Source organism: Streptococcus infantis, assembly GCF_047465035.1.
Classification (GTDB): Bacteria; Bacillota; Bacilli; order Lactobacillales; family Streptococcaceae; genus Streptococcus; species Streptococcus infantis_T.
In genome coordinates, this window is sequence record NZ_JASHAQ010000005.1 from 57,672 (window position 1) to 115,342 (window position 57,671).

At 38.2% G+C, this 57,671-nt stretch carries 58 protein-coding genes and 1 other annotated feature (2 of these 59 cut by a window edge); of the genes, 12 read left to right on the top strand and 46 right to left on the bottom strand.

All coding sequences use genetic code 11. The features are described from left to right. The 3 genes in view from QM406_RS03400 to QM406_RS03410 are tightly spaced (at most 11 nt apart) and all read left to right on the top strand, a layout consistent with a single transcriptional unit that may run on beyond the window. Positions 1 to 681 carry the 3' portion of a phosphopantothenate--cysteine ligase gene (locus QM406_RS03400; protein ID WP_075231313.1) on the top strand. 9 nt of this gene lie to the left of the window's left edge, so 681 of the gene's 690 nt are visible here — the last part of the coding sequence; its start codon lies beyond the left edge, outside the window; its stop codon occupies positions 679 to 681. A gap of 11 nt (positions 682 to 692) precedes the next feature. Continuing rightward, complete coding sequence (coaC, locus tag QM406_RS03405) at positions 693 to 1,244, top strand: phosphopantothenoylcysteine decarboxylase (RefSeq protein ID WP_311522323.1); 552 nt, start codon at positions 693 to 695, stop codon at positions 1,242 to 1,244. Next, positions 1,228 to 1,791, top strand: coding sequence for an ECF transporter S component (locus tag QM406_RS03410; protein WP_001042711.1), 564 nt, complete (start codon positions 1,228 to 1,230; stop codon positions 1,789 to 1,791). The genes coaC and QM406_RS03410 overlap by 17 nt, the downstream gene beginning before the upstream one ends. A 192-nt stretch (positions 1,792 to 1,983) precedes the next feature. Here the strand turns inward: QM406_RS03410 and udk are convergent, their stop codons facing one another. The 3 genes from udk to QM406_RS03425 form a co-directional block, all read right to left on the bottom strand. Next, on the bottom strand, positions 1,984 to 2,622 hold the full coding sequence (gene udk, locus QM406_RS03415; protein ID WP_007555045.1) for a uridine kinase: 639 nt from the start codon (positions 2,620 to 2,622) through the stop codon (positions 1,984 to 1,986). 124 nt (positions 2,623 to 2,746) lie between these two features. Further along, a complete protein-coding gene (ptsP, locus tag QM406_RS03420) occupies positions 2,747 to 4,480 on the bottom strand; it encodes a phosphoenolpyruvate--protein phosphotransferase (protein ID WP_025171271.1) in 1,734 nt (577 codons plus the stop codon). 4 nt (positions 4,481 to 4,484) lie between these two features. Continuing rightward, positions 4,485 to 4,748 carry a phosphocarrier protein HPr gene (locus QM406_RS03425; RefSeq protein WP_000146952.1) on the bottom strand — a complete coding sequence of 88 codons (264 nt, stop codon included), beginning with the start codon at positions 4,746 to 4,748 and terminating at the stop codon, positions 4,485 to 4,487. Between the two features lie 363 nt (positions 4,749 to 5,111). Between QM406_RS03425 and nrdH the strand changes: the two genes are divergently transcribed. From nrdH to QM406_RS03455, 6 genes are all read left to right on the top strand, one after another. Then, the gene (gene nrdH / locus QM406_RS03430) at positions 5,112 to 5,330 is read left to right on the top strand and encodes a glutaredoxin-like protein NrdH (protein ID WP_000259242.1); all 219 of its coding nucleotides are present in this window, start codon (positions 5,112 to 5,114) and stop codon (positions 5,328 to 5,330) included. A 68-nt stretch (positions 5,331 to 5,398) separates the two neighbouring features. Further along, positions 5,399 to 7,558 (top strand): class 1b ribonucleoside-diphosphate reductase subunit alpha, encoded by a 2,160-nt coding sequence (gene nrdE / locus QM406_RS03435; protein WP_414273418.1) that lies wholly within the window; start codon positions 5,399 to 5,401, stop codon positions 7,556 to 7,558. A 173-nt stretch (positions 7,559 to 7,731) separates the two neighbouring features. Beyond that, positions 7,732 to 8,694, top strand: a complete 963-nt coding sequence (gene nrdF / locus QM406_RS03440) for a class 1b ribonucleoside-diphosphate reductase subunit beta (RefSeq protein ID WP_049526102.1) — start codon at positions 7,732 to 7,734, stop codon at positions 8,692 to 8,694. A gap of 127 nt (positions 8,695 to 8,821) precedes the next feature. Then, on the top strand, positions 8,822 to 9,589 hold the full coding sequence (locus tag QM406_RS03445) for a DeoR/GlpR family DNA-binding transcription regulator (RefSeq protein ID WP_049526101.1): 768 nt from the start codon (positions 8,822 to 8,824) through the stop codon (positions 9,587 to 9,589). Between the two features lie 272 nt (positions 9,590 to 9,861). Further along, a complete protein-coding gene (locus QM406_RS03450) occupies positions 9,862 to 12,201 on the top strand; it encodes a Xaa-Pro dipeptidyl-peptidase (protein ID WP_414273419.1) in 2,340 nt (779 codons plus the stop codon). After that, positions 12,152 to 12,622 (top strand): arginine repressor, encoded by a 471-nt coding sequence (locus tag QM406_RS03455; protein ID WP_075231622.1) that lies wholly within the window; start codon positions 12,152 to 12,154, stop codon positions 12,620 to 12,622. The genes QM406_RS03450 and QM406_RS03455 overlap by 50 nt, the downstream gene beginning before the upstream one ends. Before the next feature lie 35 nt (positions 12,623 to 12,657). Here QM406_RS03455 and QM406_RS03460 read toward each other — a convergent pair whose 3' ends face one another. The 25 genes from QM406_RS03460 to QM406_RS03580 all read right to left on the bottom strand — a co-directional run bounded on the left by QM406_RS03460 (position 12,658) and on the right by QM406_RS03580 (position 37,806). Continuing rightward, positions 12,658 to 12,822 (bottom strand): hypothetical protein, encoded by a 165-nt coding sequence (locus QM406_RS03460; protein ID WP_371559167.1) that lies wholly within the window; start codon positions 12,820 to 12,822, stop codon positions 12,658 to 12,660. A gap of 9 nt (positions 12,823 to 12,831) precedes the next feature. After that, on the bottom strand, positions 12,832 to 14,142 hold the full coding sequence (gene obgE / locus QM406_RS03465) for a GTPase ObgE (protein WP_045763293.1): 1,311 nt from the start codon (positions 14,140 to 14,142) through the stop codon (positions 12,832 to 12,834). 75 nt (positions 14,143 to 14,217) lie between these two features. Further along, positions 14,218 to 14,352, bottom strand: coding sequence for a DUF4044 domain-containing protein (locus QM406_RS03470; RefSeq protein ID WP_000863850.1), 135 nt, complete (start codon positions 14,350 to 14,352; stop codon positions 14,218 to 14,220). Positions 14,353 to 14,381: 29 nt separating this feature from the next. Beyond that, on the bottom strand, positions 14,382 to 14,573 hold the full coding sequence (locus QM406_RS03475; RefSeq protein WP_414273420.1) for a PspC domain-containing protein: 192 nt from the start codon (positions 14,571 to 14,573) through the stop codon (positions 14,382 to 14,384). A 26-nt stretch (positions 14,574 to 14,599) separates the two neighbouring features. Then, entirely contained in the window at positions 14,600 to 15,916 is a 1,317-nt protein-coding gene (locus tag QM406_RS03480; protein WP_414273421.1) for a glycosyltransferase family 4 protein, read from the bottom strand. A gap of 8 nt (positions 15,917 to 15,924) precedes the next feature. Next, complete coding sequence (locus QM406_RS03485; RefSeq protein WP_414273422.1) at positions 15,925 to 16,977, bottom strand: glycosyltransferase family 4 protein; 1,053 nt, start codon at positions 16,975 to 16,977, stop codon at positions 15,925 to 15,927. Between the two features lie 99 nt (positions 16,978 to 17,076). Beyond that, positions 17,077 to 17,406: a metal-sulfur cluster assembly factor gene (locus QM406_RS03490; protein ID WP_000331926.1), complete on the bottom strand. Its 330-nt coding sequence runs from the start codon at positions 17,404 to 17,406 to the stop codon at positions 17,077 to 17,079. A 17-nt stretch (positions 17,407 to 17,423) separates the two neighbouring features. Next, the gene (gene rpoD, locus QM406_RS03495; RefSeq protein WP_000201894.1) at positions 17,424 to 18,533 is read right to left on the bottom strand and encodes an RNA polymerase sigma factor RpoD; all 1,110 of its coding nucleotides are present in this window, start codon (positions 18,531 to 18,533) and stop codon (positions 17,424 to 17,426) included. A gap of 2 nt (positions 18,534 to 18,535) precedes the next feature. Then, complete coding sequence (gene dnaG / locus QM406_RS03500; RefSeq protein ID WP_414273423.1) at positions 18,536 to 20,296, bottom strand: DNA primase; 1,761 nt, start codon at positions 20,294 to 20,296, stop codon at positions 18,536 to 18,538. Between the two features lie 103 nt (positions 20,297 to 20,399). Then, positions 20,400 to 20,783, bottom strand: a complete 384-nt coding sequence (locus QM406_RS03505; RefSeq protein WP_414273424.1) for a hypothetical protein — start codon at positions 20,781 to 20,783, stop codon at positions 20,400 to 20,402. 69 nt (positions 20,784 to 20,852) lie between these two features. After that, the gene (locus tag QM406_RS03510) at positions 20,853 to 21,278 is read right to left on the bottom strand and encodes a hypothetical protein (protein WP_414273425.1); all 426 of its coding nucleotides are present in this window, start codon (positions 21,276 to 21,278) and stop codon (positions 20,853 to 20,855) included. Positions 21,279 to 21,314: 36 nt separating this feature from the next. Further along, positions 21,315 to 21,623 carry a hypothetical protein gene (locus QM406_RS03515; RefSeq protein WP_414273426.1) on the bottom strand — a complete coding sequence of 103 codons (309 nt, stop codon included), beginning with the start codon at positions 21,621 to 21,623 and terminating at the stop codon, positions 21,315 to 21,317. A 299-nt stretch (positions 21,624 to 21,922) separates the two neighbouring features. Next, positions 21,923 to 22,255 carry a DUF2185 domain-containing protein gene (locus QM406_RS03520; RefSeq protein WP_414273427.1) on the bottom strand — a complete coding sequence of 111 codons (333 nt, stop codon included), beginning with the start codon at positions 22,253 to 22,255 and terminating at the stop codon, positions 21,923 to 21,925. After that, positions 22,248 to 22,787, bottom strand: coding sequence for an ankyrin repeat domain-containing protein (locus tag QM406_RS03525; protein WP_414273428.1), 540 nt, complete (start codon positions 22,785 to 22,787; stop codon positions 22,248 to 22,250). Before QM406_RS03525 ends, QM406_RS03520 begins: the two co-directional genes overlap by 8 nt. Before the next feature lie 138 nt (positions 22,788 to 22,925). Beyond that, a complete protein-coding gene (locus QM406_RS03530; RefSeq protein WP_414273429.1) occupies positions 22,926 to 23,423 on the bottom strand; it encodes a hypothetical protein in 498 nt (165 codons plus the stop codon). A 289-nt stretch (positions 23,424 to 23,712) separates the two neighbouring features. Next, complete coding sequence (locus QM406_RS03535; RefSeq protein WP_153224716.1) at positions 23,713 to 25,248, bottom strand: hypothetical protein; 1,536 nt, start codon at positions 25,246 to 25,248, stop codon at positions 23,713 to 23,715. A gap of 78 nt (positions 25,249 to 25,326) precedes the next feature. Beyond that, on the bottom strand, positions 25,327 to 26,052 hold the full coding sequence (locus QM406_RS03540) for a TipC family immunity protein (protein ID WP_414273430.1): 726 nt from the start codon (positions 26,050 to 26,052) through the stop codon (positions 25,327 to 25,329). Between the two features lie 86 nt (positions 26,053 to 26,138). Beyond that, positions 26,139 to 26,861, bottom strand: coding sequence for a TipC family immunity protein (locus tag QM406_RS03545; RefSeq protein WP_414273431.1), 723 nt, complete (start codon positions 26,859 to 26,861; stop codon positions 26,139 to 26,141). A gap of 86 nt (positions 26,862 to 26,947) precedes the next feature. Beyond that, positions 26,948 to 27,670 carry a TipC family immunity protein gene (locus QM406_RS03550; RefSeq protein WP_414273433.1) on the bottom strand — a complete coding sequence of 241 codons (723 nt, stop codon included), beginning with the start codon at positions 27,668 to 27,670 and terminating at the stop codon, positions 26,948 to 26,950. Between the two features lie 264 nt (positions 27,671 to 27,934). Then, the gene (locus QM406_RS03555) at positions 27,935 to 28,693 is read right to left on the bottom strand and encodes an ABC transporter ATP-binding protein (RefSeq protein WP_414273434.1); all 759 of its coding nucleotides are present in this window, start codon (positions 28,691 to 28,693) and stop codon (positions 27,935 to 27,937) included. Then, complete coding sequence (locus tag QM406_RS03560; RefSeq protein WP_414273435.1) at positions 28,690 to 29,556, bottom strand: ABC transporter permease; 867 nt, start codon at positions 29,554 to 29,556, stop codon at positions 28,690 to 28,692. Before QM406_RS03560 ends, QM406_RS03555 begins: the two co-directional genes overlap by 4 nt. Before the next feature lie 60 nt (positions 29,557 to 29,616). Continuing rightward, complete coding sequence (gene trpX / locus QM406_RS03565) at positions 29,617 to 30,615, bottom strand: tryptophan ABC transporter substrate-binding protein (RefSeq protein WP_414273436.1); 999 nt, start codon at positions 30,613 to 30,615, stop codon at positions 29,617 to 29,619. A gap of 128 nt (positions 30,616 to 30,743) precedes the next feature. Continuing rightward, positions 30,744 to 30,959, bottom strand: a binding site (T-box leader). Between the two features lie 96 nt (positions 30,960 to 31,055). After that, entirely contained in the window at positions 31,056 to 33,881 is a 2,826-nt protein-coding gene (gene ppc / locus QM406_RS03570) for a phosphoenolpyruvate carboxylase (RefSeq protein WP_414273437.1), read from the bottom strand. A gap of 25 nt (positions 33,882 to 33,906) precedes the next feature. After that, a complete protein-coding gene (ftsW, locus tag QM406_RS03575) occupies positions 33,907 to 35,118 on the bottom strand; it encodes a cell division peptidoglycan polymerase FtsW (protein ID WP_414273438.1) in 1,212 nt (403 codons plus the stop codon). A gap of 159 nt (positions 35,119 to 35,277) precedes the next feature. Next, the gene (locus QM406_RS03580) at positions 35,278 to 37,806 is read right to left on the bottom strand and encodes an SEC10/PgrA surface exclusion domain-containing protein (RefSeq protein ID WP_414273439.1); all 2,529 of its coding nucleotides are present in this window, start codon (positions 37,804 to 37,806) and stop codon (positions 35,278 to 35,280) included. A gap of 139 nt (positions 37,807 to 37,945) precedes the next feature. Here QM406_RS03580 and QM406_RS03585 point away from each other — a divergent pair, with 139 nt between their 5' ends. Then, complete coding sequence (locus tag QM406_RS03585; RefSeq protein ID WP_414273440.1) at positions 37,946 to 38,284, top strand: helix-turn-helix domain-containing protein; 339 nt, start codon at positions 37,946 to 37,948, stop codon at positions 38,282 to 38,284. Between the two features lie 49 nt (positions 38,285 to 38,333). Here the strand turns inward: QM406_RS03585 and prsA are convergent, their stop codons facing one another. The 18 genes from prsA to ybeY all read right to left on the bottom strand — a co-directional run bounded on the left by prsA (position 38,334) and on the right by ybeY (position 55,720). After that, positions 38,334 to 39,275: a peptidylprolyl isomerase PrsA gene (prsA, locus tag QM406_RS03590; protein WP_414273441.1), complete on the bottom strand. Its 942-nt coding sequence runs from the start codon at positions 39,273 to 39,275 to the stop codon at positions 38,334 to 38,336. Between the two features lie 190 nt (positions 39,276 to 39,465). After that, positions 39,466 to 41,076 carry an LPXTG cell wall anchor domain-containing protein gene (locus QM406_RS03595; RefSeq protein WP_414273442.1) on the bottom strand — a complete coding sequence of 537 codons (1,611 nt, stop codon included), beginning with the start codon at positions 41,074 to 41,076 and terminating at the stop codon, positions 39,466 to 39,468. Between the two features lie 301 nt (positions 41,077 to 41,377). Beyond that, positions 41,378 to 42,001 (bottom strand): recombinase family protein, encoded by a 624-nt coding sequence (locus QM406_RS03600; protein ID WP_414273443.1) that lies wholly within the window; start codon positions 41,999 to 42,001, stop codon positions 41,378 to 41,380. 48 nt (positions 42,002 to 42,049) lie between these two features. Beyond that, the gene (locus tag QM406_RS03605; protein ID WP_414273444.1) at positions 42,050 to 42,763 is read right to left on the bottom strand and encodes an O-methyltransferase; all 714 of its coding nucleotides are present in this window, start codon (positions 42,761 to 42,763) and stop codon (positions 42,050 to 42,052) included. A gap of 5 nt (positions 42,764 to 42,768) precedes the next feature. Further along, entirely contained in the window at positions 42,769 to 44,571 is a 1,803-nt protein-coding gene (gene pepF / locus QM406_RS03610) for an oligoendopeptidase F (protein WP_414273445.1), read from the bottom strand. Positions 44,572 to 44,589: 18 nt separating this feature from the next. Next, positions 44,590 to 45,546, bottom strand: a complete 957-nt coding sequence (locus QM406_RS03615; protein ID WP_414273446.1) for a competence protein CoiA — start codon at positions 45,544 to 45,546, stop codon at positions 44,590 to 44,592. Between the two features lie 94 nt (positions 45,547 to 45,640). Further along, a complete protein-coding gene (locus tag QM406_RS03620; RefSeq protein WP_153224726.1) occupies positions 45,641 to 46,789 on the bottom strand; it encodes a DUF1887 family protein in 1,149 nt (382 codons plus the stop codon). A gap of 198 nt (positions 46,790 to 46,987) precedes the next feature. Next, positions 46,988 to 47,848 carry an SAM-dependent methyltransferase TehB gene (gene tehB / locus QM406_RS03625; protein ID WP_414273447.1) on the bottom strand — a complete coding sequence of 287 codons (861 nt, stop codon included), beginning with the start codon at positions 47,846 to 47,848 and terminating at the stop codon, positions 46,988 to 46,990. A gap of 14 nt (positions 47,849 to 47,862) precedes the next feature. Continuing rightward, positions 47,863 to 48,330: an SsrA-binding protein SmpB gene (gene smpB / locus QM406_RS03630; protein ID WP_414273448.1), complete on the bottom strand. Its 468-nt coding sequence runs from the start codon at positions 48,328 to 48,330 to the stop codon at positions 47,863 to 47,865. Further along, positions 48,293 to 50,635 (bottom strand): ribonuclease R, encoded by a 2,343-nt coding sequence (gene rnr / locus QM406_RS03635; protein WP_414273449.1) that lies wholly within the window; start codon positions 50,633 to 50,635, stop codon positions 48,293 to 48,295. Before rnr ends, smpB begins: the two co-directional genes overlap by 38 nt. Positions 50,636 to 50,844: 209 nt before the next feature. Then, positions 50,845 to 51,078: a preprotein translocase subunit SecG gene (gene secG, locus QM406_RS03640; protein ID WP_000282514.1), complete on the bottom strand. Its 234-nt coding sequence runs from the start codon at positions 51,076 to 51,078 to the stop codon at positions 50,845 to 50,847. A 39-nt stretch (positions 51,079 to 51,117) separates the two neighbouring features. Next, complete coding sequence (gene rpmG, locus QM406_RS03645; protein WP_001809104.1) at positions 51,118 to 51,267, bottom strand: 50S ribosomal protein L33; 150 nt, start codon at positions 51,265 to 51,267, stop codon at positions 51,118 to 51,120. Next, a complete protein-coding gene (locus tag QM406_RS03650; RefSeq protein ID WP_075231649.1) occupies positions 51,267 to 52,466 on the bottom strand; it encodes a multidrug efflux MFS transporter in 1,200 nt (399 codons plus the stop codon). Before QM406_RS03650 ends, rpmG begins: the two co-directional genes overlap by 1 nt. After that, positions 52,453 to 53,058 carry a dephospho-CoA kinase gene (gene coaE / locus QM406_RS03655; protein ID WP_414273450.1) on the bottom strand — a complete coding sequence of 202 codons (606 nt, stop codon included), beginning with the start codon at positions 53,056 to 53,058 and terminating at the stop codon, positions 52,453 to 52,455. The genes QM406_RS03650 and coaE overlap by 14 nt, the downstream gene beginning before the upstream one ends. Next, the gene (mutM, locus tag QM406_RS03660) at positions 53,058 to 53,882 is read right to left on the bottom strand and encodes a DNA-formamidopyrimidine glycosylase (RefSeq protein WP_414273451.1); all 825 of its coding nucleotides are present in this window, start codon (positions 53,880 to 53,882) and stop codon (positions 53,058 to 53,060) included. The genes coaE and mutM overlap by 1 nt, the downstream gene beginning before the upstream one ends. Positions 53,883 to 53,930: 48 nt before the next feature. Continuing rightward, positions 53,931 to 54,830: a GTPase Era gene (gene era, locus QM406_RS03665; protein ID WP_000143255.1), complete on the bottom strand. Its 900-nt coding sequence runs from the start codon at positions 54,828 to 54,830 to the stop codon at positions 53,931 to 53,933. Positions 54,831 to 54,846: 16 nt separating this feature from the next. Beyond that, positions 54,847 to 55,242 (bottom strand): diacylglycerol kinase family protein, encoded by a 396-nt coding sequence (locus tag QM406_RS03670; RefSeq protein WP_000378151.1) that lies wholly within the window; start codon positions 55,240 to 55,242, stop codon positions 54,847 to 54,849. Further along, positions 55,223 to 55,720, bottom strand: a complete 498-nt coding sequence (gene ybeY, locus QM406_RS03675) for an rRNA maturation RNase YbeY (protein ID WP_000275150.1) — start codon at positions 55,718 to 55,720, stop codon at positions 55,223 to 55,225. Before ybeY ends, QM406_RS03670 begins: the two co-directional genes overlap by 20 nt. A gap of 104 nt (positions 55,721 to 55,824) precedes the next feature. On the opposite strand from ybeY, the gene QM406_RS03680 reads away from it, so the two are divergent. Then, a complete protein-coding gene (locus QM406_RS03680) occupies positions 55,825 to 57,480 on the top strand; it encodes an NFACT family protein (RefSeq protein ID WP_414273452.1) in 1,656 nt (551 codons plus the stop codon). Between the two features lie 62 nt (positions 57,481 to 57,542). Beyond that, positions 57,543 to 57,671, top strand: partial view of a YitT family protein gene (locus tag QM406_RS03685; protein WP_075231659.1) — the 5' end (the start) only. 729 nt of this gene lie beyond the right edge of the window; the window shows 129 of its 858 coding nt (coding positions 1-129); its start codon is at positions 57,543 to 57,545; the stop codon falls past the right edge of the window.

The window sequence follows — 57,671 nt, forward strand, 5'->3', positions numbered from 1 at the left end:
TTAGTTACATCTGGTGGTACAAGCGAAGCCATTGATAGAGTTCGCTCCATTACCAACCACTCTACTGGTAGACTTGGTAAAGTTATAACTGAGACTTTACTGAAGGCTGGGCATCAGGTTTGTCTGATTACTACGCAACAAGCACTAAAACCAGCACCACACTCAAATTTATCCATCATTGAAATCAAAAACACTTCCGATTTACTTCGAAAGATGAAACGGATTGTTCCTGATTATCAAGTTTTGATTCATTCCATGGCAGTCTCTGACTATAGTCCTGTTTACATGACTGGTCTTGACCAAGTCCAAGCAAGCCAAGATTTAAGTGAGTTTTTGCATAAGAAAAATATGGAAACAAAGATCTCCTCTAAGGCTGAGGTGCAAGTCCTATTTCTCAAGAAAAATCCAAAAATTATTGCTCTTGTCAAAGAATGGAACCCCAATATTCATCTCATTGGCTTTAAACTGCTTGTCGATGTTACCAAGGAGCATCTGATTCAAATCGCTAGAGAAAGTCTTGAAAAGAATCAAGCTGACTTGATTGTCGCTAATGACCTCACTCAGATTAATGAAAATCAGCACCTGGCTTATCTAGTAGAAGAAAAAGATTATCAGCTTTCTACTAGCAAGCAAGAAATTGCTGACTTGTTAACCAAGAGAATTCAAGAACTTGATCGTTAGAAAGGAAAATTATGGCTCGTATTACACTCGCTGTTACAGGCTCTATCGCTTCTTACAAGGCTGCTGATTTGGTTAGTAACTTGAAGAAACAGGGGCATTCTGTAACTGTACTTATGACCCAGGCTGCGACTGCCTTTATCCAACCTTTAACCCTTCAAGTCCTATCTCAAAATACGGTACATCTAGATGTTATGCAGGAACCTTATCCTGACAAAGTCAATCATATCGAACTTGGCAAAGAAACAGATTTGTTTATCCTTGCCCCTGCTACTGCTAATACGATTGCAAAACTAGCACACGGTTTCGCAGATAATATGGTAACCTCTACTGCTCTTGCCTTGCCCCACTATGTTCCAAAACTAGTGGCGCCTGCTATGAATACCAAAATGTATGACCATCCAGCAACTCAAACAAACTTAAAAACTTTAGAAACTTATGGTTATACAATTATTGCTCCAAAAGAGTCCCTACTGGCCTGTGGCGATGTAGGACGTGGTGCTCTTGCTGATCTTGATACTATTTTACAACAGATAAAGGAAAAACTTCATGAACAAACGCTCTAATATTGCTCCTATTGCTATCTTTTTTGCCAGCATGATTGTCATTCATTTGCTGAGCTCTATTGTCTTTAATGTCTTGCCATTTCCAATTAAACCAACCATTGTCCATATCCCAGTCATCATTGCTAGTATCATCTACGGACCACGGATTGGGGCTATCTTAGGTTTCTTGATGGGAATGATTAGCTTGACTGTCAATACGATCACTATTCTCCCAACTAGCTACCTCTTCTCTCCATTTGTACCAAACGGTAACATCTACTCCCTAGTTATTGCGATTGTACCACGCATCCTTATTGGTTTAACTCCATACTTTGTCTACAAACTCCTCAAAAACAAGGCAGGGCTTATCTTCGCGGGAGCACTTGGTTCCCTCACAAATACTGTATTTGTACTAGGCGGAATCTTCTTCCTCTTTGGAAATGTTTTTGATGGAAATATCCAAAAACTATTAGCTACTGTTATCTCAACAAATTCTATCGCAGAACTCATAATCTCAGCAATACTTACCCTAGTTATTGTTCCGAGACTTGAAAAAATCAAAAAATAAGAGGTCGGGAAAATCCCGGCCTCGATTTTTATTTGCCCTAAGTAACTGACTTTGTATTTAATTAAGATTACAGACTTCTAAAAGTCCCTTTGACGAGACTATCTAAAAGCATGATTGTAAAGATTCACGGATATGAGAAAAAGGTTCAATCTTGATAAAATCTTTACTTTCCCACAGCCTTTTATCTGCTTATTATTGGGCAAGACGTGCTTCTTCTAAAATCTTTTCAATCTTTGTTGTCAGCAAATCAATAGCTACTGTATTGGTCACTCCTTCTGGAATAACGATATCTGCATAACGCTTTGTTGGCTCGATAAATTGATGATACATGGGTTTCACCACACCAAGGTATTGGTCAATAACGCTATCCAGGCTACGACCACGCTCTTCCATATCACGTTTAATACGGCGAATGATACGGACATCATCATCTGTATCTACGAAAATCTTGATATCCATCAAATCACGAAGTCGTTTGTCCTCCAAAACCAAGATTCCTTCTACGATAAAGACATCCTGAGGTTCTTGACGATAAGTTTTAGAACTTCTGGTATGGGCAGCATAATCATAGGTAGGAATATCAACTGGACGACCTGCCAACAACTCTTTGATTTGCTCAATCATCAAATCAGTATCAAAAGCAAAAGGATGGTCATAGTTGGTCTTAATACGCTCTTCAAAGGTTAGATGAGATTGATCTTTATAGTAGGAATCATGCTCAATCATAGAGATTTTTTCATTTGGAAAATGCGACAAGATTGCTTTAGATACGCTTGTCTTTCCTCCTCCAGATCCACCTGTTACTCCGATAATGATTGGTCTATTTTGCATTGTAGCCTCCTTGTTTTTTCCCTTGTCTATTTTACCATATTTTTGATAAATTTTACAGAAGGAGTTTTCTACAAAATAGAAGAAAAAATCCTCATAGCTAGAAGCTACAAGGATTTGTAATTGATTAATCGAAGTTAACGTATTCTTTAGAAAGTTCAAGAACTTCTTCCATTGTTGAACATTCAGTAAGAGCACGGTTAGCGTATTCTTGCATTTTAGCAGTGTCGAGTTTCTTCATCAAGCTACGTGTACGAAGTACAGATGTTGCTGACATAGAGAACTCATCCAAGCCCATTCCGACAAGAAGTGGAACAGCTGTTTGGTCACCAGCCATTTCACCACACATACCAGCCCATTTACCTTCAGCGTGAGCTGCTTTGATAACGTTATTGATCAAACGAAGGATTGATGGGTTGTATGGTTGGTAAAGGTATGAAACTTGTTCGTTCATACGGTCTGCCGCCATTGTGTATTGGATCAAATCGTTTGTACCAATTGAGAAGAAATCAACTTCTTTTGCAAATTGGTCTGCAAGCATAGCTGCTGCAGGAATTTCGATCATGATACCAACTTGGATGTCATCCGCAACTGCAACACCTTCAGCAAGAAGGTTAGCTTTTTCTTCATCGAAGACTGCTTTAGCTGCACGGAATTCTTTCAAAAGCGCAACCATCGGGAACATGATACGCAATTGACCGTGTACAGAAGCACGAAGAAGAGCACGGATTTGAGTGCGGAACATTGCATCTCCTGTTTCAGAGATAGAGATACGAAGAGCACGGAATCCAAGGAATGGGTTCATTTCATGTGGCATATCGAAGTAAGGAAGTTCCTTGTCACCACCGATATCCATTGTACGGACAACAACTGGTTTACCGTTCATTCCTTCAAGAACAGCCTTGTATGCTTCGTACTGCTCGTCTTCAGTTGGGAAGTCTTGAGAATCCATGTACAAGAACTCTGTACGGTAAAGACCTACAGCTTCTGCACCGTTGTCATTAACACCTTCAACGTCTTTTGGAGTACCAATGTTTGCTGCCAATTCGAAGTGTTTACCGTCAGCAGTAACTGTTTGAGCATCCTTCAAGAGTGCCCACTCAGCTTTTTGTTGAGCGTAAGCTTCACCAGCTGCTTTAAATTCAGCTGCTTGTTCTTCAGTAGGGTTGATAATCACTTCACCTGTAATACCATTAACGGCAAGTAGGTCACCATCTTTAACGATTTCAGTGATATTGTTTGTACCCAAAACTGCAGCGATTTCAAGTGTACGAGCCATGATAGCTGAGTGACTTGTACGACCACCAATGTTTGTTACAAAAGCTTTAACAAAGTTTTTGTCCAATTGAGCTGTATCAGATGGAGTCAAGTCGTGAGCAATCACGATCACTTCTTCATTGATAGAAGCTGGGTTTGGCAATTTTTTACCAAGGAGGTTAGCTAATACACGTTTTGTTACGTCGCGGATATCCGCTGCACGTTCTTGCATGTATGGGTTGTCTTCCATGCCTTCAAAGATTGTGATAAACATGTCTGTAACTTCTTTCAGACCTGCTTCTGCATTCACTTTCTTAGCACGGATAGTTTCTTTGATTTGACCGATCAATTCAGGGTCAGCAAGAACCATCAAGTGAGCGTCAAATACTTGTGCCGCTTCTTCACCAAGCGTACCTACAGCCTTCTCGCGGATAAGAGAAAGCTCGTTTTGAGAAGCTTCAAGAGCAACATCCAAACGAGCCTCTTCTGCATTTGTATCTTCGACTGTAACAGTCTCGAATGATAAATCCGGTTGAACGAGTAGATATGCTTTTGCAACTGCAACACCGTCAGATGCTGCGATTCCTTTAAGCATTTCTGTCATTTCCTTATGCCAATCCTTCTTTTTCCATTGTTTCTGAGATTGCAGCGATAGCGTCATCAGCGTCTGCACCTTCAGCAGTGATTGTAACGTCAGCACCTTGACCAACACCAAGGCTCATTACACCCATGATAGATTTAAGGTTAACTGATTTACCTTTGTACTCAAGAGTAATATCTGAAGCAAATTTGCTAGCTGTTTGTACCAACAATGTTGCTGGACGTGCGTGAATACCTGTTTCTGCCACTACGTGGAAATCTTTAGAAGCCATAGTTTGACTCTCCTTTAATAGTTTTCTTGTTGAGTTACATATCTGATAACCCTTACAATTTAGTATTATATCACCTTCATTGATATTTTTCAAGTATTTTATGGACTTTCTTCAATTTCCTTTCAGATAACTTGCTGAAAATCTTCTATTAAATTTAGCAAAACACAGTATGTAGTTTTTGTCGAGACACCTATAATGAAATCATTGCTTTTTCTGTAATTATTTTTCAATGTTACACTATATATTGTGTTTGTTGGTAAAATCAGTAAAATAAGTACACAAGATTTAGTTTTAGAAAGTTGACAAAGTTTTTTTTTCTGATATACTAAGAAAGTAATAATTTTTTAAAGAGGAGTTACAGAAATGGTAACCGTATATTCTAAAAACAACTGTGTCCAATGTAAAATGACGAAACGTTTTTTAGACAGTAATAATGTTGAATATAAAGAAATCAATCTTGATGAACAACCTGAATACATTGATCAAGTAAAAGAGCTTGGCTTTAGTGCTGCTCCTATTATTCAGACACCAACAGAAGTTTTCTCTGGTTTCCAACCAGGTAAACTTAAACAACTTGCTTAAGTATCAGGACAAAAGCTTCTATGTCTACCTTAGAAGCCTTTCTTTTGTAATTAGATAAAGGATTTTTTATGGGATTAAAACAACTTGAAGATGTGACTTACTTCCGTCTTAATAATGAAATTAACCGTCCTGTTAATGGACAAATTATGCTTCACAAAGACAAGGAAGCTTTAGAAGCCTTCTTTAAAGAAAATGTTGTACCTAACACAATGGTTTTTGACTCAATAACGGATAAAATTAATTTCCTCATTGAGCATAACTACATTGAGACAGCATTTATCAAGAAATACCGTCCAGAATTTTTGGAAGAACTGCATCAATTTATCAAGGATCAAAACTTCCAGTTTAAGTCTTTCATGGCTGCCTATAAATTCTATAATCAGTATGCTCTGAAAACTAATGACGGAGAATACTACCTTGAAAGCATGGAAGACCGTGTCTTCTTTAATGCCCTTTACTTCGCGGATGGTGATGAAGCGATTGCTATTGATATCGCTAATGAAATCATCCACCAACGTTATCAACCTGCTACTCCTTCTTTCTTGAATGCAGGTCGTGCTCGTCGTGGTGAGTTGGTATCTTGCTTCTTGATTCAGGTAACAGATGATATGAACTCTATCGGACGTTCTATCAACTCTGCTCTTCAACTTTCACGTATCGGTGGTGGTGTAGGAATTTCCCTCAGCAACCTTCGTGAAGCTGGAGCTCCTATTAAAGGCTATGAGGGTGCTGCTTCTGGTGTCGTACCAGTTATGAAGCTTTTCGAAGACAGCTTCTCTTACTCTAACCAACTCGGTCAACGTCAAGGTGCTGGGGTTGTTTACCTCAATGTCTTCCACCCAGATATCATCGCCTTCCTTTCAACTAAGAAGGAAAATGCCGATGAAAAAGTTCGTGTCAAGACTCTCTCACTTGGTGTTGTGGTACCAGATAAATTCTACGAATTAGCACGTAAAAATGAAGAAATGTACCTCTTCAGTCCTTACTCTGTAGAGCTTGAATACGGCGTGCCATTTAACTACATCGATATCACTGAAAAATACGATGAACTAGTAGCAAATCCAAATATCCGTAAGACAAAAATCAAGGCACGTGATTTGGAAACTGAAATTTCTAAGTTGCAACAAGAATCTGGCTATCCTTATGTGGTCAACATTGATACAGCTAACCGTGCAAATCCTGTCGATGGTAAGATCATCATGAGTAACTTGTGTTCAGAGATTCTTCAAGTCCAAGAACCAAGTCTTATCAATGATGCTCAGGAATTCCTAAAAATGGGTACTGATATCTCATGTAACCTTGGTTCAACAAACGTGGTCAACATGATGACGTCACCGGACTTTGGTCGCTCTATCCGTGCAATGGTACGTGCCTTGACCTTCGTTACAGATAGTTCACACATCGTCGCTGTTCCTACTATCAACCACGGAAACAGCCAAGCTCATACATTTGGACTTGGAGCTATGGGACTTCACAGCTATCTTGCTCAACAATTGATCGAATACGGATCACCTGAGTCTGTTGAATTCACAAGCATCTACTTCATGCTTATGAACTACTGGACCTTGGTTGAGTCAAACAATATCGCACGTGAACGTGGTGTTACCTTCCACAACTTTGACAAATCAGACTATGCTAACGGAAGCTATTTTGATAAGTATTTGACTGACGAATTTCTTCCGAAATCAGAACATGTTAAAGAACTCTTCAAAGATATCTTTATCCCTACTGCTGTTGACTGGGCTGAACTTCGTGATAAAGTTAAAGCAGATGGGCTTTACCACCAAAACCGCCTTGCTGTAGCGCCAAATGGTTCTATCAGCTACATCAACGATGTTTCTGCTTCTATTCACCCAATTACGCAACGTATCGAAGAACGCCAAGAGAAGAAAATTGGTAAGATCTACTATCCCGCTGCTGGTTTGTCAACAGAAACAATTCCTTACTACACTTCTGCTTATGACATGGATATGCGTAAGGTAATTGATGTTTATGCTGCTGCGACTGAGCACGTGGACCAAGGACTTTCACTCACACTCTTCATGCGTAGTGATATTCCAACAGGCCTTTACGAATGGAAGAAAGAAAACAAACAAACAACACGTGACTTGTCTATCCTTCGTAACTATGCCTTCAACAAAGGTATCAAGTCTATCTACTACGTCCGTACCTTTACCGATGATGGTGGAGAAGTCGGTGCTAACCAATGCGAGAGCTGTGTGATTTAAGTCATCTCTCAAAAGTATTACATTCACTCAATCCATTAAACGTATTTTGCTGATAAAATCATGTAAGAACATAAAAGTCGGGCATCCGACTTTTTGTTCGATTATAGCATAGAATTATGATAAAATAAGAATGATTATGTTATCGCATTACTACACACAGAAAGAGATTTCAAATGAAAACTTACTACAAAGCCATTAACTGGAATGCCATCGAAGATGTCATCGATAAATCAACCTGGGAAAAACTGACTGAGCAGTTCTGGCTCGATACGCGCATCCCTTTGTCAAACGACTTAGATGACTGGAGAAAGCTTTCTAACAAGGAAAAAGACCTTGTCGGTAAAGTTTTTGGAGGTTTGACCCTTCTTGATACCATGCAATCAGAAACTGGTGTCCAGGCTCTTCGTGCTGATATTCGTACACCTCACGAGGAAGCTGTTTTTAACAATATCCAGTTTATGGAATCTGTCCATGCTAAGTCTTACTCTTCTATCTTCTCAACCTTAAATACCAAGTCTGAAATTGAAGAAATTTTTGAATGGACTAATACTAATCCATATCTTCAGAAAAAAGCTGAAATTATCAATGAAATCTACCTAAACGGAACTCCTCTTGAAAAGAAAGTAGCGAGTGTTTTCCTTGAAACCTTCCTTTTCTACTCTGGTTTCTTCACACCACTCTACTATCTTGGAAACAACAAGTTGGCCAACGTGGCAGAAATTATCAAATTGATTATTCGTGACGAGTCTGTACACGGAACCTACATCGGCTACAAGTTCCAGCTTGGTTTCAATGAATTACCAGAAGATGAGCAAGAAAAACTCAAAGAATGGATGTACGACCTTCTCTATACTCTTTATGAGAATGAAGAAGGCTACACAGAGAGCCTCTATGACGAAGTCGGATGGACTGAAGAGGTTAAAACCTTCCTTCGCTACAATGCTAACAAGGCACTCATGAACCTGGGACAAGATCCACTTTTCCCAGACTCAGCAGATGATGTCAACCCAATCGTTATGAACGGGATTTCAACTGGTACATCAAACCACGACTTCTTCTCTCAAGTTGGTAATGGTTATCTACTTGGTGAAGTTGAAGCTATGCAGGATGATGATTATAACTATGGACTAAATTAATACCTAACCTAAAAAACATCAAAGTTTATTTAAAAACTAGATGTTTTTTTTTGTTTATTTTTGTTTTCTTTAAGTTGCTTAGCTGTTTAAAATATGATAAAATAATATTAGATTTGGGGGTGGTTCAATGCTGAAGCAAGAAAAATTAGATACTATTTTAGACATTGTTAATACAAAAGGAACTATCACTGTTAAAGAGATTATGAATCGCCTTGATATTTCCGATATGACAGCTAGACGATATTTACAAGAGTTAGCGGATAAGGATTTGCTGGTTCGAGTTCATGGCGGTGCTGAAAAACTTCGAACAGGTTCCTTATTAAATAATGAGCGTTCTAACGTTGAAAAACAAGGACTACAAACAGCAGAAAAACAAGAAATTGCTCGCTTTGCAGGTCACTTAGTTGAAGAAAGAGAAACTATTTTCATTGGTCCAGGTACCACATTAGAATTCTTTGCGCGTGAACTTCCTATCGATAACATTCGTGTTGTTACCAATAGTTTGCCTGTATTTCTCATTCTAAACGAGCGTAAGCTAACTGATCTCATTCTAATCGGTGGTAATTATCGTTCAATTACAGGAGCTTTTGTCGGAACTCTCACTCTTCAAGATATCGCTAGTTTGCAATTTTCAAAAGCTTTCGTTAGTTGTAATGGTATCAAGGATCATGCTATTGCTACTTTTAGTGAAGATGAAGGTGAAGCACAGAAATTAGCACTAGAAAACGCCAATAAAAAATATCTCCTAGCTGACCATAGCAAATTTGATAAATTTGATTTCTTTACATTTTACAATATCTCAGATATTGACACTATTATCACTGATTCAAAATTAAGTGACCAAACACTCCAATCACTATCTAAACAAACTAAAATTATCAAGTCAAAACCTTAAACTCTACAACTAGTCATAGAATTTAGTAGCTACTACTAATTACATGGCTAGTTTTTTATTTTATATTAAGCGTGCAATCTAAAATATTTCAATTATTTTTCAAATCTATGATTTCTGTATTTTTAATTTAATAGATTCCTCGAATCTGTCTTTTTATATTCCATTTCACGAAGTCATCCTTTTTAGTTTATTATAACAGTTACTTGTATTTTCTATCATTTTCCCTACTTTTTTGATATAATAAATTTAATGATTCTTCAAAGGAGGCATCTATGCGTTTTAATCAATTCAGTTACTATCCTGTAAGCCAGCAAGAAGCTTTACAGGAATTATCCAGCCTTGGATTCAAGCTTGACCAATCAAATTCTGATAAAGAACTGTTTGAAGCTTTTGTTAGAACTTGTTTTTTCAATTACAAAAATACAGATTATCCCCTCTCAACTTTAGCGGTTGATAAAGAAACTGATCTGCTCACTTTCTTCAACTCTGATCGTGAATTAACTGCAGAAATCTTCTACACTATCGTCTTTCAGTTGCTAGGTTTCAGTTATCTTATAGACTTTGAAGATGGTCTAGCTTTTCATAAAGAAACGGCATTCCCTATTGTATACGGAGATTTGATTGACAATCTCTATCAACTCCTTAACACGCGCACTAAAAAGGGAAATACCTTGATCGATCAATTGGTTAGCGATGGTCTTATCCCTGAGGACAATGATTACCACTACTTCAATGGTAAGAGCTTGGCAACCTTCTCTGCAAACAATGCTATTCTGGAAGTTGTTTATGTGGAAAGTCGTATTGATTCTGATAATGATGGACTGCCAGATCTTATCAAGGTAAACATTATTCGTCCATCTTACCACGGCAAAATTCCAGCTGTTATGACGGCAAGTCCTTACCATCAAGGAACCAATGATAAAGCAAGCGATAAAGCTCTTTACAAAATGGAAGTTGAGCTAGAAGTCAAGGAACCGCATGAAATTTCTCTAGAAAAACCAACATTAGACTTGGTTGAACCAGTTGGCCAAGCAGAACTCGTTCCAGAAGCTGAAGAAAAACTGACTCATATCAATAGCAGCTACACACTTAACGACTACTTCCTTCCAAGAGGATTTGCAAATATCTACGTATCTGGTCTTGGAACCAAGGATTCTCAAGGTCAAATGACCAACGGAGATTACCGACAAGTTGAAGCCTATAAAAATGTCATTGATTGGCTCAATGGTCGTTGTCGTGCCTTCACAGACCACAGTCGTAAACGTCAGGTCAAGGCTGATTGGTCAAATGGAAAAGTTGCAACTACTGGTATTTCTTATCTAGGAACAATGTCTAATGGTCTTGCCACTACAGGAGTTGATGGTTTAGAAGTCATTATTGCTGAAGCCGGTATTTCTTCTTGGTACAACTATTACCGTGAAAATGGTCTGGTAACAAGCCCTGGTGGCTATCCAGGGGAGGACTTCGATTCATTAGATGAATTAACTTATTCTCGTAATCTCTTAGCTGGTGACTATATTCGTGGAAATGACGCTCATAAAGCTTCCATAGAAGAACTCAAGAAAAATCTAGACCGTAAAACTGGGGATTATAACCAATTCTGGCATGACAGAAACTACCTACTTAATGCCCACAAGGTCAAAGCTGAGGTTGTTTTTACACACGGTTCACAAGACTGGAATGTAAAACCACTTCATGTCTATCAAATGTTCAATGCTCTTCCAAGCAATATTAAGAAACATCTCTTTTATCATAACGGTGCCCATGTTTATATGAACAACTGGCAGTCTATTGATTTCCGTGAATCCATGAATGCCCTGTTGACTCAAAAATTATTGGGGCATGAAACTGATTACCGACTTCCAAGAGTCGTTTGGCAAGACAATACTGCTCCTCAAACCTGGATGACTCTTGAAGATTTTGGAAATCAAACTGACCACAAAACTTTCACATTAGGTACTGAAGAAGCTGTCATTCAAAACCACTATCAAGACTCAGACTTTGAACGATTTGGAAAAACTTACCAAACCTTTAACAATGAACTCTATCAAGGTAAGGTGAATCAGGTTACTATTGACCTACCACTGACAGAAGAACTTCATCTCAATGGGCGTGTTAAACTAAACCTCCGTCTCAAATCAAGTACAAACAAAGGCTTACTATCTGCCCAACTTCTCGAACTTGGTCAAAAGAAATACCTACAACCGTATCCAGGAGTCTTGTCTGCTCGTACGATTGATAATGGTCGTTACCACATGCTGGAAAATCTTTGCGAGCTACCGTTTAGCCCAAATGCACAGCGCGTTATCACCAAAGGCTATCTCAATCTTCAAAATCGTCATGATTTACTGAAAATTGAGGAAGTTAAGCCTGATGAATGGATGGAATTTCAATTTGAACTCCAACCAACTATTTACAAACTAAAAGAAGGCGATACAGTACGTCTCGTTCTTTACACAACAGACTTTGAGATTACTGTACGTGACAATACAGACTATCACTTGACTGTCGACCTTGAACAGTCCAATCTTGAGATACCTTTTCAAAGGGAGGTAACTGTAGATGAACAAAGCCGAGCAAAGACACCAGCTCATCCGAGCCTTAATCACTAAACAAAAAATTCATACCCAAACTGAATTACAAGAACTACTGATTGAAAACGGAGTACAGGTCACACAAGCAACACTTTCAAGAGACATTAACCTGATGAATCTTTCTAAGATTCGTGAAGGTGAACACTCCTATTATTCAATCAACACTGACTCTACATCCAAGTGGGAAAAACGGCTAGAAGTCTATATGGAGGAAGCACTCTACATGATGCAACCCGTCCAACACCAGGTTGTTATCAAAACCTATCCAGGTTTGGCACAATCCTTCGGATCTATCTTGGACGCCCTAAACTTCCCTGAAATAGTGGCTACTATCTGTGGAAATGATGTCTGTTTGGTTATCTGCGAGGATAAGGAACAAGCTCAATCTTGCTTTGAACGCCTCAAACAATTTGCACCACCTCTATTTTTTGATCGGTAACAAAAACCCGTGATGGCTATCATCACGGGTTAATTTTATGATTTGCTACTGTCTGCTTGCTTTTTAGTTCTTGCTAGTCTCAAAGCACGATTTGGATTGAGGCGATTAAAGAGTTCTTCTAACTTTTTCTCATTCCAGACGTCTGCTGCAGAAACAAAATTTCCATCAGCATCTCGGAAAGATATCGGTTTATCTCCCATAGCTATCTCCTAGTCTACAAACTCAAACTCAAACTTACCGATACGAACCAAATCTCCATCCTTGGCGCCACGAGCACGGAGAGCTTCATCAACTCCCATACCACGCAACTGACGAGCAAACTTCATGACAGACTCATCACGATCAAAGTTAGTCATGTTAAAGAGTTTGATGAGTTTTTCACCTGAAAGTACCCAAGTTGCATCGTCATCACGACTAATTTCAAATGGTTTTTCTTCTTCGTCAAAGCCATAATAAACTTCTTCTTCCATTTCTGACTCATCATAAAGAAGGAATTCTGGAGTCTTATCAAGGAGCTCTGCTGTTGCATCTAGTAAAGGTGCTAAACCTTGTTTAGTCAAACCTGATATTGGGAAGATTGCTGGTAATTCCTCGAACTCATCAAAGTTAGTTGCCAATTTTTTCTTGAATTCTTCAAGGTTTTCCTGACTTTCTGGCATATCCATCTTATTAGCAACAATGATTTGGGGACGCTCCATTAGACGAAGGTTGTAAGATTCCAACTCTTTGTTAATAGCTAGATAATCTTCGTAAGGATCGCGACCTTCACTGGCTGACATATCGATGATGTGAAGGATAACGCGAGTACGCTCAATATGGCGAAGGAATTGAGTTCCCAAGCCCACACCTTGACTTGCTCCTTCAATCAAACCAGGAAGGTCTGCCACTGCAAAGGACTCACCTGATTGGGTACGGACCATACCAAGATTTGGAACGATTGTTGTAAAGTGATAGGCACCAATTTTAGGTTTTGCAGAGGTAATTACGCTGAGCAAAGTTGATTTTCCAACTGAAGGGAATCCAACCAAACCAACATCAGCAAGAATTTTAAGTTCTAACTGTAATTCGCGCTCCTGACCAGGTTCTCCATTCTCAGAGATCTCTGGCGCAGGATTTTTGGGTGTCGCAAAACGGATATTTCCACGGCCACCTCGACCACCGTGAGCAACGATAAACTCTTGGCCGTGCTCAATCAAGTCAGTGATAACTTTTCCAGTTTCTGCATCACGTACAGTTGTACCTTGAGGCACTCGAACAATCAAGTCCTCTGCTCCTCTACCATGCATTCCTTTGGTCATCCCTTTTTCACCCGATTGGGCTTTGAAATGACGATTGTAACGGAAGTCCATCAGGGTACGTAAACCTTCATCTACAACAAAGACAACGTTACCACCACGACCTCCATCACCCCCCCAGGGTCCACCGTTAGGGACGTATTTTTCACGGCGAAAGGCAACCATCCCATCGCCACCATTTCCAGCCTTGACCTTGATCTTGGCTGTATCTAAAAACATACTCATATTCTTTTCTCACTCTAAAAAGGGCTGGGAAATCCCAGTCACCAACTATTACTACTTGCTAGAAAAACTAGCATTTTAAAATCTGCTAAATACACCGATGGCTGTAGCAAAGATACCTGCTAGGGTTACAAATAACATAATCAAAACGACAAACATTGTTAGTTTTTCAAAGAAAGTTTTTTTACGTTTCCCATTATCACCAAATGCCATTTTTTCTCCTTTACTATAATACTCTAATCTTAAAATTCATCTGATACAGGAGCGATTGCCCACAAAATCAAGTAAGCAATAAGTCCAGCACCATAACAGAAAGCTAGAACTCCCCAAATCACACGTACAATTGTAGGGTCAATATCAAAATAATGAGCTAAACCAGCGCATACACCACCGATTTTTTGATCTCTACCACTTCTCATAAATTTCTTTTTCATTTTTTTATTTCCTTTCTTTGATTCGATTAATCGTTCAAATATTTTCTTAAATGACTCAACTGTTTTCTAGAAGCTTTCAACATACGTCTTGAACCCTTGACCGGCATAGACACTGCTTGTTGTGGTATATAAAATACTGTCTTTAAAATGCGTTTCGTAACAGGTTCATCTGCAGTCAATTCTTTTTCAAAATTATTTGAAATAATAACATCTAGATAGAATTCATGCACTCTCTTAGCAAAATTCTCAGCTGAAATTTCATACAATTTTTCAGCCAAAAGTTTCTCATCCATCTTTGGAGTTGCAATTAAAGCTTCTAAAATAGCCCCTGCTAGATCTCTCTCTTCATAATAAAGCGTTCCAAACATTTTATGATTGATGAGGTTATCAAGATAGGGATTTCCATGAGCTATTACCGGAGTCTTACTTGCAAGACTTTCAAGATAGGTCAAGCCTTGCGTCTCACTAGTTGAAGCTGAGATAAAGAAGTCAGCCGCCTTATAATAGAGCGCTGTCTCACTCGGGGCAACCATACCAGTAAAGATAACAGAATTTTGAATCTTTAAATCTGATGCTTGCTCCTTGAGATTTTCCAGATAAGGACCATCTCCAGCTACGACTAATTTAACATTTTGCTCTTCTTTTAGAACATCTGGAAATGCTGCCAGAACAGCTTGAATGTTCTTCTCGTAAGAAACACGTGAAAGGCTAAGAAGCATCTTTTCATCTTTCTTAATGCCTAATTTATCACGTAAGTCTACGATATGTTCTGGTCCAATCTCAGGTCGTTCAAACTTGGCTAGCTCAATCCCTGTAGGAATAACTCGTTTTTCTACTTTAACCTTATAATCTGATAGAAGGTCTCGCACAATTTCACTTGGACAAATCACTCCATCAACATCATGAAGGAAGCCTCTCACAAGATACTTAACCATACCTGGACGAATCAACATCCCCTTAGCGATATAGTGGACATAATCTTCGTACTGGGTATGATAGGTATGAATAACAGGGATTTTCAACTCACGCGCTATCCAAATCCCTAATAAACCAAGAGAAAATTCAGTCTGCGTATGAATAATATCCAGCTTGTATTGCTTGGCAATCTCAAGAGCTTTTGTAAATCCACGATAGGCGAAACGTCGATCCTTAAAGGCAAAGAAAGGAACACTAGGGATACGGATAATCTGCCAGTCTTCATAACGATTGACATCCTTATCGGTTGTCGTGAAGATAAAGACGGCATGGCCTTGCTTTTCAAGTTCTGTTTTTAAGGTTCGAATACTGGTCGCAACACCCGAGACCTGCGGGAAATAAGTATCTGTAAATAATCCAATTCGCATATACTACCTCATTTTTTTCCTAAAGCTGCTTGCTCCCGATAGAATTTTAGCCAGATTTCAAGAAGATGCTCTTCTGAATATTCTCTTGAAATGGCCTTAGCCTTTTCTTTTAATTCTTTTAGTGCTTCTGGATACTCTTGATATTCCAAGATAGCCGCTTTCATCTCTTCTACATCACTTGTTGGTCTGTAATTTCCTTCAAGAATGACCTTGTAAAGATCTAGATCACGAAGCATAATGGGTGCTTCACAACTTGCAGCCTCTAAAATAGTCATTGGAAAGAGCTCGTTATAACTTGGAAGCAAGAAAAGATCAGCCAAGGCATAGAATTCTCTCATCCTTTCTGGGTCAACAATCCCTGGGAAAATTAAATTTTCAGGAGGATTATCCATAATCTTTTTATAGCGCTCATAACCGTCGGTTATTCCCCCAAAAGAGAAGCCACCAGCCCAAATAAAAGTGATATCAGGTAATTCCTCAGCTAGAGTGATAAAGTCATCTATTCCTTTACGCTTCTGAACCTGACCTGCACCAACGACTACAAACTGATTCTCATCAATTCCCATATCTTTACGAAGTTGTTCGACTTGCTCTATAGGAAGTGGATGCCATTTTTCTTTGTTGACAAAGTTAGGAATATAGGTCACTTTTTCACGTGGAATTCCAGCAGCAACCAAATCCTCAATGAAGCTAGGATTGACAACAACCAGATGCTCCATACGGTCATAAAAAGAAAATACATAGCGTTTGACAATCCCCTTTAAGAAGAATGGAATCTTCAAACTACCTTCCAAGGTATCTGGTAAGAAGTGAACATAGCCAATCTTACGTCCAGAACGTTTTTTCTGAAAGGTCGAGAGATAATAAGGAAAATCAATCGTATGAAAATGAGTAACATCCGCTTCGATTGGGAGATTTTCTGTTACGATCAGTTGGTCTTTCGCATCTCGTTTTAAAAGCTGTACCAGTTCACGGTAAGCCCCAGACACACCTTGGCCAGCTACCTTTTCACTTGAACTTAGCATATTGATGCGTAATTTCTCTTTTTCCATAGTAACCATTATACCATTTTCTTCAAATAAAATCAGCAAATAAAAAGAGAGATAGCATAAAAGCTGGGAATTCCTGGCGTCTACACTATTTCTCTTTTCATAATATACTTACTTGATACCTAAAGCGATACGAGCGTAACGACTCATTTTTTCAACTGTCCAAGCTGGATACCAAACTAATTTGACTTCAACGTTAGTAACTTCTGGAACATCTGTCATAGCATCATAGATTTGGTCAGTTAAAAGATCTGCCAAGGGACAACCCATGGTTGTCAAGGTCATATCAATTTCAGTCTCACCTGTATCGCCATCAAAACGAATCTCGTAGATCAAGCCTAGATTGACAATATCAATCCCCAATTCAGGGTCAATCACTTCTTCTAGGGCTGTCAAAATACGTGTTTTGATATTTTCAATTTGCTCTTCTGTATAAGCCATCTTCACTCTCCCTCAACTTAATCTTCAATGAAATCACGAAGTGGTTTGCTTCGACTTGGCTGGCGAAGTTTTCTCAAAGCTTTTGCCTCAATCTGACGGATACGCTCACGAGTCACGTTGAAGACTTTACCAACATCTTCCAAGGTACGCATTTTCCCATCATCAAGACCAAAACGGAGACGCAAGACATTTTCTTCACGATCTGTAAGAGTATCCAAGACTTCATCCAACTGCTCACGCAAAACGATACGAGTTGTGTAGTCAACTGGATTTTCAATCACTTCATCTTCGATAAAGTCACCAAGATGGCTATCGTCCTCTTCACCGATTGGTGTTTCAAGAGAAACCGGCTCTTGGGCAATCTTGAGGATTTCACGAACCTTGTCAGGTGTCATATCCATGCGTTCAGCGATTTGTTCAGGAGTTGGATCTTGTCCCAACTCTTGAAGAAGATTACGTTGTTCACGAACAAGCTTGTTAATGGTTTCCACCATGTGTACTGGAATACGGATGGTACGAGCTTGGTCAGCAATTGCACGAGTAATGGCCTGACGAATCCACCAAGTCGCATAAGTTGAGAATTTGAACCCTTTAGAGTAGTCAAATTTATCAACGGCCTTCATCAAGCCCATGTTTCCTTCTTGGATCAAGTCAAGGAACTGCATTCCACGTCCAACATAACGTTTAGCGATAGATACTACCAAACGAAGGTTCGCTTCTGCAAGGCGTTGTTTAGCTTCGATATCACCCGCTTCAACAGCAAGGGCCAACTCTTTTTCCTCTTCATTTGTAAGCAGAGGAACAACCCCGATTTCCTTCAAGTACATACGGACAGGGTCATTGACCTTAGCAGAGGTTGAACCGATCAAATCTTCATCCGTCAACTCTGGTTCTTCCTCAGTGCTTAAAACACGCGCACTTGGATTTCCTTCGTTGTCCGTAATTGAGATACCAGCATCTTGAATACGTTGCAAAAGATTCTCAATACCTTCCACGTCTAAAGTGAAGGGAATTACTAGGGCGTTATTGATTTCGTCATCTGTTGCTGTACCAGTTTTTTTATGATTGCGAATAAATTCCGCTACTTGGACGTCAAAGGTTGTTACTTCTTTTTGTTTTGTTGCCATTCTTACTCCATTCTTCTTTTTTGGGCAATTAAGCGTTCTAGCTCTTCTAAAGCGGTGTCTGTATCACCGACATGGCTAGCTTCCTGAACTTTCTTTTTAATTTGCAGATTTTCCTGATTCAACAGAGCTCTTTTTCGAGACTCTTCCACTTCGGCTAACTCGTGAGGGGACATCTCAGGTGGCAAATCTAAGGCTAGGACTTGATACCACGCACTCTCCACTTCTCTGGTCTGATGAGCCAAATCTTCAGATGAGATACTTCCATTATCAATCAAGAGTCCATACAAGGTCTGAAACTCTGGAGTTTCAAAGATAAAATCCTCTCTTAAGCGATAGTCATTAAGCACCAAGGGATGTTCCATCATTCGGTAGATGATATGGGCTTCCGCTCTCATCACTGCTGTCAGCTGCTTGGTAACAGACATAGTGACAGGACTCGGACTATAGGTCTCCTTGACCTTCTCCTTTCTCTGTCTGACACGACTTTCATTGACAATATGTTCGACCTGCTGATAGTCAAAAGATGGCAAGTGATCCGTCAAAATGTGAATGTAGGAATTCTGAGCTGTGATAGAGGGTTCCTTTGCGATTAAGGGGGCAATTTTCTCTATAAATTCAATCTGGGCTTGTAGATTTTCACTGTTTTCCGGTCTGAAATGATGGATGTAAAACTCAACTGGACTAATGCGTGTATTGGTTAAGAGATAAGCCAAGTCTTGAGGAGAGTTTTTCTGCAAATATTCATCCGGATCCATTGCGTCAGGAATCTGAACGACTTGGACAGGTATATCTTTAAGCTCGTCCAAGGCTTTAGCCGTCGCAGCTTGCCCAGCCTTATCTCCGTCATAGGTGACGATCACTTTTTTGGTAAAGCGTTTCAGATGCTCCACATGTTCACTCGTCAGTGCGGTCCCCATAGAAGCAACTGCATTTTCAATACCAGCACGATAAGCCGCAATGACATCCATAAATCCTTCCATCAGGTAGATTTCAGGTGCCTTGCCCGAGCCTTTTTTTAACCTCTCCAAATGATATAATTCGTAACTTTTATTAAAAATTGCCGTCGCTCGACTATTTTTATACTTTCCAGTTTGAGAATCAGTCTCTTGCCATATTCGACCAGAGAAGGCAATCACCTTTCCTTGATCATTTGAAAGAGGAAACATAATGCGATTATGAAAGGTATCAAAGAATTGGTTACTCTCAGATAGATAAAACAAACCCGAATCCAGCAAGTCCTTCTCACTAAAATCATCTGCTAAACGCTGATATAGATAAGAGCGTTCTGCTGGAGCCAAACCAATCATAAAATGCTTTAGAACATCATCTGTTAAGCCACGTTTATAGAGATAGTTTCTCGCCTCCTCACCCATCTTAGTCGTCATGAGGATGGCATGATAAAAACGAGCAGCTTTCTCATGCATATCGTAGAGATTTTGATGGGGCGACCTAGGCTGTACAGAACCTTGAACAGGCGCTGCCATCTGAATCCCAAGTCTCTCAGCTAATATCCTCACTGCATCCGCAAAGGTTACCTGCTGATACTCCTCGATAAACTTAAAAACATCTCCAGAACGACCACATCCAAAACAGTGGTAAAACTGCTTATCTTCAACCACGTTAAAGGAAGGGGTCTTTTCACCATGAAAAGGACAGAGCCCTAAAAAGTTCCGTCCAGATTTTTGTAAAGAAATCACTTCTCCTATGATTTCGACAATATTGGTATTGTTTTTGATCTCTTCGATGAGTCTCTTGTCAACCATAGACAATACCTCCATTTTATCACAGTTTACTCTAACTAGTATAGCTTATTTCTGAAAAAAAGTAAACCATTTCATACACTTTACATGAGACTATTTCATAAAACTAGCTAGTCACTTTCTCCACTTTTACATCATTTTCAGATACAATATCCACTAAAAAATGCGTCGACATTAATTTGTAGTGATGGAGCTTTTTATTAACTATATTTGCAGAAGCGACCAAGTCCCCAAAATCTGTATTTTCGACCTCATAGATATAGTTGGTCAGATAAAGTGGTCTGTTCTCTGCTAATCCTTGCTCCCAATATTTATCTCTTAATTCTAAACTTTCCTGAACTGTTCGGAAAGCCCAAATTTTTGTAAATGTAAATTTAAATTTTTCTGAATCTTCCAAGTAGGCAATTAGAGTATCCCCATCTATATTTATCTCGATGCCATAGTCACCAAAAGGGATGAATCCCGGTTTAATTTCCGTCCATTTTTCCATATCATTTCTCCAAGTTCTATTTTCTGATAATTGTACTACAGCGGTGTACATATTTATTTAGCAAATTTTTTAGTATTGACTGATATTTAATTTCAAATTTGCAGAAACAAGAATATCTAGTACACTATCTTGAGTTATGATGATATAATGCCGTGAATGCAACGTTCCTGGGTCATAATATGATGTGTATTCCAGTTTCTTCACTAATTGACTATTCTTGACTTCGTAAATGACATTTTGGAAATTATTTTTTTCAAATTTTTTAAACATCTCTTTATCCAGAACTGCAGATAAATACAATTCCCTGCTAAAAAATCGTGCTTCATCATAACAAAAACATGATAATTTAAAACGATTCTTTTCTCCAATCAACCGAATTTCTTGACCATCTGACAAGTTTGTCAACAAGACTTTTAACTTATACTTATCTACAGGAATCAAACCTTTAAAGACTTCTACCCATTCTTCATTTTTAGTTTCTAGCTCTGATGTCATAAATACCTCCATTATTCCATTTTACGTTTTAAACCTCTAATTTTCATATATTTCATTTGATACTTCAATCAGTAAATCTTGAAGTTCCTCTAAATCAAGATACAGATTTCTAACTCCTACAAGTAACTGAGAAAAGGCTTGTCTATCTAATTGGCGATTCTCACTTAATGACTTAACAATCCAAGAATTTCCCTTCTCAATCCATTTTAAATGAAGGGGTAAATAATCATTTAAAATATCATCTATATTTTCTAAATTAGTAGAAGATATCTTGTTAGAGGTTTGACTATTATTTATTAAAGATAAACTTTTACTAATTTTTTTCAACTCTGTTTCTATCGTCACTTTAATCTACTCCCTTGTGCGCCAATATCTAAGCCTCCAAATCATCCAAAGACTGCATGCTATAGTCTAAATGAAGGCCTTATTCCCCAGCAAACTCCCTTGTAAAATAGTCCATCTTAAATCCAATTTAAAAAATCCATTCTTGAAAATCTTCTTGTGTGTATGCCATGTTTTTATCTCCTACTATTTGTATTTTCGGAAAAACAGTGCTTTATCTTCATTTATCTTTTATACTTTTAGCTACTTGGCTTAACCATTCATTTGTTTTTTTAAAATATACCATAGTCATTCAGAAAAGATTATTGCAAAATCTCTGTAATAGTAACTTCTCTTTCTGACTTTAAATCATAAAATCCTATATGTACATTGTCCTTGTATAGCCAAAACAAATCTGTTCCATATTTTGCAGGAAAAATTTCTAGTAGAACCGGAGCAATTTGCAGTATACTTGTCGCACCTAGAATTGTAAAATTATCAGGATCAGAAATATATTCTTCATCATCAATAGAAGATAATATTGTCCAGCCATTTAACTGAGAAATTGAAGATTTCTCTCTATAAGTGTACTGAATCGGATAGCCATTCAATACATTATTTGAAACCATAAATCCACCAAAATCACTATTATTCATCAGCAAGTAACCCTCCATTTTCAGATAATAAATCTTGTCTCCAACTGAATTCTCTCGCATAATCTATAGCTGACTTCCCTTGAAAATCTTTATGGTGAATATCAGAACCACTAGCAATCAACATCTCATATAAAGGCAAGGCTTCCTTGGTTGTTAATTTCAAGACTGTAATCGCAGTAATCAATGGAATTGCCCCATATTTATCAACTTGGTTAACATTTATCCCTGCTTTCAACAACATTGACATGACCTTAGTTGCATACTCAACATCTACTCTCCAATTCGCTTTAAATTGAAACAAATTATGTAAGGCATTTCTATTATACGAGTCTAAACAATTAACATCAATTTTTTCATCAATAAGAAACTGAATAATCTTTAGTTTTTCATCTAGCAAAGTATTGCTAGTTAAAACCATGTTTAACAAATTCAACTTCTCATGTGTAATTTGATTCACATCGCCCTTGTAGAGCGAATGAAACTCTTCAAACGTTCCTTCTTGAGCTGCATCAAATATATCTCGTAATATCATTTCTTTCTCCTATTCATATTTATGACTTCTATTTGATTTTGATACTTCAATTTGAAAATTAGCAGGATTTGACTGGTTTGATTCTAATCAATCTAGTATTTGAATCTATTGCTTGCTAAACTATCAACTTCCCAAATCTTAATCATATGTCACTTTTACTTTAAACTCAACTGTCTGGTCAGATATATTCTTTATTTTGATCTCAAATCCTTTCTTTGAAGCAAACGAAAAAAGTGTCTTTTGAGGTGGATCCATAATAATACCTTCGCGATCGACACCAATGCCATTATGAGGATTCTCTAATATCGTTACATCCCAACTTTTTGTTTTTTCATTGTAATGATATGTTTCAATCCGAGAATCCTTAACATTATATCCAATTCCTTTTTCAGGTTCGAACCAATCATCACCTCGAGAAAGCTTTATCTTCCCATCTGTAGTAACTGGAATTACCTCTACATGGATTATGGAGTCCAAACTCTCGGAGTGTCCGTTCACTCGCACCTTTGTCTCTTCATTTGGACCTAAAGTAATGATTCCCCATTTTATATTACAGATCACAAGAGTTAGGATGGATACAGTAAACAGTAAGATGGCTAAAAGAACAAAATCTAATTTTTTCAATTTAACTAACATCCTTATTTCATATTAAACTTATACTCACAAAATTTATCGTATAAATCTTACTTTCAATTAACTTTTCAATTTTAGATTTATACTCTTCGAAAATCGAATTCAAACCACGTTAGCTTCACCTTGCCGTACTCAAGTACAGCCTGCGGCTAGCTTCCTAGTTTGCTCTTTGATTTTCATTGAGTATTATATTCAGAACTACAATAATTTAATAAAAGCAAGTTAGTCTACAACTTGCTTCCTTGAGTAAAGATAAGTCGAATCTTAAAAATCCCCCCATATTATTTATCTTTTATTTCATTGGTTTTCTGCATTTACGAATCTCTTCTCCTAATTCAGAATCCAATTGTAAGGCTTTATCATCTGACAAGAGTAATGGAATCATTTTGAAATATTCATCTACATAACTATGATGTAATGTTTCAGCATTTGCAACCTCAAAATAAGGTAAAGTACCAAACTTAATATAACTGAAAGCTTTTCTTAAAAGTTGAGCTGGCGAACATACACAATAAATTTGTTTAAATTTCATTTCTTCAAAAATCTGAGTTGCAACATAACACTCATCAGTAGAATTATAAACTCCCTGATCTCCTTTATATTTTACATTCATCTCATCACTATATATTACTGCACTACTTATCCCTTTTTCTACTAAATAATTTTTTCCGGCACCGCTAAGAGAAAGTTCATCTACTACTTCATTATTTTTATGAATACTTCCTGGAACATAAATATATACACTTTCTCCCGATTGATTTAATCTGTTATATAACTCTATAGCCTTATCCAAGCGTTTTGAAAACTCTTCATTAGGATATTTTCCTTCATCTAATGGGTGCTGGGCTGCAACTTCAATTAATAAACCTTTGCCAGTTTGTCTTGACTTTATCATCCGTTCTGATGAAGATTTTAATAACTCTTCCCAATTTTTGTACTGAGATTCTTTTTTTATTTCATTTTCACCTAATGTTAGAGAAGCCTTATTCCAGATACTTTCAAAGTGTTCTTCCATCATTTCAATAAAGTTAAAATCCCCCTCATCTTTGTTAATATCATCAACCCTCTCACCAGTTAACATAAAATTTTCAACAGACTTATATGGAGGAAGAGTGATATTCAACCATACTTTCGTTGTTATTTTACCCTTTGAAGGTTTACTTTGAGATAAAATAAACGGTAAACGATACTCAGTTGAGTAATAGCGAATTTCCATCTTTTTTTCACGTTTATAATACTCAAGTTGTTTACATAACTTTTCAATTTCCTTTTTTATATCTTTGCCATTTTCTAAATAGCCTTGTTCAATGTCTAGTTGTTCTAGTTGCTTAATCTTATTTAAATATTGCTCTACCACGTTAATATCTAAAATGTATGATTCATACTCGTTGACTATTTCACGAATCTCTTCACTAATCTTTGTTCCAGATTTACGATTTTTTTGCTCTACTTCTAAATTTTCAATATCAGTTAAGAAATGATTATCTACTTGCGCGCATAAAAATCGAATGTGCATACCTTTATCCATAGCTTTTTTTAGAGGCGTCTTGTTAGCACTAAAAAAACCATAACCCGATACAAAGATAATATCTAATCTCTCAGTATCTTTACACATCTTCTTTATATCAGTTTTAGAAAACCCCTTCTTTGAAGCCGTCCCCTTAAAACCATAGGATTCCATTTTTTTTGAAATACGGATATAGCTTGTCATTTTATCAATTACAAATAATGCAAATCCTCCTGCTATAATTGTTGGAATTAAATTAGTCAGACTCCCCTCGATGATAGCTTTATAATCAAGTTCAGAAAAAATATTCAATAAATTCATAAAAATCACCTCAAGTTCATTTTCTATATTATAACATACATTTACTATTTATAAAGCTCTCTCTATTCATACTTAGTTCTATTCTTTCATAGATTTCAATGGCACAATCTCTACATCCCCAAGATTATCAACGGAGTAACGTTGACTACCATTTTTAAACCAGCGTTCTAGAACAACATCATAGAGCATAAAGTGGGATTTTTCTTTAATCCAAGCTTTATCAATCCCATAAGGCTTTAAATACTCTAGTACTTCGTTGGGATTTGTTAGCTGAAAACTTGGTAAACCTTTAGTCGAGCTAAAACTATAGGAACTTTTTAAATGTAGCTCTAAATCAGATTCTTTCCCCCTCTTCACTTCTATATTATAACCAATTAACCCGTAGGCTAATGATTGGTCAGATTCCGAAATTTCAATAGTTTGTTTGAGCATCTTATCTCTATAATCATAATCAATAAAAAGGTATCTACCATCAGGTAACGCCCGCCTATACTCAATTAGAAATGTTTTTTCAATACCTACATACACTAATATAGTTTCACTCTCAGATAAGCCTGCTTCAGGACTCAGACCAACTATAATATCCTTATCGCGATATGATGCACCTCCGTCAACGGCTTTACTAAAATCAGCAAGTCCAGGTAAAATACCACTATGGGTTTCTGCATAGTTCATCTCTAAAAAGACATTACTTAAAGATTCATACACTCCTTTATAATAATTCTTTTGATAGGCACGATATAGACCAAACAAAGTTAGAAAAACTAATACCGTTGTGAGTACGATTTTTAAAATTTTTTTCATTGACTTTTTTCCTTACTTAAATCTTGGAGAAACTGATAAACAACATTATTCTTCTCTTTTAACATCTCCATTGCTTGGGTATCATCCTATTCAGAAAAACTTAGTGACACAATCTCTACATCCCCAAGATTATCAACTGAGTAGCGTTGACTACCATTTTTGAACCAGCGTTCTAGAACAACATCATAGAGCATAAAGTGGAATTTTTCTTTAATCCAAGCTTCATCAATCCTATGAGGTTTTAAATACTCTAGTACTTCGTTGGGATTTGTTAGGTAAAAATTGGGTATCGAGTCCCCTGTTTTTGACTGACGTGATAATTCTTTATATGCCTCTAAATCTAGTTTTCCCCCATCCTTGTGTAGTATATTGTAACTAGCTAAGTCATATGCTACCGACCATTTAGAATCTGAGATTTCGACTGATTGGCTGAGTTTCTTATCATTGTAGTCATATTTTATATAAAGATATCTCCCATCAGATAATAGTTGCTGATATTCAATAATAAAAGTTTCTTCAAAACCTACAATCACTTCTAAACTTTCATTTTCAGACAAGCCTGCATCAAGTCCTATGGAAATTATCCTGTCTGGATCTCTAAACGATTGACTCCCGTCAACGGCTTTACTAAAATCAGCGAGGCCAGGTAAGATACCACTATGGGTTTCTGCATAGTTCATCTCTAGAAAAACATTACTTAAAGATTCATACACTCCTTTATAATAATTCTTTTGATAGACACGATATAGACCAAACAAAGTTAGAAAAACTAATAAAATTATGAGTACGATTTTTAAAATTTTTTTCATCTACCTTTTTCCTTACTTAAATCTTGGATAAACTGATAAGCAACATTATTCTTCTCCTTTAACATTTCCATTGCTTGGGCATCATCCTATTCAGAAAAACTTAGTGGCACAATCTCTACATCCCCAAGATTGTCAACTGAGTAGCGTTGACTACCATTTTTGAACCAACGTGCCAGAACAACATCATAAAGCATGAAGTGAGATTTTTCTTTAATCCAAGCTTCATCAATCCCATAAGGTTTTAAATACTCTAGTGCTTCGTTGGGATTTGTTAGGTAAAAATTGGGTATCGAGTCCCCTGTTTTTGACTGACGTGATAATTCTTTATATGCCTCTAAATCTAGTTTTCCCCCATCCTTGTGTAGTATATTGTAACTAGCTAAGTCATATGCTACCGACCATTTAGAATCTGAGATTTCGACTGATTGGCTGAGTTTCTTATCATTGTAGTCATATTTTATATAAAGATATCTCCCATCAGATAATAGTTGCTGGTATTCAATAATAAAAGTTTCTTCAAAACCTACAATCACTTTTAAACTTTCATTTTTAGATAAGCCTGCATCAAGTCCTATGGGAATTATCCAATCTGGATCTCTAAACGACTGACTTCCGTCAACGGCTTTGCTAAAATCAGCAAGTCCAGGTAAAATACCACTATGGGTTTCTGCATAGTTCATCTCTAAAAAGACATTACTTAAAGATTCATACAATCCTTTATAATAATTCTTTTGATAGACACGATATAGCCCTAACAAAGTTAGAAAACCTAATACAGTTATGAGTACAATTTTTAAAATTTTTTTCATTGACTTTTTCCTTATCTAGAACTTATATACTTTACAAAGTAAAAATACATTTTAAATACCTTATTTTAGAGACAAGATAAAATTTAGACGCAAAACACTTTTTTATAATTTTTTTATCTTTAGCAACATTTTCCTTATAATCATTATACTATAAAATCTTAGACGGTGGAATCCAGACCATTTTTAGATAATCTCCCTTTAATACAAAAAACTTAGAAGCAAAAGCCTACTTCTAAGTTTTTTATCTCAATTATTTAAAATCAATTACTCAAACAGTTGATAGTAATCGGAAATTTTCATCTTGGCTTTTTCATCCTTGTTTAAATCTTGGATGATTCGCCCTTCTTTCATGACAATGAGGCGATTTCCATACTTGAGAGCATCTTCCATATGGTGGGTAATCATCAAAGCAGTCAGATGGTCCTTGTTGATAAAGTCATTTGTCAATTCCATCAAGGCGACACTTGTTTTAGGGTCAAGGGCTGCTGTGTGTTCATCCAGTAAAAGGAGCTCTGGACGTTTCAAAGTTGCCATCAAGAGGCTCAAGGCCTGTCTTTGTCCACCTGACAAGAATTCAATCGGTGTATCCAAATGCTTCTCTAGACCATTGCCAACCTTCTCAATGGTCGCTTGAAATTCTTCCTTATAGGATGACAATTTTCTTGGGAAAAGTCCACGTTTTTCTCCACGGAACTTTGCAATCAAGAGGTTTTCTGCAACTGTCATACGAGGGGCAGTTCCCATTTTTGGATCTTGGAAGACACGAGAGAGATACTTAGCACGTTTCTCTGGGCTGAAATGAGTCACATCCTCACCCATGATACGAATGCTACCACTAGTCAAGGGTAGCGTTCCTGCAATGCTATTAAAGAGTGTTGATTTTCCTGCACCATTTCCACCCAAGATTGTGATGAAGTCGTGTTCATAGATATCAAGTGAAACATCGTTTAAAATAATCTTTTCCTCATCGAAGCCATTTGTCACAATTTTTGTGGCATTTCTTAATTCTACAATTGCTGTCATTTGCTTAACTTGACTCCTTTCAAGTATTTATCCTTAAGAGTTGGAATGACTAGACATGTTGCTAGGATAAGGGCACTGTATAGACGGAGATAGCTAGTGTTAAAGCCGAGAGCAATGACTCCCCATACCAAGAATTGATAGCTGATGGAACCAACTACAATGGTAACCAAACGTTCTGCTAGGGTAAGACTCTTGAACAGAACTTCACCGATAATCAAACTTGCAAGACCAACAACGATAACACCGATACCACGAGAAACATCCGCGTAACCTTCTTGTTGGGCAATTAAGGCACCAGCAAGGGCGATAACACCATTTGACAAGACCAAGCCCATGAGCTCCATACGGCCTGTATTGATACCAAAACTACGAGCCATATCCGGATTATCTCCTGTTGCGATATAAGCTTGTCCCAATTTAGTATCTAGGAAGAAAAGCATGATAAGGATAACTAAAGTCACAAAAATCAAACCTGTAAATAATTGATTAACCTCAGATGAGAAGGGAAGAACGTCCTGGATTTGTTTAGTTCCTAAGAGCCCAAGGTTTGCCCGTCCCATAATCATGAGCATAATAGAATGACAAGAAGTCATGACTAGAATTCCAGATAAGAGAGTTGGTATTTTACCTTTAGTATAGAGTAGACCAGTCGCTAAACCTGCAAGACAACCGGCCCCAACAGCTACCAAGGTAGCAAGAAAAGGATTAACGCCTTGAGTAATCAGTGTTACTGCTACAGCTCCCCCTAGTGGGAAGGAGCCCTCAGTTGTCATATCTGGGAAGTTTAGAATTCTAAAGGTCATAAAGATTCCTAAACCAAGGATAGCCCAGACAAATCCTTGTGAAATAATCGATATTATCATGTTACATTCATTTCCTTCTTTTAAAAATTGGAGGAGATGTATCCAACTCCTCCCGTTTTCTTATTCGATCACTTGACCAGCTTCTTTTAAGACTGATTCAGGGATAGTGATTCCAAGTTCTTGAGCCACTTTTTTATTGATAACTGATTTACCAGTTGAGAAGACATTGACTGGAGTGTCAGCTGGCTTTTCACCCTTCAAGACTTTGGCAATCATTTTACCAGTAGCAACACCAAGATCGTGTTGGTCAACAACGACTGATGCCAAACCACCTGCTTCTACCATGGCAGTCGCACTTGGGTAGATTGGTTTTTTAGCTGTTTGGTTGCTTGATACGACAGTTGAGAACGCAGATGCGATTGTGTTGTCAATTGGAACCCAGATTGCATCCACTTTTCCAGTCATGACATTTACTGTAGAAGCAATTTCGTTAGTAGACGGAACTGCAAAAGTTTCTACCTTCAAACCAGCTTTTTCAGCGTAAGCCTTGAACTCTTCAACTTGTGATTTAGAGTTATCTTCGCTACTTGAGTAAAGAGCTCCAACCGTCTTGACATCAGGAGTCAATGTTTTAATCAATTCAACCTGTTGTTGAGCAGGGTTATGGTCAGATACCCCTGTGATGTTTCCACCTGGTTTTTCCAAGTTTTGTACAAGGTTAGCTCCAACTGGGTCTGTAATAGCTGCCATGATAACAGGAAGGTCTTTTGTGGCGCTTGCTAGACCCTGAGCTGCAGGTGTTGCGAGTCCAACAACTACATCGTTTCCGTTTGCGACTAATTGCTTACTCATTGTAGCAACCTTACTTTGGTCACCTTCTGAGTTCATAAAGTCAATTTTAACTTGGTCACCTTTATAACCTTCTTCGGCAAGTCCATCTTGAATTCCTTGGTAAATCAAGTCGAGTGATGGATGGCTGACAAACTGAAGAACACCAACCTTGGCTGTTTTATTAGCTGTCTCAGTTTTAGTTTCTTGTTTCGTTAAGCTAGAATACACCAAGCTTCCACCAACTAAAACTGCTAATGCTGCGATAATTCCCATTAATCGTTTATTCATTTTATTTCTCCTTATTTTTCAATGCTTACTTCTAATTTTACCTTTTAAATCGCTTAACCAAGCGTCGCCATCGTTTGAATTCCATTATTTATCCTCCCCATAGAAAAAGTCCTCACACAAAAAAATTGTGTGAGGACGTCGATGCGCGGTGCCACCTCAATTATAGGGAATATCCCTATCGCTCTTACTCGCTTCACGAGTTGCACTGTAAGGTGTGCGCACCGAATTCTTATGATTTCAAATTCTTTATAACATTCAGCCCAATTTTCATCACTTTCATCTATCTGTTTCCACCAACCACAGACTCTCTAAAAAATTTCAATGATTACTTTCTGAATGGTTAAATTATATCATTTTACTAAAACTTGTCAAGTAATTTTATGAATTATTTTTTAAAAATAGTAAAATTCCTACGGATTTTTCGAAAAAGACGATGGAAATTAGCCCGAATTACGCAATCCAGTAGCAATTCCGTTAATGGTCGTATGAATCAATCTTTCTTCATGTGTAGATAGCTCTCCACGGCGTTGGCGCTTGATTAACTCAAGCTGGATGTAGTTTAGAATATTGAAGTAAGGCATGCGATATTTTAGACTGGCTTTCAAATATGGGTTTTCAGCCAAGAGGTCGTCTTGCCCTTCGATAGCCAAAATGACATCCTTGGTCAACTGCCATTCATCCAAGATAGTATAGTAGATTGCTTGGACTTCCTCACTTTCACAAAGTTGTGCGTACTCAAAAGCAATATTCATATTTGACTTAGACAAGACCATGTCTACGTTAGATAAAAGCGACTGGAAGAAAGGCCAGTTTTTATACATGTCACGAAGGATTTCGATATTTTTAGGATCTTGGTCAATAAATTCCTTGAAGCTTGAACCAACACCATACCAACCTGGGAACATGACACGACTTTGTGACCATGAGAATACCCAAGGAATAGCGCGCAGACCACCGATTTCAGTGATGGTTTTACGAGCGGCCGGTCGAGAACCAATATTGAAACTTGAAATCGCCTTGATTGGACTAGACTCAAAGAAATAATCATAGAAATGTTCATTTCCGAATACTAGTTCACGGTAAATATCATAGCTGCGACCGACAACCTGATCCATAATTGCTTCATAGCGATTTGAAGTATTAGTGTCACTCTTCTTTTGAGTAATCATACGGTTGATTGCTGCTGAAACTAACATTTCAAGGTTATAGTAGGCTGCATCCTTGTTTCCGTATTTATTTCCAATCACTTCCCCTTGCTCGGTCAAACGGATACGATCTTTGATAGACTTAAGTGGCTGTGAGGCAATAGCGTCATAAGTAGGGCCACCACCACGACCAACTGTACCACCACGACCGTGGAAGAAGGTTACCTTAACACCAAACTCATCACCGATAGCTGTTAATTGTTGTTGAGCCTTGTAGAGTGTCCAACAAGAGGATAGATAACCGCCATCCTTGTTACTATCAGAGTAGCCAAGCATGATTTCTTGGTAATTGTTTTTAGAAGCAACCCATTTCTTAGCAAGTGGTAGAGAGAAATACTTTCTCATTGTTTCTTCGGAATGATCCAAGTCCTCAATTGTTTCAAAGAGAGGCACGATTTGAACACGTGCTTTTTCAGCATCCACAAGACCAACTTCTTTGAGCATAATCGCCAATTCTAACATATCTGATACGCTGGTTGCGTGAGAGATAATCGTTTGACGAATGACATCTTCTCCCAAACGGTCTTTTAATTCACGGGCAGTTTGGAAAATAGCTAACTCTTTTTCGAGTAGTTCAGACTTCTCAGCATGGGTTGCAGACAAGATTCGAGGATCTTCTAATAACTCATGTAAGAGCAAGTCACATTTTTCATCTTCTGATAGATCACTATAGTGGTCATTGATTCCAGCAGATGCCAACAATTCTGCCACACAGGCTTCATGGACGCTTGAGTCCTGGCGCATGTCGATGGAAGCCAAGAAGAAACCAAAGACTTCTACAGCTTCTAAAAGCTCGGCGAACTCACCAGTAAGCAAGGCCTCTGCCTTATTTTCAAGCAATGAATCTTTAATAATAGCGAGGTCTTGTTTAAATTCTTCGACCGTTTCATAGTAAGGTGGACGATCTTCAGCCAGCTCTTGAATTGCTCCTGAAAGGCGATTACCAATGTAATCTGTAACCGCTCCTTGCTGATGGCTATTGGCACCGAGCAAACGTTCAACAGGATGGCGTTCATCAGCTGACGAGCCAACCACAGACCATTCTTTTAAATTCAAGAGAGTTTGAATCAATTTGGACTGAATCAAGTGAAAGGCACGGCGATAGGGTTCTTTTTCACGAAAGACGGATGTATCCCCTGAACGAGTTGCCATTTCTTCAACAGCTTTGCTAGTTTTTGATAAATTCGTTGAAAGAGAGAAGGTACGATAAAGACTAGAAATCTTACTGATATAATAGTTCAAAACCACCTCACTTTGAATGGTAGCAGAACGCATAAGTGTCTCAGCTGTCACGAATGGATTCCCATCACGGTCTCCACCGATCCACATTCCCATAGTAATTGGTTTGGCTTGTTTAAGATCAATTCCTTGCTCTTTTGCTAGACGTTTGTACTCTAGCATCAAGTTAGGGACAGCCTGAAGGAAGGAACTATTGTAGTACTCCATCACGTTAGTGATTTCATTAGTTACTTTCAGTTTCTTCTCACGAATCATGTCTGTTTGCATGATAATCTCAATATAGCGACGAAGATCATTGTGCCATTTTTCTTTGTTAATGAGGCCCATTCTCACGTCACGATATTTACGTAAAAGGGTATGGATATGATTGGTCAAGTCCAACATACTCTTACGTTGTACCTGAGTAGGATGGGCCGTCAAAACTGGCACCACATTCAAGTGTTCAAGAATCTCAGCAGCGTTTTCTTTTTCAGCCACCATTTTAATAGTTGTTGACAATTTACCCAAATAGTCTTGATCAACATTATTTAGATGGTTAATCTCATAAGCCAAGTCAACATCTTCTGAGATGTTAATTAAGAGTGGTAAGATAGAGAAATATCTTGAAATGTAGACCATTTCGTCGTTTGATAGACTAGTTACTACTTTATCAAGTCCTTGATAGTCTGCTGCAGTCGAAAGTTCTTTTAACTGCATGATTTTATCAAAGGTCTCTGGTGCAAGCATGTTTCTTGTAATATCTTCGAGCATTTCTGTCAAGATTTGCACTTCTTCTTGTACGACAGCTTTGTTACTAAAATTTTCTAACTTTTGAAGAGACATTTTTTTCTCCTTGTCATATTATGTCTTAGAGTTGCGCTTCTAATTCGCGATAGAGTTTGGCACGTTTTTCGCTGGCATCAATATTCAACACAAAGGCGATAGCTACCGATAGGACCAAGAGACTGTTTCCACCTTGCGATAGGAAGGGGAAAGTCACCCCTGTTGAAGGGATCAAGCCTGATATACCGCCAATGTTAACAAATACCTGTATCAGAATCATTCCACCAATACCGATTGCCACCATTGAGTTGAAAGGATCTCTCGCTCGAATACCAACCAAAATAATACGAAGAATTAAGAAGAATAGAAGAGCCAAAATAAGACTAGCTCCTACAAATCCAAACTCCTCTATCACAATCGAAAAGACAAAGTCTGTATGAGCTTCTGGTAGATAACCTCGTTTTTCAATGGAATTTCCTAATCCAAGACCAAACCAGCCACCGTTAACCATTGCATAGTAAGAATTAGCCAACTGATGCCCAGAACCTGCTAGGTCATTAAAGGGGTTGAAAAAAGCACTGAAACGCTTGGCAACATAACCAAATACAGGAATTTTTGAGAATTTTTCAACACCGATAAACCGAATGGCAGTCAAGGAAAGAATGGATGTTCCGGCCAGCAGTCCCAGTATAGTTGAGAACCAGCGATAGGCAATCCCACTAATGGTATACATGAGTAAGGATACTAAAATCAAAATGGTTGCATTTCCAAGGTCAGGGAAGATTGCCAAACTACCAATCATGACCAAGAGGACAAAACGCCAATCATTAAAGGCTCTTGGCAACCACTGATTAAGGGTTAAAACTTGGAAGTCATAAACCGCAATCTCATCTTGTTGTTTTGAAAAACGCTGAGCCAAGTACCAAATGATAATAATTTTTAGATACTCTGCTGGTTGAATCGTGACCGGTCCAACCTTGATCCAGCCATAGGCTCCATTGATGGGAGTACCGATTAAACGTGCTAGAGCTAGAAGAATCAGCTCGGCAAACATGACAATAAAGATCAATCGCTCATTACGGAGAAATCCTAGTTTTAATTTATAGATTAAGGCTATTAAGAATAAACTGACTATCCAGAAAATCCCCTGATTTCGCACTAGATATAATGCACTCTTTCCTTCCTGGATGAGGGACGCACTAGTTGTCGAATAAACTACAATCAATCCTAAAACGGATAAAAGTAGATAAGGAATCAAAATGGAATAATTCAGCAGGTGCCTTTTACTTATTTTCATATGTCACCTATCTTTCGGAAAAATATTTTTATTTTCCCTTATTATTTCTAGTTTTACATGCTATTATACCATTTTTTAGGCTAGAAAAAAACTCTTACAGTGAAAACATTCGAATTTTACCCAAGACAGCATAAAAAGGGCAGTAACGCCCTTTCTATTTTATCTATATTTTCGTTTTCCCGCTAAAGCAAGTAGTCCAACACTTGCTCCAAGCAATGCTAAAAGTCCTGACTCTTTCGTTCCTGTATTTGGAAGCTGTTTCTTAGGTTCTGCTTTTGCATTTGTAGCTTGTGCAGGCGCTTGATAGGTTTTATCATTTTTAGTTCCTACAGTCACTTTATCTACCGTATAATCAACAATATTACCTTTTTCATCCAAAACAGGGACTAGTTTGTAACCTGCTTTTTCAAGCTCTTTACGTTTTGTTTCTGCTTCTTCAAGCTGTATTTTGGCAGTTTCATAAGCAATCTTCGCTTGACCTGCTGCAAGGCTTTTAACTTCATAGTCTACTTTAGCTTGATTTTGTGCTTTGTAAGCATCTTTAAGCTCTGCTTCTGCTTTCTCAAGCTCTGCTTTCAACTCAGCCAAGCGAGTATGAGCACCTTTAAGATCTGCTAGCTCTTTTTCGGCTTGTTTAACTTCTTCTTGTGCATCTTGAAGAGCTTTCTTAGCATTTGATACCGCTTGAGCTTTCGCACTTACATCAGCTTGCAACTTAGTAAGTTCAGCCTCTTCCTGTTGTAACTTATCTTTCCCAAGTTTTAATGCATTCTCTTTATCAACTAGCTCTTGTTTTGCTTTATCTAAATTCTCTTGTTTAAACTTGATATCAGTCATAACTTCATCTTGTGATTTTTGAGCCAATACAAGTCGTTTTTGAGCATCAATCTGACGTTTTTGAGCTTTAGCAAGTTCAGCCTTTACTACAGATGTTTTAAATGGTGTTGAATTTAGAAGTTCTAGCCTATTCTGAACATCTTTTTGAATTGATAAATATTCCTTATATTCTGATTCCGCCTTTTCCAACTCTGCCTTCGCTTTAGTATAGTTTGCTTCTGCTGTCTTAACAGCAGTCAATGCAGATTCATTGCTTGCTGTATTAGATTGAGTTGAGTTTAAAGGTTTAATTACAGTTTTATCAAATTTTTCATTACCCTTGATTTCTTCATTGACAGTCAAATAATAAAACTCTGTTTTCCCATCTCTCTCAATAAGAGTAAAACCAAAATAGTCTTTTCCTGTTTTAAACGAATGTTTCCCAAACATCCAATCAGATGAAATAATTTGAGAACCAATGTTTTCTGGATAATCAAACAATAACTCAGTAAAACTATCATATATAGATTTTTTTGCTTCATCTATACTAGTGATTTTATTATCACTAGTTAACACACTATAAGTAATAGGGTTTAATTCATCAGCTTGAGGAAATCTGTATTCCCAAGCAGCCATAATGGTACTTTTGTCTTTAGCAACTATATCTGCAACTCCTAACATTCCTTGAGTAGCTACTGTGTCAGGCTTCGCAAACAATCTACGAGCTTGATTGAAAAGATCGTTTGCGAAGAGTGTCAATTCCTCTCTCTGCTCCAATGTCAAATGAGAAGAGTCAAATGGTCTGTGTTTATCCTTTTCAACTGAATGGTATTGATTGAGAGATTTATTTTCTGTAGCAATTTTCTTCAGTTTTTCTCTATACTCTTTACTATGTTTAATGAATAGTTCTGGTTGTTTATCATAATCGTATGGATTTAATACAAAAGACTTAAAAGTTTCAACAAAACTATCAGTTAACTTAATTGTATTTTTAGGATTTTGATTTGCCAAATTTTCCTGTGCTTTGATTAACTCAGACTGAGTTTGCTTTAATTTTTCACTCGCAGCAGAAATTGATTTCTTAGATGTTGAAACTTCTGATGTGGCTTTAGTTAGGTCATTTTTTACATTTTTTATATTTTGACTATGTTTTTCATCTTCAATCTCTGCTTTTGCTAATTCATCACTTAGTCTTTTAACATTAGCTGTTTCTTGTTCTAGAGCTTGCTCAGCTGATTTTTTCTCTTCAGATATTTTAGTCCCGTCTAAAATATCTTGTTTCACTTGTACATTATTTTTAGCTACTATAACATCTGATTTAAGTTTTTCAACTTCTTCTTTCTTACCTTCAACTATTTTTTCTTGATTAGATACAGCCTCATCAGATTCTGATTTCGAAGACTGAGCAGAATTTAAAGCTTCTTCTTTTACTTGAACTTCTGCTTTAGCAGTTTCCACTTTCTTCTCAGCACCTTGAATAACTTCAGGTGTTGCTTTGTCAGCAATCTTTTGAGCATCTGCTTGAGCTTGTTTCAAGTCTGCGACTTTCTTTTCTGCTTTACCAGAAGTTTCATTAGCTTGATCCAAAACCTCTTTTGCCTTGCTTTCATCTTCCTGTGCTTTGGTAGCACTTACACCAAGTTCAGCAACTTCTTCCTTAGTAGGAGTTTTCACTTCCACTTTCTTAGGCGCTTCTTTTTCAACCAAAGCTGGTTCGTTTTTAGCATCAGTAATGTTAAACGCTGGCTCAGTTTGAGCAGTACGCACACCACCAGCATTATCGACATTCAGTTCAGTTACCTCATTTGCACTTACAGTCGTTGCAAGTCCAGTTGCTGCTATTGCAGTCAAAGTAATCAATTCTTTTTTCATAGGTTTCCCCTCATTATTTTTTTATAACTTCATTATATCATATTTTGCAACTTTTTAAAGTTATTTTATCAAAATGTAACTATTTAAAGTCTAAAAAATACAGTCGTTTGTCTGTATTATGTAAGTAGCGAGGTACTACATGGTAAACAAAAAAAGTAATTTGCAAGACTACATTTCTAAACGCATCCGTTTACTCAGACTAGAAAGAGGATATACTCAAGAACAATTAGAGGAGATGGCTGACTTAGGAACAAATTATGTTTATAAACTAGAAAATCTGTCAACAAACTTAAAAATTCAAACACTAGAAAAAGTAATGGAAGCATTAGATGTAGACTTAGATACCTTCTTTGACATTCAACTTAAAGAAGAAGATCCAAAAATATCACGGCTTATTGATGAATTAAAGATACTTCCATTAGAACAACGTTCTCGAGTAGTAGATGCACTCCTACTAATTTTAAATGAAATTCAATAACAAAAAAACTATCTACCTTCTAAAATAAGAAAGGCAGATAGTTTTTTTCTTAGTTTGATGAACTACTGCTACTGTCAGTAGTTGCTTCACCCTTGATGTACTGAGTAAAGATGTTTTGGAAAGTTTGGTCTTTGACTTTGATGTTGGCATCTGTCAATTCTTTACCGATAACACCTTGAACAAAGGTAGCATCATTTTGTTTTTGAGTCAAAATAATTGTTTTGAGTTTTTCTTTATAATCTTCTATATTTGAAGATTTTTCTGATTTCTTAGTTAGTTTTACAATGTAAAAACTACTTGTGTAGGCTTGTGTTCCTGGTGCAGTGATGACATCTGAAACACCATTGACATCAAGTGCAAAGGCTGCTTTCTTAACGGCATCTGGCAATTCTGTTGATGCAGAGTCAAAAGAGATTTCTCCACCATTTGCTTTTGTCTTTTCGTCAGTTGAATTATCTTTAGCCAATTGTGCAAAGTCAGCTCCAGACTCTTTTGCTTTGGCAAGAACTTCCTTAGCCTTGTCTTCACTGTCAAGTTTAATTATTTGAGCCGTTACTTCTGGAGTATACTCTTCAAAAGCTTTTTTGTAGTTTTCATCTGTTAATTCAGCTTCAGCGGCTTTCTTCACTGCAAACTCAACCAATTTACTTGTTCGGATTTGAGCCTTACGGCTTTCTGCAGTCATACCTGAACGAGCTAGAACTGTTTGATAGCTATCACCATATTTCTTTTGTTCTTCTGCAACGGCATCATCTACTTCTTTATCACTAACTTCTGAACCGTATTGTTTTTCAAAAACTTTTTGAATGGTCATGTTAAGCAAGACTTGTTGAGCAGTTGGATTATTTTTAACTTCATCGTAGAATTGATGTTCTGTAATTACATCACCCTTCATACTGATCAAGTCTGCTCCTTCAGAGCTATTGGAACAAGCAGCCAAAGTAGCTACTGACAACAAGGTGATGGCTCCTGCCATTAGTTTTTTCTTCATGTTTACTCCTTTTTCTAAAAACGGTCGAAAATTTCTTTAGACCGACTCAATCATTATACCATATTTTAAAGCAGATAACTTAAATAAGGCTAAAAATACTAGCTTTTAAATTTTTTACGATTCCAGTTTTTCTTATTCCAAAAAGAACCTGAACAATGGTTCAAGTTCTTGTTTATCGTATGTTAATTTTTTAGTGACGTCCTTTGTAAGTCAGACCTGCTAAACCAAGACTTGCTAGGAGAAGGCCTACTAGAGAAAGTGAAGAACTTTGTTCACCCGTGTTTGGCAGAGCTGGAGTTTCTTTTTTCGAAGTAGGTTTATCAGCTTTAGAGTTTGAAGTTTGCCCAACAGGTTTCACAGGAGCTTTTGGAGCAGTATTCGAATTAGTTTGTGGTTTAAGCTCTGGCTTAACTTCTGATTTTGAAGTATCAGAAGGTTTAGGTTCTGGCTTAACCTCTGGTTTCGGTGTCTCTGAAGGCTTAGGTTCTGACTTAACCTCTGGTTTCGGAGTCTCTGAAGGCTTAGGTGCCGGTTTTACTTCTGGTTTTGAAGTATCAGAAGGTTTAAGCTCTGGCTTAACTTCTGGTTTCGGAGTCTCTGAAGGCTTAGGTACCGGTTTTACTTCTGGTTTTGAAGTATCAGAAGGTTTAGGTTCGGGCTTAACTTCTGGTTTCGGAGTCTCTGAAGGCTTAGGTGCCGGTTTTACTTCTGGTTTTGAAGTATCAGAAGGTTTAGGTGCTGGCTTAACTTCTGGTTTTGAAGTATCAGAAGGTTTAGGTGCCGGTTTTACTTCTGGTTTTGGTGTATCAGATGGCTTAGTTTCCGGTTTTACTTCTGGTTTCGGAGTCTCTGATGGTTTAGTTTCCGGTTTTACTTCTGGTTTTGGAGTTTCTGAAGGCTTAGGTTCCGGTTTCACTTCTGGTTTCGGAGTCTCTGAAGGCTTAGTTTCTGGCTTAACCTCTGGTTTTGGTGTATCAGATGGTTTGGCATCCGCATCTAATTTCCTATATTCTATGTATCCCTCCCTATACCCATCAGCAGCACCGTAAAAGTATGTGCTTACTATATCATGCGTCAAGTTATAGTCTGGCATCCAGGAATAGTTTGATACCGCTTGATATCCTTCAAGATTCTTACGGATATTTATTGATTCACCAGGGTTTAGGACCCCGGTCTCCATAGGCGCAATCTCCTTATTACTACCCTCGAGTAAATGCCTAATACGGTATTTGAGGGACTCCTGCTTTTCTTCATCTTTTGGTGCTGGTTCTGGCTTAACTTCTGGTTTCGGTGTCTCTGAAGGCTTAGGTTCCGGTTTTACTTCTGGTTTTGGTGTCTCTGAAGGTTTAGTTTCCGGTTTCACCTCTGATTTTGGAGTCTCTGAAGGTTTAGTTTCCGGTTTTACTTCTTCTGAAGGCTTGGCATCCGCATTTACCTTCTTATAGTCTAGAGACATAAATAAACGCCCTCTCGAAAACCCAAAGTATTTACTCATTATGCGATAGCTTGCATTGAAACCGGGCATCCACTCATCAAAATTCGAGACCACCTGATAGCCATCAATATCTTTATAAATATTGACAATTTCACCAGGATTTATAGTTCCAATTTTTGGTGGAGCTATTTCCTCCCCCGTATCTTTATCATAATATACGATACGGTATTCTAACGGCTTTGTTTCTTCAGCTTTTACGACAGCAGACCCAAAAATAGGTGTATCAATCAAAGCTGGAGCAACAACCCCAAGAGCAGCAACGGAAAGCAAAGAAACACCAAGTTTGGTTACTTTATTTGTTTTCATAATTTCCTCCTTAGGAATGTAGATTACTTTTGAAGGTGTGTAAATACTACAAAAATCCTATTTTTTTGATTTTAGTGTTTCGAAAAAACCTCAACCACTTGAGCGACAAGGGTTTTGGTGTATCGTGTAACGACCGTTAAACGATACACTTAAAAAACAAAAAAATACCAATCCAACACAGGCTCAAAACCTTGTTAAATTCGTATTTTCTGAAATATTCACATTGTTATTTTGAATGTTTCGCCAAACGGTCGTTAATCGAAACATATTTACGCCTTCATTGTAGCATTTTATCTTGTTTTTAGCAAGAAATTCGCGAAACTTTTTTGCGATTGTTGGCCACCTTGTTTCGTTCCAAGACTTTATAGATGGTTGAGGTCGAAATTCGTTCTGTTTTTGCTATTGTTCTGATGCTTGTCCCCCCTGCCAAATACTGATCAATGATTCTCTCCTCCTTCTCTTTCGAAATTCGCTTGGCACCTAGTTTGATGCCTTTTTCCTTGGCTTTACGAAGTCCTTCACGGGTACGAAATCGTAAATTTTCCAGTTCACTTTCTGCCACAAATCCTAAAATGACGCAAAGTAACCTACCAATGAGTGAGTCAGTTTCCAGTTTTTCATGTAAACTGACTAGCTGAATATCCGAAGCATTAAATTGTTCAATCAGTTCTAGTAATTTGAACATGGAGCGAGTCAGGCGATCTAACTTATAGATAGTAAAAGTGACCTGTTTGCCTTCCTTTGAAAGGTCACAAGCCAATTTTAAGGCTTTTTCGAGTTCTGGGCGTGCATTGTTTGAACCAGATTCACGTTCGATAAAGAGCTGGTCGCAGTGCTTAAGAGCCTCGATTTGCACCTCCAAGCCCAAATCTTGCTTTTGGGTAGAAACGCGAGCATAGCCTATATTGATGGTGGTTTGAAACATAAAAATCCTCCTGTTTTTGATACAGAAGGATTATACGATTTTTTAAAATTATTCCATTTCAGGTAAACTTACATTTTTCACATTTTTTCTCAGCATGAGAATCCCGTCCCCAAGAGGAACCAAAGTAGCGGTTAATCCTGGATTGTCCAAAGTCGCATCAAAGAGTCGTTGCAAGCCTCGATAGATGGTTCGTTGGCCTCGACGTACTTCCATGATATCCTTGGCCACATCACCACCCTGAAAAATATCATCCAAGACTACCACTCCTCCAACTTCCAAACGTTTGAGGATTTCTGGTAGAAAAATGATGTATTTGGACTTGGCAGAATCCATAAATACAAAGTCGTAGGACTCTGTTAAGGTCGAAAGGACATCCACAGCATCACCTTCTAAAAGGGTAATCTGCTTGCGACTATCAAAGCGAGCAAAATTCTCCTTGGCAAAACCAATCATCTCAGGATTACGGTCGATTGTCGTAATCTTTGACTCTGGTGAATGCTCTGCCATCAGAAGAGCAGAAAAGCCAATTGCTGTGCCAATCTCCAAGATGTTTTTCGGTTGTATGGTTTCCATGAGAAAGCGGAAATAAGCAACCGTTTCATGAGGAATGATGGGAATATTTTCCTTGCGAGCGAACTTCTCTAATTCCTTGAGTGAGCCAGTCACCTGCTTTTGTCTGTGGCGCATAAACTCAACAATCTCATGCTTGACAACAGGACGACGCATATTGTGATTGGCATTTTTGCTATAAGACTTTACCATCTGCCTTATGCCAATCCTAATTTTTCAACAAGAGCTTCAAACTCATCTAAACGACGTTCAAAGACAGCAAAGGCATCGTTGAGGTAGTCTTCCTTCTCCATATCAACGCCTGCTTTTCTCATGACATTAAGTGGATAGTCTGACTTCCCTGCTTTGAGGTAATCGATATAGCGATCACGATCTTCTTGGCTACCATGAACAATCTTTTCAGCCAAGGCTGAAGCTGCTGCAAAGCCTGTTGAATATTGATACACATAGTAGTTGTAGTAGAAATGTGGAATACGGGCCCATTCATATTGAATTTCAGGATTGTCTTCTTTACTCAAACCATAGTAAGCTTCATTCAAGTCGGCATAAAGCTCATTTAAGAATTCACTAGTCAAAACTTCTCCATTTTGGTCAGCTTGGTGGATAGCGTGCTCAAATTCAGCAAACTGAGTTTGGCGGAATACTGTTCCACGGAAACCATCCAAGAAGTTATTTAAGATTGCAAAGCGAGTTGCATCATCTTGAACTTCTTGCAATAATTTTTCTGTTAGGATGTTTTCATTAGTAGTTGAAGCAATTTCTGCTAAGAAAATTGAATAGTCTCCATAAACGTATGGCTGGGTTTCACGAGTATAGCTAGAGTGCATACTGTGACCAGTTTCATGGACAAGAGTAAAGAGATTATCTAGATTGTCCTGCCAGTTAAGAAGCATGAAGGCATTTGTATCGTAGGAACCACCAGAGTATGCACCTGAACGCTTGCCTTGGTTTTCATAAACATCAATCCAACGTTCGCTGAAGGCACGTTTAACTCGGCTCAAGTAATCCTCACCAAGAACTGCCAAAGCTTCTTCTGCCTTCTTCAAGGCCTCCTCATAAGTAAAGCTGTACTCCACTGAAGACAATGGTGTATAGACATCGTACATTTTGAGGTCAGGAATTCCCAAGATTTTTGAACGTAGTGCAAGATAACGATGCAAAAGTGGCAAGTGTTTGCGAACTGCTGACACTAGATTGTCATAGACACTTTCTGGTACAAAGTTAGCCGCAAGAGCTGCTTCACGTGCACTCTTGTAATTACGAACCTTAGCACGATAGTTTTGCACTTTAACATTGGTCTGCAAGGTTTTAGCGTAGGTGTGTTGGAACTGCTCGTAAGTTGCATAAAGTGCTTCATAGGCACAACGACGTACCTCACGATTTTTTGATTCCATCAAACGTATGTAAGTTCCGTGAGAGAGTTGCACTTCATTGTCTTCGTCATCCAAAACGTAAGGGAAAGTAAGGTCAGCATTGTCTAGGATAGCAAAGGTTTCACTTGCCGACCCAAAGATTTCACTGGCTCCTGCAAGCAATTCTTCTTCACGCTGTGAAAGAACATGATCTTTCTTTTGTAAGAGCTGATCAAAAAAGTGTTTATAGAGCTCAAGTTTAGGTTCAGCAGACAAGAAAGCAGTCATTTGTTCCTCAGTAATCTCCATAAACTCTGGCTCGTAGAAAGAAAGTGCCTGATCAAGCTGGCTATAAAGCGTCATAGCCTTAGCATAGTATTCTTGATACTTAGCTTCGCGGGTGTCTTGGTCATTTTTCATATGCGCATAGACATAAAGCTTCTCCAACTGGCGCTCTAACTCTAGAGAACGTTCAGTAATTTCAAGCAAGCTCTGAGCACTGTCTAAAAGATGACCTACATATTGGTCAACTGTTTCCACTTCCTCTGACAGTTGGTTGAGGGCATCTTCCCAAGCCTGATCAGTAGCAAAGATCGTTGATAGATCCCATTTGTCTTTTTCATTTATTTCATTTCGTTGTAATACCATAAGATTCCTCCATCCTTTCTATTTTACCACATTTTTTAAGAAATATTGCTGATAAAAGGCAGGTGGATAGAGCTTTTGTAACTCTGTTTGAGGATTTTTTTGATAATAAATTCTAAAGTTGCGATAATAATCACTAATATCCTGTTTAATTTGACAAAAAGATCCGTTTTCTATCGGCCTTACTTGAGGATACCAGTCCTGATTCTTCCGATTCAAAAGGTTCTCCCCTCTCAAGTAGGCCTGAGCTTGTTGCTTCATCCAATAGGGATTTTGATAATAGAGTTGTTTTTGAATGTAACGACAAATGTTCTTATCTTGTTCGACCGAAAAAGTGATAAGATTTTGTTGCTGATAAGGAGTCCGTAATATTTCTAGAAGATTTCCTTTGTCATAAGAAAATTCCTTGACTTGATAATGGAGTTTCCCTTTCAAATCTTGGTGGAGTAGGTACTTGAGTCTCAAAACCTGTTGTTTATGGTCTAACTCCCAAATATGAAAGCCCATGTTATTACTAAAGTAAAGAAAATCTCTCTGAAGTTTAGTTAGACGCTCTCTTAGCCAGAGCTTTTCTCCTAGTAGCCAAAGAACTTGAAGACTCAAACTTCGATAACCATTGCTTCTCTCCCGTAAAAGTTCACAAGAAATGGGACTACACTGAATTTCTAAAACTATTTTCTTATTGATAAAGATATCTGCGATTTGCTTCAGTTCAGGTATGGGATATTCCATCTCAACTTCATCATTCTTCTTAACCCAATAAAATAAACGTTTCTTGTTTTCCAGATGCTCTGGTCCTTCATTTTCATGGAAAAAATCACATTTTTTAAGACTTTCATGGGCAAAATGTGCACGCACGTTTTTTCCTTTCCTCAAGCGGACACTCGTTCCACAAGCCGGACAATAATAAGCTTGTTTGACTAGTTCATCCTCTAAGGCATTGACTAGGTGCCCATTTTCATCTCTAGCTAAAAACATAAAACCTCCTTTTCTACTTTATTCGAAAAGGATAAGAAAAAGGCTGAGAAAAACAGCCTTTTCATAGATTATTTAACGACTTAAGAGAGAGTTTTTATCTGCTTTTTCTTTTGAGTTTCTTTTCCAACATCGGAATGATGTTAGAAATCTGATCATTTTTTATGACCAAGACTCCGTATTCATGGCAACGATTGATGTATACTGGATTTATTTTCCCAGAACAAACAATTAGTTTTAGACAACTTTCCCCGGCAAAATGGGTGGCATAAAGTTTTAATTCATTTATAGCCTCTACTGATAAGTCTGTCATTTTACAGGAAATAAAAACAATGGACCTACCTTTACGAAGGACAACATCAATCTCATTTTGTACATTATCAGCCTCAGGGAAAATACCATTCCAATCAATTTCAGCCCCAATCATACATTCATCAAAATACTCTGACTCTAGCGCTAGAAGGTAAAGATAGAGTTCTAAAATATGGCCTTTGCTCCGACAAAGCAGTTGGGCCTCGGGGGTAGAAAAAGTATAACTAACGTGTTTAGAAGTTTCCTCTTCAATATGGAGCAAGCCAGCATCTGTTAATAAGGAAATGATAGATTTAGGGTAATAATAACGTTTCCCATTATTCTCTAGCACTTTTCCTGTTTCAGAATGAATATTACTCGTCTTTGCCAGCGCAAAAAATTGTGTTACTTTTAACCACTCTTCAGGATTTGTAAGGGCAAAATTTGCCAGTTTTTTGATAGCAGCAATCTGTTTAGGCGTATGGAAAGGTTGCTTGGACTTTAGTAGTTTACCACCACGTAGGGCAATCAACTGCTGGATGGTTAGAGTTGGGACCACCAGGTTCTTTTTCTCCAATTTCCCAAGCTTCCAGTCATACTGTAGACCATGGTCAACATCCATTGCAAGAAGTGGTATATTTCTCTCCAAAGCATACTGATAAAGAACCATTGCTAATAGATTATCTCCGCCAAAAACATCGATGGTCACTGAATCATAGTTAGTCAAGAAAAGATTCAAATCATCCGTAATCTTATCTAGACTTATTTGCCTAAAATGCACTTGCTTTACATGGGAAACTTGATCCAACAAAAAATGTTTCAAGGCCAATCTTTCATCTTCTGTAATTTTTTTCAGGGAGAGAAATAAAACCTCATCACAATCACAAATAAAAGTCTGATAAACATTTTTCTCGATAGTGTGATGATCAAAAAGTTCGACTAAAAGACTAGGCATGGCGCTACCTCCCTATTAAAAATTTGCTAGTTGTATGGAAAATTTAAAATTTCTTATTATAAACTTCATAGAAATATGGGTTAAGAGATTGTCTTAAGCATTTTCTACACATCTAGTATAGCATAATTCAGTTGATTGGCCCTCAAGTCTTTATATGAAAAAACGAATAGAAATGGATAGCTATTCGTTTTAAGATTTTTATTTTACTTTTTTAGCCAACATTGTTGCAAAGCGTAATTGGATACGATTGCCATTTTCGTCACGACGATGTAAATGACCTGGATTTTCATTGTACTTCACTAACTCCCAATCCTTGTAGTAATTGGCCAATTCCCCTTCTTTAAAGGTGAATGGGAAGTTCACTGAGCAAGGATAATCCTCCGTGTCCATGGCACAAACGATAAGATTGAAACCACCGATAGAGGTTTGTTCCTGCATGTTTTGAATGATAGCTGGAATACGATCTGCTTGTAAAAACATAAGAACAACCGTTGATACGATAAAATCATAAGTTTGTCCAATGCTAGCTGAATTGATATCGTAGAGACCTACAGGCATTTCTAAATCTTCTTGCTCCACAATACTTTGCAAGATTTCAAGAGATAGCTCATTTTGATCTACTGCTGTGACATCGAATCCATGTTGAGCGAGAAAGAGGGCGTTTCTTCCTTGACCACATCCTAGGTCCAGTGCCTTACATGGCTTGACCGTCTGCATAGCTTCTAAAACCTCCGAATGAACTGGATTGGTATTGTATTTCTTTGGGAAATAATCCTCTGGTTTACAATAAAATTCCAAATACCACTCCACATCATCTGTGGCAGCTTCTACTCTATGCCAAGCTTGAGGTTGTGCCATAGGATTATCAGCACATGCTTCAAAGAGGTGCTCAGCTATAACTTCTCCCTCTTCAGTCAATTCAATAAACTTTAGAGTCCCTTTTAAAACGGTAATCTTCCCCCAGGTTCCGACCTTAGTATTGTGTTTTCTTTGAACAGCCTCTGGCATGGTGTCTTTATTCCAGACAGGCATGCGTTTGTAGGCAACTAGTTTTTCCATATTCTTCACTCTTTCTATCGGTGGTTAACAGCTTTCATAACACGCGCAATATCACGATCTTGCTCACGACGTTTGATAGACTCACGTTTATCGTAATCGTGTTTCCCTTTTGCAAGTCCTAAAAGGAGCTTGGCATAGCCATCTTTGATATAAGCTTTAAGAGGAACCAAGGTCATACCTGTCCCTTTGGTTTCTTGCTCCAATTTCTGGATTTGTTTTTTATGAAGGAGAAGTTTACGACGACGTTCTGGCTCCTGATTCCAGATATTGCCTTCCTCATAGGGTGCAATATGAACATTGCTCAACCAAACTTCCCCATTTTTCACTTGGGCAAACCCATCTTTCAGATTGATGCGGGCTGCTCGTACACTCTTAATTTCAGTTCCCGTCAGGACCATTCCTGCTTCTAGCGTATCTACGATTGTATAGTCGTGGTGCGCTTTTTTATTTTGCGCGACGACCTTTCCCTCGCCCTTTGCCATGCTTGGCTCCTTTCTTTGCTACTTCCTTATAAAAAGGTTTCTTGCTCTTTTTCTTCTTGTCTTTTGATGAATGCTTGCGCTTATCACTTGAGCGACCAGCTTTTCTCTTGTCTTCTTTCTTATCCGAACGACGACCTCTATCCTTACGGCCAGAGTCTTTCAAACCTTTCTCAATGACATCAAATTCACTTGGAATGTAAGAGAAATCAATTTCCCCCGTCATCTTGTCAGCTCTTTCAACCCGAATGCGAATCTGCTGTCCTACACGGAAGGTTGTCCCTGATTTCTCCCCACGAAGAGTCAAATCACGTTCGTTAAAATGATAGAACTCAGGTAAATTAGTAATGTGAATCAAGCCTTCGACTGTATTTGGCAATTCAACAAAAAGACCAAACTTGACGATACTTGAAACGACTGCATCATACTCTTCGCCCACAAATGCTTCCATATATTCAGCTTTTTTCATGGCTTCAACTTCACGCTCTGCCTCAATAGCTCTGCGCTCACGATTTGAAGACTGGGTGGCAATCTCTGGAATGACCTGTTCAAAATGTTCTGCTATTTCCTTGGAACGTCCATAGTCACGAATCATTCGGTGAACCAAGAGGTCCGGATAACGGCGAATCGGACTGGTAAAGTGAGTGTAATAGTCCGCAGCTAGTCCATAATGACCGTGATTATGCTCAGAATAACGAGCCTGCTGCATGGAACGTAGAAGCATCATGGACAACACATCCGAATATGGCTCACCTTCAACAGCACTCATGATGTCTTGAAGGGCTTCCTGGCTAATCTCACTGGCAGTCCCATAGATTCGCAAGCCAAAACTAGAGGCGTAATCAATAAACTTCTGAACTTTTTCAGCTTTAGGTTCCTCATGGATACGATAGATAAAAGGTAAATCAAGCTTGCTAAAATGCTCAGCAACTGTTTCATTTGCAATCAGCATAAAGGACTCAATCATACGTTCTGCAGTACCACGATGACGAAGAACAATATCTACTGGTTTCCCTTGCTTGTCAACCAAGATTTTAGCTTCATTGGTATCAAAATTGAGAGCTCCACGCTTAATCCGCATACTTTCAAGAATTTCATGGAGCTTAGCCATGAGTTCAATGCTAGGAACAATTTTCTTATACTCTTGTCTCTTCTCCTCGTCACCAGCTAAAATGTCATTTACATCACTATAGGTCATACGGAAACTTGTCTTGATAACTGTCTGCGTAATGGTGTAATTACGAACCCGACCATTTTTGTCAATTTCCATGATAGCTGATTGGGTCAAACGATCTACTTGAGGATTAAGAGAACAGATGCCATTTGAAAGGCGTTCTGGTAGCATTGGAACTACACGATCTGTCACATAGACAGAAGTCGCACGATTAAGGGCTTCCTTATCAAGAGCAGAACCTTCCTTTACATAATAAGAAACATCCGCGATATGAACTCCAAGTTCAAAATTTCCATTCTTCAAGGGCTTGATGTGAACTGCGTCGTCCAAGTCCTTAGCATCTGCTCCATCTATGGTAAATGTAATTTCATCTCTCAGGTCCAGACGGCCTTCCAGGTCTTTTTGGGATGGAGCATCAGGTACACTTTCCGCTTCTTTAAGAACAGCCTCTGGAAATTCTGAGACAATATCCATAGACTCTAGGACTTCAAGAACATCAATCCCTGCATCTGTTGAATGTCCCACAACATCTAAAACACTCGCCACAAAGAAATCGTGTTTCTTACTTGGGTACTTATCGATAAAGACCTTGAGAACTTCTGTGCCTTCCAATTGAATAGCTGGTTTTTTAACGTAGATCGGTTGACTAATTTTTTGATTTTTTGAACGGATATAGCCCGCATACTTGGGCTTTTCCTCATCAAGAACGATTTGCCCAACAACTGTCGTTAGACTGTGCTCTAGGATGTCGATAATCTTTGCTTCTGCAGCAGTTCCTTTGTTACGGTCAGCAACTTTCTTGATGACAACTTCAACAGTATCACCATCAATGGCATAATTAACATCACTTTTTCCAACAAAAAGATCGTCTTCTTCGCCTTCAAGACTTACAAAACCGAACCCATTTTTATGGGCATGGAAAATTCCTTTTAGGGTAATCTCATGTTTTTTCTTCTGTTCTAGGGTTAAACTACCATCTTCTTCAAAGCGAATCTGGTGCTTACGTTCCATCAAGGAAAGAGTTTTGATTAACTCACGGAAATCCTTTGAACCATCCTTCCCGAGAGCACTGGCCAAGTCATTAACTGTGACACTCTCCTTCTCTTGTAAATATTCTTTTATTTTATCTTTCATGTTTACTTTCTAGATTTATAATATTTTCTTTTTGGTGTAAAACCTTCTCAAACATCAATTAATACTCAATAAAAATCAAAGAGCAAACTAGAAAGCTAGGCGAAGGCAGTACTTGAGTACGACAAGCCGACGCTGACGTGGTTTGAATTTGATTTTTGAAGAGTATAAAAATAAAAATAGGCAAAGACCCAGTCCCGCCCATTATTTTCTTATCTACTTGATAATACCGTCAATGCTAAGGCAATGGCTAGCCAGAAAAAGACTAAAATTCCTGTCAAACGTTGCATCACAGCTTCAAAACCGCGCGCTTTGCTACGTTCAAACAAATCACCTGCACTGGCATCAAATACATTGCTAGATTGGTTTTTAGTTGGTTGCATGAAAATTGCAATCACAATCACAACAGATAATACTAATAGAATGGTTAATAATAGGTTATACATATCAAACTCCTTAAAATCCCTATTATTCTACCATAATTTCTACTTAGATTCAAGATGTAGAGTCACTTTTCTTTCTTTAGGGCAATACTTTAAGACCTCAATCTTGTCTGGATGGGTTTTGGAGTTCTTACTGGTTAGATAATTGATGCTGCCACAAGAGGAGCATTTGAGATTGATTTTTACTCGCACTAGATTTCCTTCACTTTTAATAATGTTTTAAATTGGATAAGGTTAAATAAACAACTGAGAGCTACACAAAGAGCTGTTGCATAAAATACTGAGTGATAGCCAAATTGTCCCGCTACTGCTGATCCTGCTAAGGGACCTATCACTCCTCCTAGATAAAAGAAGACTTGATTAAAGGCAAATACCCTTGAAATGCCAACTTTAGGAGTCATTTTACTTAGGAGAGCATTGACACCAGGGATCAGAGCTCCTGTCCCCAGACCAAATAGAAAACGATAGAAGCCTAATTGGAATGGGCTAGTCGCATTTGCACATAATAGATATATGAAAACTGAATATACCTGAGCTACGACAAGGAGTCGATGATTCCCCACTTTATCACCTAGTTTCCCCATGACTCCTGCACTCATCATACTTGAAAATCCCATGCTGGATACAATCAAACCAGAGACAAAGAGGAGATTCTCTTTCTGTCCCAGATCTCGTACATACAGGGCAAGGATAGGACCGATAGATTGGGCAGCAAATTGAATCACAAAGCTAGTTAGAAATAAATTTATCAGGAGAAAAGGATATTTAACAGAAGCAAAGAGCTCTTTTGTAGGGAGTGCTTTTTCTTTCGGCACAGGTTGAAAGTCCTCTTTGATAAAAAGAATGGTTAAGATAGCTGCCAAAAACAAGAAACCGCCAACCAATAAAAAGACATTCCGAATGCCAAAAATTTCGGCAATGAAACCACCGACAAAGGGACCAGTCAAAGTTCCAGCGACAACACCAGTTGATAAAGTCCCTAGAGCGTATCCCGACCTATCTTTGGGGACTTGACTTGCAATTAAAGCTGTCGCATTGGGTACAAATCCTGTAAAAACACCATTAAGAAAGCGTAAGAACAAGAGCCAGAAAACGTTTGGAACAAAGGCCAGACCACCCATAGTAATAGTCATGGCTAGCCCTGCACGAATCATCATGGGTTTTCGACCATACTTGTCTGCTAAGATACCCCAAATTGGTGATACAACGGCTGCAGAAATGGCTGAGACTGATATAGCTAACCCTGAATAAAAGGCAACTTGATCTCCTTCAATTCCTAACTGTTCGACAAAAATAGGCATGAAAGGAACAACGAGAGAAATGCTGGCTCCTGTTAAAAAGCAACCAAACCAAGCAATACGAAGATTATCCTTCCAACTAATCTTTTGCATGGGCATCGCCTCCTTCAAGCAAGGTCACTACTTGACTCAAAAGCTGCTCTCGACTGTCATTATTGTCTAATATATAAGTAGCAAATTTCTTCTTTTCTTCTAAAGGCCACTGTGAAGCTAAACGAGTTTCAGCTGACTCTTTGGATAACTGATCACGGTTCATTAAGCGATCTAGTTGGATATCTCGACTTACATAAACTAGCCAAGTTTCATCAAACCAAGGAGCATAGTCCTGCTCAAAAAGCAGGGGAATATCCATGAAAAATACATTCTCAGTCTGAGCTAGCTTGTCTCTCAAAGAGCCCAATTCTTCACGAATAATTTGTCCTTGAGTCTGTTTAGACCATTCTCTCTCCTCAGAATTCGAAAAAATAAGACTGGCAAGTAATGGTCGATTCAATTCCCCATCTTCTAGAAGGACTTTTTCACCGAAATGCTCTACTAAAATCTGAAAAAGTCGTCCACCAGGTTTTTGAAGTTGGTGAACAAGAGCATCCGCATCTACCACTTCAAACCCTTTTTGTCTTAGAAAATTTGTGACAGTGGATTTCCCAGATGCAATACCACCAGTGATTCCAATAATTTTTCCCATCACTTTCTCCTTTGACATTTTGGGCAAAAATGGGTTCCACGACCACCGAGTTGAATTTTTTCGATAATGGATCCACAACGTGAACAAGCTTGTCCAGCTTTATCATAGACTTGATGAAAGTCTTGCATGGTCCCATCTTCGCCAAATGCATTGGTATAGGTGCGAATGGTTGAACCGCCTTTCTCAACAGCCTGCCCCAAAACTTCAATGGTTTGATCATGGACTTTTCTAGCCTCTTGGGCGCTTAAACTTTTAGAAGTTCTAGAAGGATGAACTTTCGCTCTCCAGAGAACTTCATCCACGTAGATATTTCCCAATCCAGCAACCAAAGTCTGATCGAGAAGATGCGATTTGATAGGTTTTTTAGATTTCTTCAAGGCACCTATAAAAATCTCTAAGTCAAAATCCTCTTCAGTAGGTTCTGGTCCAAGCTTTTTAGATATAAAGTAAGCATCTAAGAGTTCAGGAACAAGCAATTCCATGGTGCCAAACTTGCGGACATCCTCGTAGACTAGAGTGCCTCCATCTTCAAAATGAATCAAAACATGGGCATGCTTACGTTCAGGGACTTGACCTGGATAATAAAAATACTTGCCTTCCATCCTTAGATGAGAAATCAAGACCTTGTCTGTCAGGAAGAAAAGTAAATACTTGCCACGGCGCCCCATCGATTGAATTTCTTGACCAGGCACTTCCTTTTGAAACTCGTCCAAATCTGTCTTGATCATCTTAGGATAAGCAATCTCTATATTAGAAATCTTCTTTCCCAAAATCAATTTTTCTAAGCCACGACGAACCGTTTCAACCTCAGGTAATTCAGGCATAAGGCCTCCTTCTGTAAAAACAAGAAGCAGGCATGAGCCCACCTCTTCTTAATATTCTTTTTCGTTATAGCCAAAGTCAGCCAAATCTAGCTTTTTATCGCGCCAGTTTTTCTTAACTTTGACCCATGTTTCTAGGAAGACCTTGTCTCCTAGCATGAGCTCAATATCACGACGAGCCATAGTCCCAATTTTCTTGAGCATGGCACCACCTTTACCGATGACAATCCCTTTTTGGCTGTCACGTTCGACCATGATAGTTGCTCGGATATGAACCTTGTCTGTATCCTCGTCTCGTTTCATAGAGTCCACCACTACTGCAACTGAGTGTGGGATTTCTTCACGAGTTAAGTGTAAGACCTTTTCACGAATCATCTCAGAAACCAAGAATCGTTCTGGATGGTCAGTAATTTGATCCGCAGGGAAATATTGGAAACCTTCCTCAAGATTTTCACTTAGAATATCGACTAGACGAGACACGTTATTTCCCTGAAGAGCTGAAATAGGAACAATTTCCTTAAAGTCCATCTGATTACGGAAATCATCAATTTGAGCCAAAAGTTGATCTGGGTGAACCTTGTCAATCTTATTGACCACCAAAATTACAGGAACTTTAGCAGCTTTAAGACGCTCGATAATCATATCATCACCCTTACCTCGAGCCTCATCTGCTGGCACCATAAAAAGTACGGTGTCCACTTCACGAAGGGTGCTATAGGCAGACTCTACCATAAAATCTCCGAGTGCTGTCTTAGGCTTGTGAATACCTGGTGTATCGATAAAGACAATTTGTTCCTTATCAGTGGTGTAAATCCCCATGATTTTATTGCGCGTTGTCTGTGCCTTATCACTCATGATGGCGATTTTTTGCCCCATAACGTGATTCAAAAAAGTTGACTTCCCTACATTTGGACGTCCTAAAATGGCTACAAAGCCTGATTTAAATGTCATAATTTCCTCTTACTATTTAAAATAATAAATCCCAAATTCGTGGGAGAAAGATAAGTGCACCTGTCAAAGCGGCAAAAAGTGAGACCACAAGCACGGCACCAGCCGCCATGTCTTTAGCTTTTTTTGCCAACATAGAAAAGTGATAGTGACTAGCCAAATCTACTACATTTTCAATAGCTGAATTAATAATCTCAAAAGCTACTACCATGAAAATGCTCAAGAGTAGAAATAACCATTCGATTCGTGACACCTGAAAAACAAAACCTGCAAGAACAACTATTAGAGCTGTCACTGCATGCTTTCTCATATTACGTTCTTCCTTAATCGCAGTAAAAATTCCTGTAATGGCAAATTCTAAACTGGAGATTAGGTCACGATTTTTCCATTTTCGTTTATTGTCTTGTGAGTCCATAGGCTGTCAAAATTTCTTCTTGTAAACCGAACATCTCCGCTTCTTCCTCGGGAGTGTAGTGATCATAGCCGTTAATGTGTAAAAAGCCGTGCACTGCCAAGAAGCCCATTTCACGCTCAAAACTATGACCGTACTCCTCAGCTTGCTCATGTGCCTTATCAATGGAAATGAAAAGTTCACCGATATAGGCATCAAATTCTGACATCATATCTGCCAAGTCAGGATCATTTTCCAGATCTTCCTCATCAAAGGCAATCTCTAACTCCGGCTTATATTCAAGACTGATGACATCTGTCGGACGATCGGTATCACGAAACTCTAGATTGAGTTCATGGCTTCGTTCGTTGGTCACAAATGTGACCGCCATTTCCTTGTCTTCTTTTCCAATTTTTTTTGCAGCAAATTCTAAAATTTCCTGTGTTTGTTCTAAAATTTCTTTTGAAACTTGTCCAGTTTCATCTACCATTTCAATATACATGTGCTTCTCGATTCTCTTTACTTGGCTTTATTATATCACATTTCTATGATTTTATTCTACCTTTTTGATATAATACTATGGAATACATTCACGAGGAGAGAACCATGTCATTTGATGGATTTTTTTTACACCACATGGTTGAGGAATTGCGGACTGAACTACTTAACGGACGCATTCAAAAAATTAATCAACCCTTTGACCAAGAATTGGTCCTGCAAATCCGTAGCAATCGTAAAAGTCATCGTTTGCTCCTGTCTGCCCATCCAGTTTTTGGACGCATCCAGTTAACAGAGTCCACCTTTGAAAACCCTGCTCAGCCATCTACTTTTATTATGGTATTGAGAAAGTACCTTCAAGGAGCAGTTATCGAGTCAATCGAACAAATTGAAAACGATCGTATCGTGGAAATCACGGTTTCCAATAAAAACGAGATTGGGGACCATATCCAGGCCACGCTTATTATCGAGATTATGGGCAAACATAGCAATATTCTCCTTGTAGATAAGTCTAGTCACAAAATCCTTGAAGTTATCAAGCATATCGGTTTCTCTCAAAATAGCTACCGTACCTTATTACCAGGTGCTACTTATATCGCTCCTCCAACTACAGAGGCGCTCAATCCTTTTATGGTCAAGGACGAAAAACTCTTTGAGATTCTACAAACCCAAGAATTAACTGCTAAAAACCTTCAAAACCTCTTTCAAGGTTTGGGAAGAGATACAGCAACCGAGTTAGAAAGACAACTGCTTAATGATAAACTAGCCACTTTCCGGAACTTCTTTGGACAAGAAACCAACCCTTGCTTAACAGACAAGTCTTTCTCTTGTGTGCCTTTTTCTAGCAAAACAACGGAGTATTTTGACAACCTTTCTCAATTACTTGATGTCTATTACAAGGATAAGGCAGAGCGTGATCGAGTTAAGCAGCAAGCTAGCGAACTCATTCGCCGAGTTGAAAATGAGCTACAAAAAAATCGTCAAAAGCTTAAGAAGCAAGAAAAAGAACTCCTTGCTACCGAAAATGCTGAGGAATTCCGACAAAAAGGCGAGTTACTAACTACTTTTCTTCATCAAGTTCCCAATGACCAAGATCAGGTCATTTTGGAAAACTACTACACCAATCAACCTATCACGATTGCACTTGATAAAGCTTTAACACCAAACCAAAATGCTCAACGTTACTTCAAGCGTTATCAGAAATTAAAAGAAGCTGTTAAATACCTGACTGAACTAATCGAAGAAACCAAGGCTACTATTCGTTACCTAGAAAGTGTAGAGACAGTTCTCAACCAGGCTGGACTAGATGAAATTGCTGAAATTCGTGAGGAATTGATTCAAACAGGATTTATCCGCAGAAGACAAAGGGAAAAAATCCAGAAACGACAGAAACCTGAAAAATATCTTGCAAGCGACGGAAAAACCATTATCCTAGTTGGTCGTAACAACCTTCAAAACGACGAGTTAACCTTTAAAATGGCTCGTAAAGAAGAACTCTGGTTCCATGCTAAGGACATCCCTGGAAGTCACGTTGTTATCACTGCCAATCTCAATCCGACTGATGAGGTTAAAACAGACGCTGCAGAACTTGCAGCCTACTTCTCTAAGGGGCGTCTCTCAAATCTCGTTCAGGTAGATATGATTGAAGTTAAAAAACTCAACAAACCAACTGGTGGAAAACCTGGTTTTGTCACCTATACTGGGCAAAAGACCCTCCGTGTCACACCAGACCCTGAAAAGATTCAGTCCATGAAAATCAAATAAAGTCTTGTATACTGGTGGGCTGTTACTGCTATAGACTCAAATAAAAATGGGAGGTGTGTTCAATGCTACGGCATATCAAATCTATTTTAACTATTATATTCGGAGCTGCCATTTATGCCTTCGGACTCACGTATTTTGTTGTGCCCCACCACTTATTCGAGGGTGGAGCAACAGGAATCACCTTGATTACC

Excerpts from the sequence above, each read along its gene's own strand:
- coaC (WP_311522323.1), top strand. The coding sequence starts at position 693 with ATGGCTCGTATTACACTCGCTGTTACAGGCTCTATCGCTTCTTACAAG.
- QM406_RS03410 (WP_001042711.1), top strand. The coding sequence starts at position 1,228 with ATGAACAAACGCTCTAATATTGCTCCTATTGCTATCTTTTTTGCCAGC.
- udk (WP_007555045.1), bottom strand. The coding sequence starts at position 2,622 with ATGCAAAATAGACCAATCATTATCGGAGTAACAGGTGGATCTGGAGGA.
- ptsP (WP_025171271.1), bottom strand. The coding sequence starts at position 4,480 with ATGACAGAAATGCTTAAAGGAATCGCAGCATCTGACGGTGTTGCAGTT.
- QM406_RS03425 (WP_000146952.1), bottom strand. The coding sequence starts at position 4,748 with ATGGCTTCTAAAGATTTCCACGTAGTGGCAGAAACAGGTATTCACGCA.
- nrdH (WP_000259242.1), top strand. The coding sequence starts at position 5,112 with ATGGTAACCGTATATTCTAAAAACAACTGTGTCCAATGTAAAATGACG.
- nrdE (WP_414273418.1), top strand. The coding sequence starts at position 5,399 with ATGGGATTAAAACAACTTGAAGATGTGACTTACTTCCGTCTTAATAAT.
- nrdF (WP_049526102.1), top strand. The coding sequence starts at position 7,732 with ATGAAAACTTACTACAAAGCCATTAACTGGAATGCCATCGAAGATGTC.
- QM406_RS03445 (WP_049526101.1), top strand. The coding sequence starts at position 8,822 with ATGCTGAAGCAAGAAAAATTAGATACTATTTTAGACATTGTTAATACA.
- QM406_RS03450 (WP_414273419.1), top strand. The coding sequence starts at position 9,862 with ATGCGTTTTAATCAATTCAGTTACTATCCTGTAAGCCAGCAAGAAGCT.
- QM406_RS03455 (WP_075231622.1), top strand. The coding sequence starts at position 12,152 with ATGAACAAAGCCGAGCAAAGACACCAGCTCATCCGAGCCTTAATCACT.
- QM406_RS03460 (WP_371559167.1), bottom strand. The coding sequence starts at position 12,822 with ATGGGAGATAAACCGATATCTTTCCGAGATGCTGATGGAAATTTTGTT.
- obgE (WP_045763293.1), bottom strand. The coding sequence starts at position 14,142 with ATGAGTATGTTTTTAGATACAGCCAAGATCAAGGTCAAGGCTGGAAAT.
- QM406_RS03470 (WP_000863850.1), bottom strand. The coding sequence starts at position 14,352 with ATGGCATTTGGTGATAATGGGAAACGTAAAAAAACTTTCTTTGAAAAA.
- QM406_RS03475 (WP_414273420.1), bottom strand. The coding sequence starts at position 14,573 with ATGAAAAAGAAATTTATGAGAAGTGGTAGAGATCAAAAAATCGGTGGT.
- QM406_RS03480 (WP_414273421.1), bottom strand. The coding sequence starts at position 15,916 with ATGCGAATTGGATTATTTACAGATACTTATTTCCCGCAGGTCTCGGGT.
- QM406_RS03485 (WP_414273422.1), bottom strand. The coding sequence starts at position 16,977 with ATGGTTACTATGGAAAAAGAGAAATTACGCATCAATATGCTAAGTTCA.
- QM406_RS03490 (WP_000331926.1), bottom strand. The coding sequence starts at position 17,406 with ATGGCTTATACAGAAGAGCAAATTGAAAATATCAAAACACGTATTTTG.
- rpoD (WP_000201894.1), bottom strand. The coding sequence starts at position 18,533 with ATGGCAACAAAACAAAAAGAAGTAACAACCTTTGACGTCCAAGTAGCG.
- dnaG (WP_414273423.1), bottom strand. The coding sequence starts at position 20,296 with ATGGTTGACAAGAGACTCATCGAAGAGATCAAAAACAATACCAATATT.
- QM406_RS03505 (WP_414273424.1), bottom strand. The coding sequence starts at position 20,783 with ATGGAAAAATGGACGGAAATTAAACCGGGATTCATCCCTTTTGGTGAC.
- QM406_RS03510 (WP_414273425.1), bottom strand. The coding sequence starts at position 21,278 with ATGACATCAGAGCTAGAAACTAAAAATGAAGAATGGGTAGAAGTCTTT.
- QM406_RS03520 (WP_414273427.1), bottom strand. The coding sequence starts at position 22,255 with ATGAATAATAGTGATTTTGGTGGATTTATGGTTTCAAATAATGTATTG.
- QM406_RS03525 (WP_414273428.1), bottom strand. The coding sequence starts at position 22,787 with ATGATATTACGAGATATATTTGATGCAGCTCAAGAAGGAACGTTTGAA.
- QM406_RS03530 (WP_414273429.1), bottom strand. The coding sequence starts at position 23,423 with ATGTTAGTTAAATTGAAAAAATTAGATTTTGTTCTTTTAGCCATCTTA.
- QM406_RS03535 (WP_153224716.1), bottom strand. The coding sequence starts at position 25,248 with ATGAATTTATTGAATATTTTTTCTGAACTTGATTATAAAGCTATCATC.
- QM406_RS03540 (WP_414273430.1), bottom strand. The coding sequence starts at position 26,052 with ATGAAAAAAATTTTAAAAATCGTACTCACAACGGTATTAGTTTTTCTA.
- QM406_RS03545 (WP_414273431.1), bottom strand. The coding sequence starts at position 26,861 with ATGAAAAAAATTTTAAAAATCGTACTCATAATTTTATTAGTTTTTCTA.
- QM406_RS03550 (WP_414273433.1), bottom strand. The coding sequence starts at position 27,670 with ATGAAAAAAATTTTAAAAATTGTACTCATAACTGTATTAGGTTTTCTA.
- QM406_RS03555 (WP_414273434.1), bottom strand. The coding sequence starts at position 28,693 with ATGACAGCAATTGTAGAATTAAGAAATGCCACAAAAATTGTGACAAAT.
- QM406_RS03560 (WP_414273435.1), bottom strand. The coding sequence starts at position 29,556 with ATGATAATATCGATTATTTCACAAGGATTTGTCTGGGCTATCCTTGGT.
- trpX (WP_414273436.1), bottom strand. The coding sequence starts at position 30,615 with ATGAATAAACGATTAATGGGAATTATCGCAGCATTAGCAGTTTTAGTT.
- ppc (WP_414273437.1), bottom strand. The coding sequence starts at position 33,881 with ATGTCTCTTCAAAAGTTAGAAAATTTTAGTAACAAAGCTGTCGTACAA.
- ftsW (WP_414273438.1), bottom strand. The coding sequence starts at position 35,118 with ATGAAAATAAGTAAAAGGCACCTGCTGAATTATTCCATTTTGATTCCT.
- QM406_RS03580 (WP_414273439.1), bottom strand. The coding sequence starts at position 37,806 with ATGAAAAAAGAATTGATTACTTTGACTGCAATAGCAGCAACTGGACTT.
- QM406_RS03585 (WP_414273440.1), top strand. The coding sequence starts at position 37,946 with ATGGTAAACAAAAAAAGTAATTTGCAAGACTACATTTCTAAACGCATC.
- prsA (WP_414273441.1), bottom strand. The coding sequence starts at position 39,275 with ATGAAGAAAAAACTAATGGCAGGAGCCATCACCTTGTTGTCAGTAGCT.
- QM406_RS03595 (WP_414273442.1), bottom strand. The coding sequence starts at position 41,076 with ATGAAAACAAATAAAGTAACCAAACTTGGTGTTTCTTTGCTTTCCGTT.
- QM406_RS03600 (WP_414273443.1), bottom strand. The coding sequence starts at position 42,001 with ATGTTTCAAACCACCATCAATATAGGCTATGCTCGCGTTTCTACCCAA.
- QM406_RS03605 (WP_414273444.1), bottom strand. The coding sequence starts at position 42,763 with ATGGTAAAGTCTTATAGCAAAAATGCCAATCACAATATGCGTCGTCCT.
- pepF (WP_414273445.1), bottom strand. The coding sequence starts at position 44,571 with ATGGTATTACAACGAAATGAAATAAATGAAAAAGACAAATGGGATCTA.
- QM406_RS03615 (WP_414273446.1), bottom strand. The coding sequence starts at position 45,546 with ATGTTTTTAGCTAGAGATGAAAATGGGCACCTAGTCAATGCCTTAGAG.
- QM406_RS03620 (WP_153224726.1), bottom strand. The coding sequence starts at position 46,789 with ATGCCTAGTCTTTTAGTCGAACTTTTTGATCATCACACTATCGAGAAA.
- tehB (WP_414273447.1), bottom strand. The coding sequence starts at position 47,848 with ATGGAAAAACTAGTTGCCTACAAACGCATGCCTGTCTGGAATAAAGAC.
- smpB (WP_414273448.1), bottom strand. The coding sequence starts at position 48,330 with ATGGCAAAGGGCGAGGGAAAGGTCGTCGCGCAAAATAAAAAAGCGCAC.
- rnr (WP_414273449.1), bottom strand. The coding sequence starts at position 50,635 with ATGAAAGATAAAATAAAAGAATATTTACAAGAGAAGGAGAGTGTCACA.
- secG (WP_000282514.1), bottom strand. The coding sequence starts at position 51,078 with ATGTATAACCTATTATTAACCATTCTATTAGTATTATCTGTTGTGATT.
- QM406_RS03650 (WP_075231649.1), bottom strand. The coding sequence starts at position 52,466 with ATGCAAAAGATTAGTTGGAAGGATAATCTTCGTATTGCTTGGTTTGGT.
- coaE (WP_414273450.1), bottom strand. The coding sequence starts at position 53,058 with ATGGGAAAAATTATTGGAATCACTGGTGGTATTGCATCTGGGAAATCC.
- mutM (WP_414273451.1), bottom strand. The coding sequence starts at position 53,882 with ATGCCTGAATTACCTGAGGTTGAAACGGTTCGTCGTGGCTTAGAAAAA.
- era (WP_000143255.1), bottom strand. The coding sequence starts at position 54,830 with ATGACATTTAAATCAGGCTTTGTAGCCATTTTAGGACGTCCAAATGTA.
- QM406_RS03670 (WP_000378151.1), bottom strand. The coding sequence starts at position 55,242 with ATGGACTCACAAGACAATAAACGAAAATGGAAAAATCGTGACCTAATC.
- ybeY (WP_000275150.1), bottom strand. The coding sequence starts at position 55,720 with ATGTATATTGAAATGGTAGATGAAACTGGACAAGTTTCAAAAGAAATT.
- QM406_RS03680 (WP_414273452.1), top strand. The coding sequence starts at position 55,825 with ATGTCATTTGATGGATTTTTTTTACACCACATGGTTGAGGAATTGCGG.